Origin of the sequence: Azospirillum sp. A23 (assembly GCF_042938965.1) — a bacterium.
Lineage (GTDB): Bacteria > Pseudomonadota > Alphaproteobacteria > Azospirillales > Azospirillaceae > Azospirillum > Azospirillum melinis.
On sequence record NZ_CP170666.1, the window covers coordinates 1,750,001 to 1,807,671 of the forward strand.

A 57,671-nucleotide genomic window follows, 5' to 3' on the forward strand; every position below is an offset into this window, starting at 1 on the left:
GCGAAAGCGAGTCTGAATAGGGCGACCGAGTTGCATGCTTTAGACCCGAAACCTGATGATCTAGCCATGGGCAGGTTGAAGGTGCGGTAACACGCACTGGAGGACCGAACTCACGCCTGTTGAAAAAGTCGGAGATGACCTGTGGCTAGGGGTGAAAGGCCAATCAAATCAGGAAATAGCTGGTTCTCCGCGAAAGCTATTTAGGTAGCGCGTCGGATATCACCTGCGGGGGTAGAGCACTGGATGGGCTAGGGGGGCGCGAGCCTTACCAAACCTAACCAAACTCCGAATACCGCAGAGTGCAGTCCGGCAGACAGACGGTGGGTGCTAAGGTCCATCGTCGAGAGGGAAACAGCCCAGACCGCCAGCTAAGGTCCCCAAATCACGGCTAAGTGGGAAAGGATGTGGGAAGGCCATGACAACCAGGAGGTTGGCTTAGAAGCAGCCATCCTTTAAAGAAAGCGTAATAGCTCACTGGTCTAGTTAAGCCGGCCTGCGCCGAAAATGTATCGGGGCTCAAGCCGTGTACCGAAGCTGCGGATGCGATCTTTGATCGCGTGGTAGCGGAGCGTTCCGTAAGCCTGCGAAGGGTGTCCGTGAGGCCGCCTGGAGGTATCGGAAGTGAGAATGCTGACATGAGTAGCGACAAACAGTGTGAGAAACACTGTCGCCGAAAGTCCAAGGGTTCCTGCGCAAGGTTAATCCACGCAGGGTGAGCCGGCCCCTAAGGCGAGGCCGAAAGGCGTAGTCGATGGGAACCACGTTAATATTCGTGGGCCTGGCGGAGGTGACGGATTGGAAAGCGTGTACGATCTTATCGGATTGATCGTGCTGTGGACCGGTTCCAGGAAATAGCCCCGCCATACAGACCGTACCCCAAACCGACACAGGTGGACTGGTAGAGTATACCCAGGCGCTTGAGAGAATGGTGTTGAAGGAACTCGGCAAATTGCCCTCGTAACTTCGGAAGAAGAGGGCCCCGTTGTGGCGCAAGCCATGGCGGGGGGCACAGACCAGGGGGTAGCGACTGTTTACTAAAAACACAGGGCTCTGCGAAGCCACACAAGGCGACGTATAGGGTCTGACGCCTGCCCGGTGCCGGAAGGTTAAGAGGAGGAGTGCAAGCTCTGAATTGAAGCCCCGGTAAACGGCGGCCGTAACTATAACGGTCCTAAGGTAGCGAAATTCCTTGTCGGGTAAGTTCCGACCTGCACGAATGGCGTAACGACTTCCCCGCTGTCTCCAACACCAACTCAGCGAAATTGAACTCTCCGTGAAGATGCGGAGTTCCCGCGGTCAGACGGAAAGACCCCGTGCACCTTTACTACAGCTTTGCAGTGGTGCTAGGGACTTCATGTGTAGGATAGGTGGGAGGCTTGGAAACATGGGCGCCAGCTCGTGTGGAGCCAACCTTGAAATACCACCCTTGAAGTCTCTGGCATCTAACCGTGGCCCGTTATCCGGGTCCGGGACCCTGCATGGCGGGTAGTTTGACTGGGGCGGTCGCCTCCCAAAGTGTAACGGAGGCGCGCGATGGTGGGCTCAGAGCGGTCGGAAATCGCTCGACGAGTGCAATGGCATAAGCCCGCCTGACTGCAAGACTGACAAGTCGAGCAGAGACGAAAGTCGGCCATAGTGATCCGGTGGCTCCACGTGGACGGGCCATCGCTCAACGGATAAAAGGTACGCCGGGGATAACAGGCTGATGACTCCCAAGAGTCCATATCGACGGAGTCGTTTGGCACCTCGATGTCGGCTCATCACATCCTGGGGCTGGAGCAGGTCCCAAGGGTTCGGCTGTTCGCCGATTAAAGTGGTACGTGAGCTGGGTTTAGAACGTCGTGAGACAGTTCGGTCCCTATCTGCCGTGGGTGTCGGAGTTTTGCGAGGATCTGTCCCTAGTACGAGAGGACCGGGATGGACATACCTCTGGTGCACCGGTTGTCACGCCAGTGGCATGGCCGGGTAGCTAAGTATGGACGGGATAACCGCTGAAAGCATCTAAGCGGGAAACCCACCTCTAAACCAGAGCTCCCTTGAGAGCCGTGACAGACCATCACGTCGATAGGAGGCATGTGGACGGGCAGCAATGCCTGAAGCTAAGCCTTACTAATCGCTCGATCGGCTTGATCTCACCGGGCGCCATGCACAGCGGCAAGCCGCTTCATGGACGATCTGAAGACGCATCCCGTCACTTAAAACTCGATTTTATCGCAATCAGCGAAAAGGCTGCCTCCCTTGTGGGAAGGCGGCCTTTTCGCGTTTGGACTTTGGGCTCTTCGTCTACTCGCCCAACCCCTTGAAGCCCATGTCGCTGTCGGCGATGGTGACGAACCAGTTCTTCGGATCGCCCACCGTACCGGCCAGTTCCGGCTGGTCGAGCGCCGGCCGCACCATCATGCGGGTCGGTGTGCGCAGGCCGTTCTTCAGGCAGAGGAAGCCCATCATCGACAGCGGCCGCGCCGCCTGGGCGTTCAGCGTCCTGCACATCAGCGCAACCATACCCTCCCGGCGCGCCAGTTCGGTCATCAGCGAGAAGGCCGCCATCAGCCAGCCCGGCCGGGCCAGATAGTCGCAGACCACGCCGACCGGCTCGCCCTTCCAGTGGTCGACCCGCAGCACGACATAGGCCAGAACGGTCTCGCCGCGCATGACGTAGAAGCGGCGGAAGCGGTCGGTCTGGGGGGACAGGTCGAAGCGCCAGTTCAGGAAGGCCCAGTCGCGCCGGGCGATCACCGAATGCTGCGGCGACGCCGCCTCCCAGAGGTCGTCGACGCGGTAGTCGAAACGGTCGATCTCCACCAGCCGGGCACCGAGCAGCTTGGCCGAGAGTCCGTAGCCCATCGAGGCCGACGCCAGCGCCGGCTTGCCCACCCTGGCAACCAGCTTGGCCAGACCGCCGCCATAGGGGCTGACGCGCAGGCAGCGCAGCGGATCGATCACCCGCAGATATGTGGGCACATTGCCGAGGTCGAGCCAGCCGCCGCGCTTGTAGGACTTGTAGGCGGCCTCCGTCATCGACAACGACACGGCGAGATCGCTGGCTCCGGTGTGGGTTTCCGACAGGGCGGGGCCGACGCCGCGCAGGCGCCATTCCGGGGCGACCATCAGATCGATCGCCCAGGAGGCCCGGCGGTTGCGCTCGCCCACCTTCAGGGCGAAGGGGATGCCGCCCTGCTGGCCGACCACCGCCCCATTCCGCTTGCACAGCCAGAGCTGCGGTCCTTCATGCTCCCGTTCCGGCGGCTCTTCGAACAGCCAATGGAAGTGGTCTGGGGACAGCTGGATTGCTTCGGCCCCGAAATGCGCGCGCTGGAATGCCTCCAGGGAGGCGTGGTCGCCCGGTTCATACCGGGCGACGCCACGTTGCTTCCAGTCGATGACGCTCATGCCTCATCCCCGACGGACACCGGCTGCACCAGATGAGCATCGCGCAGGATGCGGGCGGAGGTGCGGCGCTTGGCGGTGATGTCCTTGTAGACGCGGTGGACCTGCTGAACGGTCAGGTTCAGAGCTTCCGCGGCTTCCTCCTCGCTGGCGCCGCGACCATAGGCGCAGAGCGCCAGATCCAGCTTGTCGTATGGCAGGGCGTAGTAGAACTCCTCCTGCGACTGCGGCAGCGTGTAGGTGTCGGTGCTGGGCGATTGCGCCTGGATTTCCGCCGGCAGGCCGAGATAGGCGGCCATCTGGTAGACCTGCGACTTGTAGAGGTGGGCGATCGGCTTGAGATCGGCCAGACCGTCGCCGCCGCGCACGAAAAAGCCCAGTTCATACTCCAGCCGGTTCGGCGTGCCGAGCACGGCGTAATTCAGGCGGTCGGCATGGGTGTATTCGACCGTCTTGCGCATGCGCTGCTTCAGGTTGGTGGCGGCGACGACGTCGAGATAGACGTCCACCGGCATGCGGCTGGTCTGGCGCTCGCCGTCCGGCGATTCGACGGTCAGGGTGAAGTAGTTGACACGGTCGGCGTCCAGCAGGTTGCCGGCCAGACCGATCTTCTGCTTCCAGCCCGGACCGAATTCCGGGAAGAGCCGGCGGATGGCGTTGTCGCGCCGCTCGTAGCAGCCGAGCGCCTCCAGCGGGCCGGTGATGTTCTCCATCACCGGGGTCACGCCGAGATGCTCGCAGAGCAGCGTGCCGAGGCGGGTGCTCTTCGGCGAGTTTTCCTTTTCCGGCATCAGGATGCACAGCACGCGCTCCGGCCCGAGGGCGCGGACGGCGAGCGTGGCGCAGACCGAGCTGTCGATGCCGCCGGACACGCCGAGCACGATGCCCTGGCGGCGCAGATCATGGGCGACGATGCGTTGGATGGCGTCTTCGATCTCGCGAGCCGCGGCCGCGCAATCCAGATCGAGGGCCTTGGAGTCGAACGAGGTGAGGGCGTTCAGCATGGTCACGATTCCCAATGGGGGTTGATGCATCGTCGGTCAGAAACGGTCGCGGCGGTCAGGCCGCGGTGGGCTGAGGTGTGGCGGTTCGGGCGTCGCCGGCCCGATCCTCCAGCACGTGAATTTCGGCGCGGTCCAGGGCGGCCTGCTGGTCGCGGATGCTCTGGGGCAGTTCGTCTTGGACGTACCGGGCCAGCATCTGCAGGGTCAGCGTGCCGACCAGCGCCATCTCCTCCCGCTCGCCGGCCATGCGGCCGTTCTGGCGGTGGGCTTTGTCGGCCAGGGCGGAGACAGCCACGGCGTCGGTCAGGCCGTAGCGGGCGAGGGCTTCCGGCGACAGCAGGTCGCGGACATAGTCCGGAGCGCCGTCGCCGAACAGGGCCGTGGTCATCGGCGCGCGATAGGGCCGCTTCGGCCGCTGGAAGATCTCGGCCGGCAGATGGCGGGCGGCCAACCGGCGCAGGGCCAGCTTGTCGCGCAGGCCGAGCATCTTCACCCGGTCCGGCAATGCTGCGCACAGGTCGTCCACCGCCGGGTCGAGGAAGGGGTAGCGGACCTCGATGCTGTTGGCCATGGCGACGCGGTCGCCCTGCGCCGACAGCAGATAGGGGGTCATGAAGGTGGCGATCTCCGCCCACTGGCTGCGCGCCAGCGGCGACCAGCGCGACCAGCCGTCCGGCAGATGGGCCGCCACATGCGCCTCGAAGGCGGCATCGTCGGCGGTGGCCTGGACATCGGCGGACAGCAGGCGCTGCGACCAGGCGGTGTTCCGCCAGCGGGTGCGGTGGGCATAGAAGGTCTCGTCGGTGTCCATCATGCCGCGCTTGAAAAAGGCCTGCCACAGCGGGCTGTCCTTCTGGCCGTTGACGGCGGCGAAGGGATGGACGCGGCCCAGCAGCTTCGGCCGCGCCTTGCTGTCGGGCTGCCGCGCCCAGAAGCGCCGGACCTTGTCCTCCTTGAAGATGTCGTAGCCGGCCAGCCACTCGTCGGCACCCTCGCCGGACAGCACCACGCGGATGCCGCTCTCTCGCACCAGACGCGACAGCAGGAACAGCGGGGCGGGGGCGGTGCGGACCAGCGGCGTCTCGCCATGGCGGATGACGTCGGGCAGCGCGGCCTGGATGTCCTGCGGGCTGCAGAGGATGTCGTGATGCTCGGTCCCGACATGACCGGCGACCAGCCGCTGCTGTGGCGTCTCGTCGAAGCTGGCGTCGGTGAAGCGGACGCCGAAGCTGTGCATGTGGGTGGTGTCGAGCTTGCGGGCCAGCGCCGCGATCACCGAGCTGTCGAGCCCGCCGCTGATATAGACGCCGACCGGCACGTCGGCGCGCAGCCGCAGCCGGATGGCGTCGAGCAGCTTCTCCTCCAGCCGGTCGGCGGCCTCGTCCAGCGACAGCTTGGCCAGCGACGGATCGGTGGCGAAATCGGGCTGCCAGTAGCGGTCGACATGCAGCGCCAGCGTGGAGTCGACGCGGATCGCGGTGGCGGCCGGCACGCTCTCCACCCCAGCGAAGACGCTGCCGTGCGGCGCGGTGCTCCAGTGGGTGAAGACCTGGGCGAGGCGGGCCGGATCGAAGGCCGGATCCACCCGGCCGCCGCCGAACAGCGACTTGGCTTCGGACGCGAACACCAGATGGTCGCCGCGGCGGGCGTAGAACAGCGGCAGGATGCCGAGCCGGTCGCGGACCAGCCACAGCTCGCGCCGTGTGGTGTCCCACAGGCAGATGGCGAACTGGCCGTTCAGCTTGGCCCAGGTGGCGGGGCCATATTCCTCGAAGGCGTGGACGATCACCTCGGTGTCGGTCTGGGTGTAGAAGCGGTGGCCGCGCGCCTCCAGCTCCCGCCGCAGTTCGACATGGTTGAAGATCTCGCCGTTGAAGCTGATCCACAAGGTGCGGTCTTCGTTGTGGATCGGCTGGAAACCGCCGGCCAGACCGACGATGCTGAGACGCGCATGGGCAAGCCCGATCCGGTCGTCACGGTAGAAACCGTAACCGTCCGGGCCGCGATGGCCCAGCATGGCGATCATGCGCTTCAGCTCGTCCAGACCGGCCGGTTCGGCACGCGATCCTGCGAGAACTCCGGCGACACCACACATGAGCGTGCTCTCTGTCCTGGGGTGGGTAGTGTTCGTGGTGGTGTTCTGTATGGGGAGCGTTCCGCTCCCGTCCTGCCCCTTCCCCGCTATGCGGGGGAGCGGACGGACGCCGCCGACGGACATGCCGGCGTGCCGATTTCCTCCACCAGTTCCGCCCGCCGGATTTTGCCGGAGTCGGTCTTCGGCAGGCTGTCACGGAACTCGATGAATTTCGGCACGAGGTGGCTTTCCAGCCGGCCGCGGCAGTGCTGGCGGATCGCCGCTTCCGACAGGGTCGCACCGTCACGGGCGACGAGGAAGGCCTTGACCGCCAACCCGTCGGCATCGTCGGGAACGCCGATCACGCAGGCCTCCAGCACGCCCTCCAGCTCGTACAGCGCGTTCTCGACCTCCTTGGGGCTGACCTTCTCGCCGCGGCATTTGAAGACGTCGTCCTTGCGGCTGACGAAGTAGAGATGCCCCTCGGCGTCCTGGGTGAACAGGTCGCCGGTGAACAACAGGGTTTCGCCCTGCGGGCCGCGGCGCAGGCGCCGGGCGGTCTCCTCCGGCCGGTTCCAATAGCCGCGCATCACGTTGGCGCCGCGCACCACCAGCTCGCCGACCTGACCGGGAGGAAGGCGGCTGCCCTCCTCGTCGGCGACGAAGGCTTCGCAGTTGGGGATGGCCCGTCCGACGGAAGCCGGCTTCAGATCCAGTTCGGCGGGATCGAGCGTGCTGATGCGGGTGCAGCACTCGGTCATGCCGTACATGGAATGGAAGACGGCCTGGGGGAATCGCTCGCGCAAGCGGCTGAGATGGGCGGCCGGCAGCGGGGCGGCGGCGTTGGTCAGGTAGCGAAGGCTGTCGAGATCGGCGGTCCTAGCGGCTTCCAGCCCCAGCAGGGTGGAGAAGACGGTCGGGACGCCGGGCAGGCCGGTGACGCGGTGCTGCACCATGCGCTTCAGCGTTTCCATCGGGAAGGCGAAGGAGCGCTCCAGCACCAGGGTGAAGCCGACGCGGGCGCCGGTCAGCACCTGGGACAGGCCATAGCCGAAGGTCAGCGGCAGGACGCACATCACCACGTCGTCGGGGGTGTTCCCCAGATAGGTGGAGATCGCCCAGCTGGTGTTGACGTAGTTGGCGTGGGTCAGCATCACGCCCTTCGGGCGGCCGGTGGTGCCGGACGTGTACATGATGGCCGCCAGATCCTGGTCGATCAGGCCCGGCTCGGCCGGCTGCCGGTGCTGTGCGGCCAGCACGTCGGCATAGAGCAGGCCGGTGGCACCGTCGGGCAGGCCGGCGCCCACCCACAGCACCGTCGGCTGCGTCTCCACCGTCTCCAGTGCCGGCAGGACCTGCCGGGCCAACGCTGCCGGCGCGATCAGGACCCGGATGCCGGCGTCGGCCAGCAGATAGGTCAGCTTGTCGGCCTTGGTGGAGGGATTGACGGGCACGAACACGCCGCCGGCCTTCAGCGTGCCGAACAGGCCGGCGACATATTCGATGGAGTTCTCCAGCATCACCGCGACGCGGTCGCCGCGGGCAATCCCCGCCGACTGGAGCGCGCAGGCGACGGCGTCGCTTTCACGGTCCAGCTCGGCGAAGCTGCGGCGGGCATCCCCGGCGATCAGCGCGGTGCGGGAGGGATCCCGCTTGGCCGTCTCGCTGAGGAACTGGTGAACCAGATGGGCCATGGTGATGTCCTTCTTCGCCCGTCTTTTGGCCGCTCGCATTCCCGCTCCCTTTGGGATCAGGCGGCGTTGCGCAGTTCCTGCTTGCGGCCGACGAAGGCGGCGATGCGGTCCACCGATTCCAGGTTGTCGGCGACCATGTCGTCGTCATCCACGGCAATGCCGAAGCGCTCTTCCAGGAAGGCGACGACGTGCATGATGCCGGTGCTGTCGATGATCCCCGATTCCAACAGGGATTCGCTGTTGTCGAAGCCGGAGTCCTTGCCGAGCAGGAAATTCTCCACGATGAAGGCGCGGATTTCCGGCAGGGCGGGAGCGGTCAGGGTCGTGTCGGTCAGGGTGGCGGTCCGCATGTCTCTGAAAACTCCTGCTGGGTTCGGTCGACTTGGGTTGTCGTAAAGGGGGTGTCGTAACGGGGGTTCGGTTGGGAAGCCGGTCGGTCTGAACGGGGAGCCGGGTGTTCGGCCGGGACGCTGTTGGGGATAGGTCCGGCTACCCCCTGTCATGTGTCCCGCTGTTTTCCGGCTCCTTGTTCTCGCATCCGCCTGATATGCAATTTTATTGTGATGCTCGCGGTGGTTTGCGAGGGCTCAAAGGATAGGAGTGGATTGAAGTCTGTGGTTAGCCACTCTGTTGTCCCGTAATAGAGCTTGTCGCGGGACGCTTGACGTTCGGCTTGGCGCCGGCAGCCGCGGTCATACGCCTGCCGACTTGGGCTTTACCATCGAACCTGTCCATTCGGGCGTTGCCCCATTGGCCGAATCGCCGGTGTTCGCGGCCTTGCGCTTGCGCAGCCAGGCCGGGATGCCGGTCAGCTGGACGCTCAGCCACTCCACGGTGGCATCGTCGGACACCGGGAAGGCCTTCAGCCGCAAGGGGTCGCTGGAGGCGTCGTTGAAGCCGGGGTCGATGGTGCGGGCGGTGCGGTAGCCGGCACGCCGGATCTCCTCCACCTCGCGGTCGCTGAAATCGCCGTTGGGGAAGGCGAAATGGCGGCAGGACCGGCCCAGCGCCTCCTCCAGCTCGGCACGGCACAGGGCGATCTCGTCGGAGCAGCGGTCGTCGTCGCATTGCAGAAGGATAGGATGGGTGCGGGTGTGGGCGCCGTAATCGGCGACATCGGTCATCCGCGCGATCTCGTCCCAGGTCATCGCCTGCCGGTCGTCGCCATCCTTGTCGGGATCGTTGCCGGCCTCGGCCAGCAGGCGGCGGCGTTCCGGGTCGGGCACGCGCTTCAGCCGCTCCACCCCGATGCCGTCGGCGGCGGCGGTCTTCCACCAGTAGGGACGGGCGGTGCCGACGATCTGGCTGCACAGGTAGATGGTCGGACGCAGGTCGAATTCGCGGAACAAAGGCGCCAGCGCCGTGTTGTTCCGGTGCCCGTCGTCGAAGGTGATGACCAGCGGATAATCCGGCAGCTTGTCCCAGCGGCCGGTCTCCATCGCGGTGGCGACGGCATCGAGCGTGGTGAAGCCGTAATGCTTGGCGTACCAGCGCAGATGCTCGCGCAGCACCTCCGGGTCCGGATCGTGGTAGACGACGATGGTGACCGCGTTCCGCGCCTTCAGGAACCGCTGCATCGCACCGAATCCCGACCAGCGCACCAGATTGGCAATGGCGTTTTTCATGGTGCCCCTTCCTTCATGTCGATGCTCCCGGTTCGGGCTTGGGTCTGAGCCTGGGCTCGATCTGCCTGAACCGGGAGAGGCCTGCCGCTTTTCGGGTCAGCCGGTGGTGCTTTTCGAATGGCCTGCCGGTCCGGCGGCCGGAACCGGTCCGGCGGGAACGGCGGGCGACGTGCTCAGGCTGCCGCGCGCGTTGCGGCGGTAGATCTCCAGCAGCCGTTCGCGGAACACGGCGACGTCGAACTGGCGCTCCCACCGCGCGCGGGCACCGGCGCTGAGGTTGCGGCGCAGGGTGCGGTCGTCGATCACCCGCGCCAGCGCATCGGACAGCGCCGCCACATCGCCCGGTGGAACGAGCAGTCCGGTCTCCCCATCGGCAATGGCGTCGGGGACGCTGCCGACCGGGGTGGCGACGATGGTCAGTCCCTCCGCCATCGCCTCCAGGACGGACATCGGCAGGCCTTCGAACATCGACGGCTGGACCAGCACATGGGCGCCGGCCAGCTCGCGCCGGCAGCCGGCCTGATCCAGCCAGCCGGTGAAGCGCACGCGGTCGGCGATGCCCAGTTCCGTCGCGAGGCTGCGGTAGGTCTCCAGATCGCCGTCGCCGGCGATGGTGACCTGCCAGTTACGGTCGCGGCAGGTGGGGGACGCCAGCGCGTTCAGCAGGACGTCGATGCCCTTCAGCTTGATCAGCCGGCCGAGGAACAGCAGGCGGACCGGGCCGGCGAAGTCCTCTTCCGCATCGTCGCGCACCGGCGGCGATGCCGGACCCGGCACGGCGTTGTGCAGCAGGGTGGTGCGCTGGCGCGCCTCGGGCCCGAAGGCCTCGGCCACCCAGTCGCGCCAGAACTCGCCGAGCACGACGATCTCGCCGGTCATCGCCATCATGCGGCGGATCGCCCAGCGCATCACCGGACCGGCGTCTTTGAACTGCTTGGGGAAGCGCCCGCCATGCAGATGCAGGATCACCGGCACGCCGAAGGTGCGCGCCATGGCGATCAGGATGCCCTTGCGCAGGACGCTGCCGTATTCGGCCATATGGATGTGGACGAGATCGGCTTTGCCGGCGGCAAAGCAACCGGCAAGCCGCGCGGTCGCCCGCGCGAAATAGAGGGGCATCAGGTGGAATTTGCCAGGGCCGTAGCTGTCGATCACCTCGAACTTCACGTCCGGACAATTCTGCCGGAAATCGGTCGTGAAGTTGTCGACCACACGGCCCATTCCGCCTTTCTCCTGGGTACCGCCGGGGGAGACGATATAGATCATGTCCGCTCCTGATCCTTTCCCGGCCCGCCTTTCCTGCGTTGCGCCCCGGCTTTTACCGTGTGACGTCCGTCTTTCGACGGCTGCGGCGGGCTTGTTATGTTTTCGGCCTCTGGTCCTTGCCGGCCCGACGATCAGGCCGCGGCAGGTGCGTCGCGATGCGGCCGATGGGCTGCCGCCCTTTGGAACGCGCCGCAGCCGGAGGCCGGGCGGCGTTCACATGCAAGTTTACGCGATGCAGCATCCGCACGCTGTGGAGCGACCGAACGGGTTGGCCTGCCGGTATGGTTACCCAACCTGTGCATGTGCATCTCCCTTTCGGCTACGCCCGCAGTGATTGTTTTCCAATCCGATCATCGATATTTGCGTGACCATGGCCTACCGCCGTTTGGATGCGGTGGCGGCCGATCCGGCCAGCTTGTCCAGGTCCCCGGAAAGCTCGACCGCGCCGCGGTCCAACTCCTGGTAGATCGCCAGAAGCGACTTGGCGTAGGCGTCGATGACGAACTGTTTCAGGAACAGGCGGCGGCCGTTCTCCGCGAGCCGGCGGTAGAGATCCGGGTCGTGGCCGACCTCAATCACGGCATCGGCCAGGGCGCCGGGGTCGTTCACCGGGATGATCCGGGCGGTTTCGCCGTCGGTCAGCACCTCCGGGATCGATCCCACCGGCGTGGTGATGACCGGCAGCTGCGCCGACAGCGCCTCGAGGATCACCATCGGCAGCCCTTCATGGGTCGAAGGCAGCAGCAGCATGTCGTGCGACCGGATGTGTGCATGCGCCTCCTCCCGGCCGATCCAGCCCAGGAAGCGGCATTCCTCCGCCACCCCCAGTTCGGCCGCCATGGCGCGGTAGCCGTCGACATCGCCGCCGCCGCCGATGGTCACCCGAAAGGGCTGGCCGCGCTCCTTCAGCAGCGCACAGGCGCGCAGCAGCGTGCCGATGCCCTTGCGCTCGGACAGGTTGGCGAGCACCAGCAGGGACAGGACGGCGCCCGGCTCCGGCGGTTTCGGCGTACCGAGGTCGGCGCCCACATCCGGCACGGCGTTGTAGAGCACCCGGATCTTGCGGGGATCGGTGCGGACCGACTGGACCAGGAAGTCGCGCCAGTTGTCGCCCAGCACCACCACCCGGCCGCAGCGGTTGAACAGCCAGCGGCTGATGCCGCGGGCGAACATGCCGCCTTCGAAGAACTCGACGAAGGAGGCGCCGTGCAGGTGGACGACGGTCGGGCAGGACATCAGCCCCGACACCAGCTGGACCGCCGCCTTGCGCAGGAAGCTCGCACGCTCCGACACGTTGATGTGCACGACGGAGGCCCGGCGGCGGGCAAGGATCCAGCCCAGCCGGGCCAGGGTTACGCCGAGATATAAGGGTGACAGCAGAACGCTACCGGTACCGCGGGTGTCGAGGATGATGGAGCGGGTCGTGCCCGACCTGTCGAACTGGTCGACCACATAGCCCGTCATGCGGCCGATGCCGCCGCCGCCGTCGAGTGCGCCCGGCGTCGCGAACACGACGACGGTCCGGGTGGGCGCATCCGGTTGGCCGGTGGGGGTGCGGATGTCGTTGGTGCTGTCCATAGGCGTCGGGGTCCTTTTCGTGCTCAGGCAGCGTCGGACGCGGAGAACAAGGCCTGCCGCAGGCGGCGGCGCAGGCCGACCGGCATCAGCGAATGCATGGTGAAGGTGGCGAGAGCCATCGGCGTCGGCTGGCCGTCGCGCAGAGCCGAATTCAGGATCCGCCAGCGCGTGCCGGCGGTGCGGGCCGCCTGCTCGCCGCCGGTCGCCTGCAACAGCAGGCTGGCATAGGCGCGCGGCGACAGGTGGTCGCGCATCGACTCGGCCCACTCCAGCGCCTGGTTGATGTTGTGGCAGGTCGACAGGGTGACGCGGTTGTTTTCCTCGGTGTAATGGACGGCCATCACGTCGGGGATGTGGACCAGCGCCACCCCATCGATCCGGCCGCAGGTGATCAGCCATTCCCAGTCGTCGAAGCGGGATTTTGGGACCGGATTGCGCAGTAGCAGCGCCTTGGGCGCCAGCAGCGTGGTGGTGGGGGCGAAGGTCTCGCCCTTGAACAGGCCGCGGCGGACGAACAGGTAGTCGCCGATGGCGTCGGCCGGGGTGGCGAGACGCCGGGGCCAGGCGAAGGTGCCGCGGGCGGTCACCACTTGGCAGCGGCAGCTGACGATGGGGAAGCGGATGCCGGCCGGGCGGCCCGCCATCTGCAACTCCACCTTCTCCGGCATCCAATGGTCGTCGTCGTCCAGGAAGGCGATCCAGTCGCCCCGTGCGGCGCGCACGCCGATGTTGCGGGCCTCCGCGGCGCCGTGGTTCGTTTCAAGCGCCATCACGGTCAGCCGCGGATCGGCCAGTGTCGCCAGATGCGAGGCCGTGGCCGGATCCGGCCCGTCGATCACCACGATGACGTCAAGGTCGCGATGGGTCTGGTCGAGAGCGCTGCGCACCGCCCGCATCACCATGTCCGGGCGGTTGCGGGTGGGGATCACGACCGTAACCTGATTGTTGGTCGCCTGTTCGCTGTTTGCCGGGCGGTTGCTGCTTGCCGGCTCGTTCTTCGGGCTCATGGGTCTGCCTTCGGTCGAAGGGAAATGGGAAAGGTCGCAGGGGACGGAGAACTGGAGCGCCCTGCCGCTAGTGCCGGGACAGGGGGCCGGGATAGGGGCCGGCATAAGCGGTCCGTCCGGCGTAAGCGGGGGAAGGGACGCCGGCAGCGGTGCTCCGGCGCAGGCGGTGCTCTTCGGCCGCCCGGTCGTTCAGCAGGCGCTGCCAGCGGCTCTGCTGGATCAGCCGGACGACGGCGATGGTGGCGATCACCCAGTTCATCGAATGGCGTTCGGCGAACACGCTTTCGGACACCGACACCGCCAGCAGGGCGCAGCCGACGGCGAACGCCCAGGCGGCTTCCGGCCGGCTGTTGCCGTAGCGGGCGGCGAAGAAGCCCTGGAACAGCATGCGGCCCAGCACCGCCACCACCAGCGCGACACCGACGAGGCCGAGGTCGAGCGTCAGTTCCAGCCAGCCGCTGTGGGCCGAGGTGATGCCCCAGTCGCGGGTGAAGCTGGAGCCCGGTCCGTTGAAGCCGGACCAGTAGGCGGCATAGCCGTAGCCTTGCAGCGGCCGCTCGCCGACCGAGTGGACGATGTGTTCCCACAGCACGGTACGGCCGGTCAGGGTCGGGTCGCGGCCCAGCGCGTAGAGCACGTCGTACCAGAAGGTCGCGCCGGCGGTGACCATGATCACCAGCAGGGCCAGCAGCAGCGCCATGGTGGGCGCGAAGTTGCGGATGCTGCCGCGCAGCATGGTGGTCGACAGCAGGGCCACCGACACCAGGACCGAGGTGACGAGGCCGGTGCCGGACCGGCTCATCACGATCAGCAGCATCGCCAGCAGGATCAGCGGCCGGGTGACCCAGCGGCCCATCTCCTTCTGCCAGTCCAGCCAGACCAGCGCCAGCACCAGCCAGACCATCATGCGGCCGGTCACGTTCTTCTGGAAGAACACGCCCTTCCAGGCACCGACATGCTGCGCGCTGTCCAGACCGATGGCCGGCATCGCGAAGATCATGAAGAAGGAGACGAACATCAGGAACGACAGCCCGACCACCAGCAGCCGCATGATCTCCGGGAAGCGGAAGCGCAAAGCGAGCCAGATGCCGAACACCGTCGTGAACATGAAGGCGATCGACCGGCGCAGCGTGATGTCCGGGAACAGCGACCACAGCGCGGTCAGGAAGGCGAAGGCGACCATCGCCGTCAGCGCCGGGCTGGCGAAGGGGATCTGGAAGGCGATGGCCGGCCGCAATGCGATGGCGGCGAGCACCAGAACATAAAGACCACCATACAGGACGGTGACGCCGGCCGATTCCAGATCGCCCGCCAGCGGGTCGCCGCCGGTCAGCATCAGCGGAAGCACCGAGCCTCCGAAGGCGATGATGCCGATGACGGCGATGCTTTTTTCCAGAAAATCCAGGATTTTCATCGGCTTTCCCTTAGGCTGCCGTACCGTGTTCGGCTGTGCAGCACTGAAGATGCGGATGATACCCCTCATCTCGTAGCCGGGCGGTGGCATTAGACCGAAGGAGGCCGGGCCCGAAAGAGGTAGCCGTTTTCGCGCTACCCCCTCCCTTTGCCGCCCGAAAAAGGGAATGCACCCTAAGGATTCCAACAAAAAGACCCCCGCGCGGGTGGCGCGGGGGTCCGGCTGGCATCCGGTTCGGGGAGGGGCCGGTTACGACCCGTCGCCCTTCAGCACCATCACGGCGGTCTTGCAGAGGATGAAGAAGTCGAACAGCAGGCCGCAGTTGCGGACATAGAAGACGTCCATCGCGACACGCTCCTGGAAGGTGGTGCGGTGGCGCCCCGACACCTGCCAGTAACCGGTCAGGCCCGGACGGACGGTGCCGATCACCGCGGCGGAGTCACCCACCTCCGGCAGTTCCTTCGGCATGTAGGCACGCGGACCGATCAGGCTCATGTCGCCCATCAGGATGTTCCACAGCTGCGGCAGCTCGTCGAGCGAGGTCTTGCGCAGGAAGCGGCCGAGCGGGGTGATGCGCGGGTCGACCGTCAGCTTGTGGTAGGTCATGTACTCTTCGCGGGCGACCGGGTCGTTCGCCAGCAGATGCTGCAACTGCTCTTCCGCATCGACATGCATGGAGCGGAACTTCAGTAGGTCGAAGGTCTGCTTGCCGCCGGCCCAGCGCTTCTGGCGGAACATCACCGGGCCCGGGCTATCCAGCCGGATGGCGACGGCGAGGCCCAGCATCAGCGGCGCCACCAGGACCAGCAGGATCGCCGACAGGACGATGTCCATGGCGCGGCGGATGCGCAGGTAGCCGGTCGGCGGACGGACACTGACGCGCAGGGCCAGCGAGCCGTGCAGGTTGTGGTAGGTCGCATCGACGGCGCTGACATTGCCTTCGCCCAGCACGCAATAGACCTGTCGGAAGGGCAGGGTGCGGACCAGACCGGTCAGGTCGCTGCCGTGACGGCCCATGTCGGCGACGATGGCGGCGCTGGCCTGGCCGGCGACGGCGGGCGACTTGGCCAGCAGTTCGACCGGACCCATCACCGGCAGGCCGGCGACGCGGGTCTGCCATAGGCTGTCGTCGTCATCGACGAAGCCGACCGGCCGCATGCCGAGCCAGGGCAGGCGTTGCAGCTTCTCGGCGATGGCCGCACCCTGCGGGCCGGCGCCGACGATCATCACCGGCGTGCGCCAGTCCAGCGCGCTGGACAGCAGGCCCTGGATCAGCAGCAGGTCGGCGACGTAGGTGACCGCGAAGCCCAGCAGCGCGATCGACAGCGCTTCCACGAAGAAGGAACGGAAGCCTTCCATCACGATGAACGGCACCGCCAGCACGGCGCAGCACAGAAAGGCCGCCTGAAAAGTCCGTCTCGTGCGTTCCATGTAGTCGAAGCGTCCGAGCGTATAGATGCCGAACACCGACTTCACCAGAGGCACCAGCATCAGGCCGGTCACCAGCGACCGCTGCCAGGCGGCTGCTTCCATCGGCTCGGTCAGCGCATCGGCGCCGAGGAAATGGTTGAGCGTCCACCCCACCAGGGCGAGGACCAATCCATCCGAGAGTGCAAGCAGCAGCCCGGGGGCGATCGTGGGGATCGTCGCCTTTTTCGCGGAGGTCAGATCGATGACCACTTCTGGGTCCAGTTTGCTCATCGCAGGTCCCGTGGTTGAAGGGAATGCCAGCCACCGCACGGCCATTCGTGCGGATGGTCGCTCGTCATCAGCGTCTCTTGGGATTCGGCCGGTCTTTACTTTGCTGCACCCCCGCATCGGCAGTGGCGCATTTATGTAAAGAGCACTCTTTCATGATTTTGCTGGGCCGATCCGCTGTTCGTTGAGGACGAATTAGGATGAGGAAGCTCGGCCAGCAACAGAGCATACGGACGTTGATTTCGCGTCCGCGATACCACCGGTGTTTCGAAGGGTGCGGGGGTCCGAATATTAATGGGGATACTTTCGGATGCGAACCCCAGCGGGGATAGCGTTTCGGGTTAACGGCAAGGTGGTGTCGCACCCCCGGCGGCACCTGCGATCCCCGCAATTTTTGGGTATATGCCGCCAAAACCTCCCCCGACCGGACGGAAAGCGTCGGCGCGAACGGGGGTGATCGCCGAACTTGCGGGGTGGGTCCGCCACCCGGATCGACCGAAGGGAGCCCTCCAGCAATTCCGAGCGGGGGCGTGGCGCGAACGCACCCTTGCCTGTTGTGGGGCGCAAGAGGCAGCGTGCGAACTCGCCGGAAATCATACTCGGAACGTCCAGGATCTCTGACCGAAGCCGTGCTGACTAGCACCGAAGAGTGTTCCGGTCTCTTCAAGGCCGAATTGACGCTGTCCCGACCTCCGCCAAGATTTGGCGCGTTCTTTTTCCTTATCTGCGCCCGTGCGGCCCGCCCTTCAGAACCGGTCCATGCGACATGGATCCATGCGACAGGGCGGACGCGATGCTCTCCCCAGCAGGCGAGACCGGAAGAAGAAGCGGATTACAGGGGGCGAAGGAAACCGGATGGCTGTCGAAGCTGGTACGATCATCAAACATGGCTGGATGTTCATGGTGGCGAACGTGGTCAACCGCGCTGCGGGACTGCTTCTGCTGCCGCTCTATGCGAAGGTCCTGTCACCGGCGGAGTTCGGCGTCTATGCCCTGATCAGCGTCGTCGGCGACATCGTTGCGGTCATGCTGATGATCGGCATGATCAACGCCTTCACCGTCGTCTATTTCGAACATCCCGACGACCGCAGCCGGTCCCGCGTGGTCAGCACCACGATGATCGGTCTGTGGGCCGCCTCGCTGGCGCTGCTGGCGGTGGCCCTGCCGGCCGGCTGGGGCGCCAGCGACCTACTGTTCGGCGGTACCGACCAGGGGCCGATCATCGCCTTCGCCTTCGCCGGCATCGCCTTCAGCGCCGTGTTCGAACTGGCACTCGCCTATTACCGGGTCCACAAGCGGTCGGGCACCTGCCTGCTGATCTCGGTCGGCAAGGCGGTGGGGCTGATCGGCCTCAACCTCAGCTTCCTCCTGGTGATGGATCTGGGCGTGACCGGCATCTTCCTGGCCAACGCCATCACCTTCGTCGGGCTGGGCATCGCGCTGACGGTGGCGATCCTGGCGGCGAACGGCGTCGGCTTCTCCTTCGGCATCCTGAAGCGGGTGACGGTGCTGGGCCTGCCCTTCATGCCGCAGACCATGCTGGACATGGGCAACCAGTTCGCCATGCGCTATCTGGTCAACCTGCTGATGGGCGTCGCCGCGGTCGGCGTGCTGTCCTTCGGGCTGCGGCTCGCCACCATGCTCTACATGTTCCTGACCGCCTCCTTCCTGCAGATCTGGTCGGTCAGCCGGATCGAGGCGCAGGACAGCACCGCCGGGCGCGACCAGTCGGAATTCGTCTTCTACCTGTTCGTCGTGCTGCTGTCGGCGGCGGCGCTCGGCATGGCGCTGACCGCGCCGGAGGTGCTGTGGCTGATCGCGTCTGCCGAGTACGAGACGGTTCTGCCCTGCATGCCGCTGCTGGTGCTGGCCTATGTGGTCCATGGCGTTCGCATGCATGCCGAGGTCGGGCTGGTGAAGACCAAGAAGGTCGGCGTCCTGCCGGCGATCTCGCTGGGCGGTCTGGCCGTCGGCACGCTGGTCATGGCGGTGACGCTGGGGCCGCTCGGCCTGATGGGCGGCGCCATTGGCGTGCTGGTGCGCGAGCTGGTGATGCTGGGCGCCACGGAGGCGATGTGCCGCCGTCTCAGCCCGAACGAGCCGCCGCTCAGCGTGGTGCGGGTGACGGGCATCCTGGCGCCGGCCGCCATCGCCTATCTGGCCGGCCTCGCCCTGTTCGGGTTCGAAGTGAACCCGACCTTCGCCGCCGCCAAGGTCGGGCTGACCATGCTGTTCGCCGTCGCCGCCCTGTTCGGGCCGAGCTTCGGCAAGGCCGACCGCGCCATGCTGTTCCGCATGACGGCCCGATTTCGTCGCCGGCCCCAGACGGCTTGAGAGGCGGCCTGAGAGTCGGCCCGAGAGCCGCTCTGACGGCCAGCCCGACAGCCGGCGTGACAATGCTTGAACGGAGAGGATGACACCGCGATGCAGGACGCTCCGCACTACACATTTCGGCAGACGGTTGCAGCGGACGCCACCCGGTACGGCGGGGGCTCCGGCCTCGGGGCGGTGCTGAAGCTGCTGGCGGGCAACCGGATGTTCCGGGTGACCTTCACCCTGCGCAGCTGTCAGGCGCTGAACCGGATGGGTGGGCCGCTGGGGAAGCCGTTGCGCAAGCCGCTGCTCGCCGCCTGCCGGCTGCTGCACCGTTGGACGCAACATTCCGCCGCCATGGATCTTCCCTGGGAAACCCAGGTCGGACCGGGGCTGCGCATCCTGCACGGCTGGGGACTGGTGGTGAACGCCAACGCGCGGATCGGCGCCAACGTCACCCTGTTCCACGGCGTCACGCTGGGCCAGAAGGACGATCTGCTCCCCACCGGCCGCGTCACCCACTATCCGGAACTGGGTGACGGCGTCTGGGTCGGACCGCATGCGGTGGTGATCGGCGTCAGCATCGGCGACGAATGCATCGTCGCCGCCTCCTCCGTCGTCACCAAGCCGATGCCGCGGCGCAGCGTGGTCGCCGGCAACCCCGGCAAGGCAGTGGCCGAGGTCACCATCCCCGACATCCCGCATCCGGCGCCGATCGGCGGCGTGTCGGCCATGATGCCCGGCACCGCCACCTCGCCGGTCCCAGGCTGATTCCCTCAGGTCCATCCCAGGAATCGGAAAAGGGGTCCGGCAGCATTGCTGTCGGACCCCTTTTCTTCAGGCACTCACCCGATCAGACGAACCGGACAGGTCAGGCGGCGTGCGCCAGGCTGGTGTCGGTCGTGTGCAGGTCGTGATAGGTGTCGAAGGTGACGCCGATCACGTCATGGCTGGCAAGCTGCTGCGTCGTCGCCAGGTCGGCGGCGGTCGCGGTGGGCGTATCGTTGGCGGCGCTCATCGTGTGGGCCAGCAGGTCGGCCGAGCTGAGCGACGCGGCGGCGGCCTTGGCAGCCGAGGCGTCGACGATCGTGCCGGTGCCGGTGGCGTCGGCGATGGTCGCGGCGGTGGCATTGGAGATCTTCAGGCCGAAGGTCTCGTTGCCTTCCGTCACGCTGTCGCTCAGCACCTTGACCGTCACGGTCTTGGCAGTCTCGCCGGCGGCGAAGGTCAGCTTGCCACTGGTGGCGGTGTAGTCGGAGCCGGCCTTGGCGGTGCCGTCCACCGTGGAGTAATCCACCGTGACCGGGGTGCTGGAGGCGGACGACAGCTTCACCGTGAAGGTGGCGTTGGCGGTGTTGGCGGTGGTGGTCGGGGTATCGAACACCGCACCTTCCATGGCGCCCTTCACGATAGCCGCCTTGGTCGGGTTGATGGTCTTGTAGTCGTCCATCAGGACGCCGCCGACGTCACCCGATTCCGGGGTCCAGGCCCAGAAGGTCCAGCTCATCCCCTTGTCGCCGGCCGCGATGTCGCTCTTGCCGTCCAGGTTCCAGTCACCGTTCAGGTACTTGGCCATGGTCTTGGCCCAGGTCTGCTCGGCCGAGCTGGTGAACTGGCCGCCCCATTCGCCCAGCATGATCGGCGCGGTGTCGTTCTTGTACAGGTACCCCCACATCTTGTCGTACTGCGCCGGCAGGTTGTTGGGGTAGTTCGGGTCGTTCAGCCAGCTGAACTGTCCGACGCTCTGGCCGTAGGCGTGCGGCGAGTAGACCAGCTTGTTGGGGGTGTCGAAGTGGATCGGGCGCGCCTGCGCACCGGCCAGCGTGCTGCTCCACTCCGTGCCTTCGACGAACAGCAGCCAGTCCTTGTTGACGGTCTGGATGGCGTTGCCGATGCGCTCGGCGGCCGAGGCCCAGTCGGTGGCGGCGCTGCCGCCCCAGGTGGCGCTGACGCTCGGCTCATTGTGCAGGTCGGCGCCGATGACCGTCTCGTTGCCGGCATAATGCTTGGCCAGCATCTTCCAGTTGGCGATCACCGTCGATTCCGGATGCTTGTCGGTGTACCACAACCCATGCTCGTTGGTACCGGCGCCGCCGTCGTTGCGATGGTGGTCGAGGATCACCTTCATGCCGAGCTTGCCGGCATAGTCGATGACCTTGTCATAGACCTGCAGTCGGGTCAGGCCGGCCAGATCCGGGTTTTTCGAGAAGTCGATGCCGTTCGTCACGGCGGTGCTGTCGAACATCTCGTCCGACATGGTCATGCGGATGGTGTTGAAGCCGACCGACTTCATCTTTTCCAGGTGGCCCTGGTAGCTGTCGGCCCACAGGCCGGCGGGCACGTAGTTGTAGCCTTCGCCACCGAACCAGTTCACGCCGGTCAGGCGGACGGTGTTGCCGGTCTCGTCGACGATCTGGTTGCCCTGGGTGTGCAGGAAGCCCTGGATGCCGCCGGCGGTCTTGGTGCCGGTCGGCTCCGTCACCGTCACGTCGCTGACCGACAGGCTCGGCTGGGTCGGCGTGGTGGGGTTGGTCGGAGTGGTGGTGCTGCCGGCGAACCAGGACTTGTCGGCCTTCACCTCCATGGTGCCGTTCCACCACATGGCCTGCTGGCCGGCGACGACGTCCTTGCCGTCCAGGGCGCCCTTGTCGATCGACACGATGCTGTCGGTCGGGTTCACGGCATGGCCGCCGATGGTGATCTTGTTGACGTACAGGTTGCGGTCGACACCGTTGACCACAGCGTCGTTGTCGTACTGGATCTGGACCTTGTGGGCGACGTCGGCGCTGACATTCGCGTTGAAGGTGAAGTCCTTGGCGGCGGTGCCTGCCGTGCCTTCACCGATCATCTTGCCGTCGACCAGAACCTTGAAGTGGGCGTTCACGCCGCCGGCCGCATTGCCGTAGGCATTCACGACGATCGGCGTGCCGCCGGTGGTCGGGGTCGTCGGTGTGGTCGGCGTCGTGGGGGTGGTCGGAGTGGTCGGGGTCCCGGTGGCGCCGGTGAACATGTCCTTGGACATGTTGAAATCGAGCGAGCCGCTCCAGGACAGCATTTCGCGGCCGGACAGCGTGCCCTGACCTTCAGCGGCGTAGGAGACCGTCGAGCTGTTGGAAGCGATGGTCTTGCCGTTGACTTCGATCGACTTGACGATCAGGTCGCGGTACATGCCGGCCTTGTCGGTCGACAGCCAGTCGTTGTCATAAACGATCTGGACCTTGTGCGCGGCGTCGGGAGCCACTTTGGTGGTGAAGCTGTACCGGCCGGCGCTGGTGGAATTGACCGTCGCCTGGCCGACGGCGACGCCATCGACGAGGAACTTGAAATGCGGCCAGACTCCTCCGGCAGTCACACCCGAGGCATTGACGACGAAGGTCGTATCGACGGGGCTGGTTGCCATTGGAAGTATCCTCTTTTCCGTGAATTTCGCTGAAACCCAATCTGGCCGGAAAAGGTTAACGAGGTATTTCAAATTTTAGCGAAATGCGGCTCTAATGCCACTATCACTTGTGAAAAGAAAGAGACACGAAAAACCCCTTTGTCGATGCATTGCAGCAACAAAGGGGCCCGGCATGTCGGTAAGTCTTTGATATAGCGCTTTTTCGTAGCGCTCAAACGGGCATCACTTGGGCTTATGGGCCACCACGAACACCTCGGGCCGGAACAGATAGAGCTGTCCAACCCTTCCGAGCTTGCGATTAAGGGTTAACGGCAACCGTCCCAAAAATGCCTCAACCAGCTTCGCATAGCCGAGATAGGCGCGGCTGGCGAAATGCAGGTTCATCCGGCGGCGCACCGCCATTGGCAGGATGTAGACGGCTTCCACGCGGCCGAAGCCGGCCTGACGCAGCATGGCTTCCGTCTCGCCCCAGCCATATTCGCGCAGGTGCATGCAGATCGGCTCGTTCAGGCCGAACACCTCCGACAGGTCTGCCGGACCGGCGTATTTGTGCGGCATGCTGAGGACGTACTTGCCGCCCGGCTTCAGGATGGTGCGGACATTCTCCATGTGGGTGAGCACGTCTTCCGGATGCATGTGCTCCACGACATGGGTGGAGATCACGCTGTCATAACGGTCGGCCGCCTCGAAACGGGCGAGGTGGATGCCGTCGCTGTTCTTCCAGGTGACGTTGGAATCCTGCTCGATCCAGGTCGCACCGCGCTCGCGCGTCACCTCGGTGGCGACGCAGCGGTAGCCGTGGCGGGCGAGGTAGCGCAGAAGCCGGGCCTTGCCCGATCCCACCTCGTAGACGTCCTGCGGCCCGCCCAGCAGCGTCAGGAAATGGCGGAAGTCGAGGTCGTCGTTGCGGGTGTGCGCATCGTCCTCCGCCTCGTTCAGCCACGGACAGCTGGTGTAGAGCGTCGTATAGGCCTGCTCGAACACGTCCCAGCGCTCGTCCGGCTTGCTGTCCAGCAGTTCGCGGGCAAGCCGCCGCTCCAGGTCCCAATGGCGCTGCACCATCTCGGCCGTCAGCGGGTAGGTCGGCGAGAGGTGGAACTTCCGCCGGTAGCGCTCGACGAGCGCATCGTCCGCCGTGCGATCGGCGGGCAGGCGATCCATCGGCAATGTGTCGGCTGTGTTCTGCACGATCGACCTCTCCATCAGATGGGTACAGGACGCATTCAGGGACTCTAAACGGGAGCGGCACCGGACGCGCGCGCGCGAACGAGAAAGTGCGCGGGCCTATCGCAGGGGGTGGACGGCACCAACGGCTTACCCCCGCGGTACGTCATCCGGGGCGCCGTCAGCCCGACCGCGCCTTGCCGGTGCGCGCCTTCTCCCGCAGCGTCTCCACCACCGCCGTGTAGAGCGGCAGGGGCCGGGAGTCCTCGTCATAGGGGGAGGGGTGGGCATCCAGGTCCGGATGCTCCCGCGCGATGAAATTCAGGTCGGAGCGCAGGTGCCACCAGCACAGTTCCTCCACCCGCGCATTATCCAGCATGTCGGCCAGATACTGCCGGGCCAGTTGGGCCATCGCCCGGTCCTTCTCCGCGCGTGACCAGGAGCGGGGCAGGCGTGTCTCGTCCACGTCCATCTCCGTCAGATGGACGGACAGGCCCAGCTTGTCGACCGCGCGCAGGAATTTGCGCATGCCGGCGCTGTCATAGGGCTTGCCGCCGATCAGGTGGCTTTGCAGGCCGAGGCCGTGGATCGGCACGCCGCGTTTCACCGCCCCGGTCAGCCAGTCGAGCAGATAGGCGCGCTTGCGCTGCTGCCAGCCCTCGTCGATCTCGATGCCGAACTCGTTCAGCACCAGCTTCGCCTTGGGGAAGGCCCTGTGCACATGGTGGAAGAAGGGATCGAGCCATTCCGGCCCCTTCTCCGCCCCGCCGGCCGCCACCCACCACATGCCGCGGCGGAAGCCGTAGCGGTCCTGTTCCTTCGGGTGGCTCTCCACCGTCTCCCAGAAGAAGACCTCGTTGGCCACGTCGATACGGTAGAAGACATCGCCGTAGCGCTGCCGCACCGCCTCCACCACGCCGGTGAAGCGCGGCCAGACATTCTCGGCGTTCAGCGTGCCGTCCGGCGAGAAATAGGCGCTTTCCGAGATGTCCAGCTCCGCCTGCCGGCCTGCCGGAAGCTTCATGTAGGGCGGCATGCCCATATGCTGCCAGATGATTGTGTGCCAGTTCGGCGTGGCGCCGATGCTGCGCGCCAGTTCGACCGCGGCGTCGAAGCGGCGCCAGTCGTAATTGCCCTCGGTGTGCTGGAAGACGCCCCATTTGCCGCCATTCTCCGGGGTGACGACATCGCATTCGCGCGCCATCAGCCGATCGAGCATCGGGTCTTCCGGATCGATGAAATGGTCGCGGGCGGCACCGTGGCGGATGCCCAGCGCACGGCAGGCCTCGCGCAGCGTCACCGTCGGCTCCGCCGCCTGCGGCTGGGTGGCGGCGGCTTCCGCTGTCGTCGGACCGCTGGCGCCACGGCAGCTCGCCAGAACCGCACCGGCGGCTGCGGTCCACAGCAGGTCGCGCCGGCTCGGGCGCCATTGGGTCGGGTACAATTTCGGGAAACCGGGCTTCGGACGTTCGGTCATGCGGAGGGGCTCTCTCTTCCTGTCGCGGGGGCCGGTCGAAGCGGCCAGCGGCCGGTTCCGGTCATGGTGAGGCCCCTCCCTCCGGGCGCCGCAGCGTCCGGAAGGAAAGGGCCTCTGGGTCGAAGGAGCTTCAGGTCACCCCGGCTTCCCGCGTTAAGGCGCGGTCCGCAGGGTGGTGTCGCCGTAGTACTTCCGGGTCGCCATGTAGCTGTTGTAGGGACCCTGGTAACCGCGCGACGCCGCCTTCTTCAGGTTCACGTCGGTCATCACGGCCACGAACTTGCTGTGGTCGATCGGACCCAGGTCGGCGACCGCCTGCAGGTCGCTGGCGGTGGTGTGGCCCCAGCGGCTGACGAACAGCACCTTGGAGGCGGCGCCGCAGACGATGCGGGCATCCGACACGGCCAGTGCCGGGGCGGTGTCGAACACCACCAGATCGAAGTGCGGCGACAGGCCGGCCATCAGGTGGATCAGGCCGTCGACGTTGAAGCGGTCCAGCGTCTCCGGCATCAGGCGGCCGGCCGGGATCATCGCATAGGGCGCGTCCTCGCTGGTGTGGACGATCTCATCCAGGGTGGCGGTGCCGGAAACCCAGTCCGACAGGCCCTTCTTGGCCGACAGGTTGAACAGGCCGTCGATGCGCGACCGGCGGAAGTCGGTGTCGACCACCACCACGCGGCGGCCGGCCTGGGCAGCGACCTGGGCGACGGCGAGGCTCATCGAGGTCTTGCCGTCCTGCGGGCGGGCCGAGGTGACGGCGATGGAGCCGACCGGACCCAGATCCGACAGGTGGTTGCGGAACAGGGCGCGCATCGATTCCGAGAACAGCGAGAACGGATGGTTCTGGAAGATCTGGTCCAGACGGCCGCGGGTGCCGCGGGTGGAGTGGTGCGGGACGATGTGGACCGTGCCCACGCCCAGGATGCGGCGGACGGCTTCCGGGGTGCGGATGCGGCGCTGGAACAGCTCGATGCCGAAGACGATGAAGACGGCGACGGCAAGCGAGGCGACGAAGCCGGCCAGCAGCATCAGGATGCGGAACGGACCCGACGGCTCATGCGGAACCTGCGGCGCCGAGACCAGCTTGACGGCGGTCGGGAAGGCGCGGTTGTCCTGCTGGGCCTGCACCTCTTCCAGACGGCCGAGCAGGCTGTCCAGCAGCTGGCGCTTGGCCTGGGCCTCGGCCTCCAGCGTGCGCAGCGGCACCGCCTCCTCGGTCATCGTCTGATAGCCGGTCTCCAGCTTGGCGATCATCGCCTTCAGGGCGTTTTCCTGCTCGATGGCGACGTTGGCCGCCTCGCGGACGCCGCCGATCTCGTGGCGGACCTCCTGCTGCAGCGAGGAGTTCGCCTCGTTCAGGCGGGCCTGGAGTTCCTGGATGCGCGGGTGCTTCGGACCGTACTGGCGCGACAGCTGGGCCAGCTCGGTGGAGATCGAGGCGACGGTTGCGCGCAGCTGGGCGACGACGGGCGAAGCGAGGCTGCCGCCGTTGCCGGCGCTGCGTTCCAGCGTCTGGGCCTGGGCGACGGCGCGGGCGCGGGTGGCGGCGGCCTCGGCCAGACGCAGGCGGGCCTGCTCAAGTTCGGTGGTGGCCATCAGGCCGTTGGTGCCGTTCTTGACCAGACCGGCTTTGAAGCGGACGGCGTCGACCTTGGTGTCGGCGGCGGCGACTTCCTTGCGCAGGGTGCCGATGCGGTCTTCCAGCCAGGCGACGGCGCTGGTGGACAGATCGCGGTCCATCTGCTGGCGGGTTTCCATGTAGCGGCGGACGACGGTGTCCACCACCTTCTGGGCGATCTCCGGGTCGCCGGCGGTGTAGCGGACCTGGATCACGCGCGACCGGCCGACGACGCCGACCTCGAGGTTGCGGCGAACGCGGTCGAGGACGCCGTCGATGCTGTCGGCGGCGCGGGTCTCGCGCAGGTGGGTGTCCTTGGTCATGTTGTCGCCATGGGCCAGAACGGCCTGGACGACGCCCGGCAGTTCCGGACCGAACACGGCGTGGGCCTGCTCGCGCGTCCAGGCGGTGGCGCGCTCGACGAAGGGCTTCGTCTCGTCGGCCTGGACCGGCGGGTTGTACTCCTGGTTCGTCGCCAGCTTCAGGTCGGTGACGGCCTGGGACAGCACGGCGGTCGACTTCAGGATTTCGATCTCGCTGAGGATCGCGCCGTCTTCCGGCGTGATCGAGTTCAGCGCCTGGTCTTCCGCGCGGACGACGCGGACCTGCCGGTTGTCGACCAGCAGAAGGGCTTCGGAGGTGTACTTGTCCTTCATCAGCGAGACGGCGAAGGCCGACAGGGAGGTCAGCGCCAGCACGATGAGGATGATCAGCGTCTTGTGCGCCGCCAGCACCCGCAGGATGAAGCGGAAGTCGGGGCCCATCGCCGGAGCGGGGCCGTCGAACTCACGCGGCGCATGGTGGCCGACCTGGGTGGGCCACGCCGGAGCCGGCGGGCCGCCGTGGCCTCCGTTGTTGATCTGGGGAAGGTTTTCCACGTCTCAAAGCTCCTTCTGGATAGGCGACCGCCGGATCGGTGACGGAGAGATCCGGGTGGAAGCGGGCGCTGCGGCGCCCGTCCCGCGGGTTCGGAGGGATGCGGCACGGCGAAGGCGAAGGGTGCTCCAGGCGAAGCCGAAGGCACCGATGCAATAGCGGCGGAACAGGCGGCGGGGCTCCTGCGCCAGACGGAAGGCCCATTCCAGGCCGGAGCGCTGGACGGCCTCGGGAGCGCGCTTGAAGCGGCCCGCCAGGAAATCGACGATGGCGCCGCCGTTGACGATCAGCACCGGATGATCCAGTGCGTGCTTCAGCTCCGCGGCGACCTGTTCCTGCTTGGGCATGCCCATGGCGAGAAGGATCACGTCGGGCCGGTTGGCCCGCGCCTGGGCGATGTAATGCTCCACCGGGTGGAAGCCGTGCTGAAGGTCGGCGTAGCGGTGCGGCGTCGCCGCCTCCAACGCGACGCGGGCGCGGTCCAGCCACGGGGTGGCCGTGCCGTAGATCGCGACCTTGCGGGGGCTGAGGGTCTTCAGCAGCAGCGGGATGAAATCGGTGCCGTTCATGTTCAGGCCGGCCGGCATGCCCAGCACCGGCAGAACCGCCTGCAACCCGATCCCGTCGCGCAGCAGCACGTCCGACGCGCCGAAGGCGGTCAGTGCCGCGTCCGACGTCATGCAGACGTTCAGCCCGTGCGCGTTCAGGAAGGACAGCACCGTCGGACGGTCGGCCGCGCCCAGCCGTTCGATCAGGGCCCGGCGCTCGCCGTCGTTCGAAATGCACCGCATGCGCTCGATCAGTTCCAGGACCTCACGAGGATTCGGCATGCGCATCTCCCAAAAAAATGAATCGGAACAAAGCATTGAACGTTACACGACCGATCTGGCGGCCGGTCCGGCTTGACCCGGTGCCGGGCCTGTCCGCCGGGCGGCGGCGGCTAACCCGTTGGGGTCGGACCACCAAACCTGCGTGGCTCTATGTGGCCGTGCCTCCCCCCTTTTCGCACGGGCGAGATCGGCGAAACGGCGACGGATTCGAATTAGCCCGGGCTTGCTCCCATCGGGGGATTCGGCTTGCCGAATCGACCGGTCAGACCCATAAAGTGAGACCCCGGCCATAAAGAGAGACCCTGGCGCTCTATGGCTGTCGTCTGAGGGCAGGGCCTGACGGCCTTGCCGGACCGGCCGCACGGCCGATATGACCGGCCGAAGCGCTTGCATCACCGGGGCAATTTCAAGAAAAGACGATCATGACCGACGACACTTCCGACAACGCCCGTTCCGGCCGTACCCCCGGCACCGCTGACGAGTTCGACCGCCGCGACGCCCTGCGCGCGGTGGCCGCCGTGGTGCGCGGCGACGGGATCGAGGTGGATGCCGACAGCACCCCGGCGCGCTGGACGGTCGCGGTCAACCATGTCGTCCAGATCCCCGGCACCGACCGCAAACTGAAGCTGCGCTTCAAGGTGGCGCTCGGCCCCCTTCCGGACATCGAGGCCGACCTGTGGGGCCTGCTGACCATCGAGGAGGGGTTCGGCCGGCCGCAGGCCAAGGCGCTGGGCAAGCGGGTCAAGGGCGCCTGCCTGTCTTCGCCCGCCATCGCCAAGGCCAAGGACCGGGTCGACGGCTGGGTCGCGTCGATGGCGCAGCGGGCGGCCGGCTTCGGCGACTCCTGGCGGCCCAAGGGCTTCGCCGACGAGCTGGGCCGCGTCGTCGGTTTCGGCGGCCGGATCCCGCGTTTGCAGACGCTGCTCGACGCGATGGAGGAGGCCTTCTCCACCGCCGCCGCCCGTGCCGGCCTGAAGGTCCGGCGGGAGCGGCTGGAAGACGCGTCCGGCATGGGCGTCTATCTCGACAGCTTCGCCACCGCCCGTGCGATGATCCGCAAGCTGCGGCTGTTCGTCGGCCCGACCAACTCGGGCAAGACCCACGCGGCGATGGACCGGCTGGCCGAGGCGGAGAGCGGCTGCTACCTCGCCCCGCTGCGTCTGCTGGCGCTGGAAGGGCAGGAGGCGCTGGAAACGCGTGGCCGGCCGTGCAGCCTCGTCACCGGCGAGGAGCGCGACGTGCGGCCGGGCGCCGGCTTCACCTCCTCCACCATCGAGATGGTGAACACCAGCAAAGTCTGGGGTGCCTGCGTCATCGACGAAATCCAGATGATCGGCGATCCCGACCGCGGCTGGGCCTGGACCCAGGCGGTGGCCGGCGTGGCGGCGCCGGAAATCCTGATGACCGGCTCCGCCGACGCCATCCCCTATGTCAAGCGCCTGGCCGACGCCATGGGCGAGGAGCTGGAGGTCGTCGAGTTCACCCGCAAGTCGCCGCTGCGCGTGCAGGAGGAGCGGGTTAAGCTGGAGGAGGTGAAGTCCGGCGACGCGCTGATCGCCTTCTCGCGCAAGGACGTGATGGCGCTCCGCCACGACCTGCTGGGCCGCAATCACAATGTCGCGGTGATCTACGGCGCCCTGTCGCCGGAGGTCCGCCGGGCCGAGGCGCGCCGTTTCCGCGAGGGCACCGCCGACGTGCTGGTGGCGACCGACGCCATCGGCATGGGGCTGAACCTGCCGGTCGCCCGCGTCGTGCTGTCCACCACCCGCAAATATGACGGGCGGGAGGAACGCGAACTGACCGCGTCGGAGATCCGCCAGATCGGTGGCCGGGCCGGCCGCTTCGGCCTGCGCGAGGAAGGCCGTGTCGCCGTGCTGGACGGCGAGAGCATCAACCCGGTTCGCCGGGCGCTGACCTCGCCGCCGGTGCCGCCGGAAGATCCGCGCTCGTGGATTTCGCCCAACCTCAGCCATGTCGAGGCCATCGCGCAGGAGCTGGACACCGACAGCCTCGCCAAGGTGCTGCGCACCGCCGGGCAGGAACTGCTGCGCGCCAACCAGACCTTCCGCATGACCGACCTGGAGCAGCGCATCCAGGCGGCAACCGCGGTGGACCGCGCCAAGCTGCCGCTGGCCCAGCGCGACATGCTGGCCCGCTGCCCCATCGACACCCGCGACCAGAACAACCTGCGCCTTCTGGGCGGCTGGGCGGTCAACCAGGGCAGGGGCATCCCCAACGCCGCCCCCGATGCCGCCGAGCGCTTCCGCCACAGCGTCGGCACCGACGTGGAGCTGGAGAAGGCCGAGCGCGCGGTGAAGGAGTTGACCGCCTACGCCTGGCTGGCTTACCGCTTTCCCGACGCTTATCCCGAAATGGATTTGTGCCAGGAGCGCCGGGCGCACCTGAACGCCTTCATCGAGCGGACGCTCGCCGAGCGCTCGCTCGCCCGCGCCTGCCCGGTCTGCGGTGCGCGGCTGAAAGCCAACCATCGATTCCGCGTCTGCGACAACTGTTACAGCAGCCGTGTCGAGGAGCACCGCGGCGGCCGGCGCGGTCCGCCGGAGCGGGGCAATGGCGAGAAGCCGGCGCACCAGCACCATTTCCACCATCCGGTGGCGAAGGAGGGCGCCCCGGCCGGTCGCGCTCCCGGCCGGAACGGGCCCCCCACCGGCCCCCGCACCGGCCGAGGCCCGAAGCGGCGTGGTGCGACACCGTAAAGGCAGGTTCAAGCCGCAGCGCTGCTGTCCTTGCCTGCCCCCTCGCGCTTCGGCCAGCCAATCTCCTCGACCGCGCCGTTCTCGCCCAGGAAGTAGCGGCGGAGCGGCGTCAGGTCGGCTCCCAGTTCATAGACCAGCGGCCGGCTGGTCGGGATCTCGAACAGCGGGATGTCCTGGTCGTCGACATTGTCCAGGTGCTTGACCAGCCCGCGCAGGCTGTTGCCGTGGGCTGACACCAGAACCCGCGCCCCCAGCCGCAGCGCCGGAGCGATCTCGTCGCGCCAGAAGGGAATGACGCGCTCGGTGGTGTCCTTCAGGCTCTCGCCGCGCGGCAGGTTCGCCTTGGCGAGCCCGGCATAGCGGCGGTCGGTGACGGCCGACCGCGGATCGTCCGGTTCGATGGCCGGCGGCGGCACGTCCCAGCTTCGCCGCCACTGGAACACCTGCTCGGCCCCATGGCGCTCCGCCGTCTCCGCCTTGTTCAGCCCTTGCAGTGCACCGTAATGCCGCTCGTTCAGGCGCCAGTGCTTGTGCACCGGCAGCCACAAGCGGTCCATGTCGCGCAGGACGAGGTGCAGCGTCTCGATTGCCCGGCTCAGCACCGAGGTGAAGGCGATGTCCACGTCGATGCCGGCCGCCTTCAGCAATTCGGCAGCTTTGTGGGTCTCGGCGATGCCGTGGTCGGTCAGGCCGACGTCGGTCCAGCCGGTGAAGCGGTCTTCCGCATTCCACACGCTCTGGCCATGGCGCAACAGAATCAGTCGGTGCATGGCGGCTCTCCCTTCCAACTCCGGCACTCCATCGCCGGGCACATGAGAGTTGAAACAGGGCTGTAACTGAGCCGGTTCCCGCGACAAAACGGCGCAGCATCGGGCGGTCCTGGGTCGGCGGCGGGCACCTTGCGGTTTCAATCCGATTTCATGATTGCTTCCACAGACACCAATTATGTCAGCGGCGAAATCGTGGCGACATACGCGAACAATAATCCTGCGGTACGGTCACCTCATTCGAACATGCCGGCCTCGCCGGCCACAGCGGAAGGGAAGGGCCGATGACGCAACCGAACACGGAATCGCAGACTTCATCCGGCACCGCGGGCCTGCGGGGCGCAACGCCGAACCATTCCGATTATCGCCCCAGCAACCTGACAACCTTGCGTACCGAGGCCACGATGCTGCATCATCATGACGTCATCTCCAGAGCCGTTTCGACCGACCGCGAGATCACTCTGGAGGCGCTTCGTGTGTTCACCTATCTGAGCCGGAGGCTCCATTTCGATCGCTCCGTTCCGGTGCTCCAGTCCGAACTGGCTGATGCGCTGGGCATGCAGCGGCCCAATGTGAACCGGGCCATCAAGCTGCTGGAAACCAAGCAGATCCTTCTGCGGGAATCCAAACTGGGGCGCGCGATCACGTTCCGGTTGAATCCGGGACTGGAGGGCGGCCGGGCGTGAGTGTTTGGTCAGGGATGGAATGATCGTCGAGACACGTGAACTGTACTTCACCAATTCCGCCCTGAAGAAAGCCCTCGCCTGGTACCAGAAGGCTCCGAACCAGACGGATCTGCCGCTGGGCGTCGTCACCACGGTGACGCCAACCTCCGATGGCGGTCTGTCGGTCCAAATCCAGCAAAGCGGCGCCTCCAGATCGCGGGAGGTTGTCTTCACCCCCAGCAAGACGCTGGCGCTGCTTCTGCTGTTCTGCCGCCGCCAGAAAGTCCCGATCCCCCGCGATGCCGGCAAGGAGATCGAGGCGGCGGATGACGGCCTGATCCTCATCGTGCGTGGCGAGACGCAGACGTCCGCACCCCCTCCCTGATTTGACCGTCCCGTTCTTACGACGCCGCCGCGCCTCCCGCGCGGGCGGCCCATTTGCGTTTCCGACGCCTGGACCGCAACCGGCAAAAGTGGCGGCGTACTTTATCTAAAGTAGTGAACAAGCTCGCAATCGCGGTCGGAGCTTTCCACGGTTCCGCTCAACCTGCCTTGACCTAATGGGCAGGTGATTACGATGTTGGTCATAGTCGCCAAGACTGATCGCGTGACATTTCTTCCTGTGATATTGTTCCTCTGGCTAATGGAGCTAAGCTTTAGTTCCAAACCGTCAACCGAACGGGGAACTGCGGGTTGATTTGTCATTCGAACATTCGGAAAAGTTGAAACTTAATCTTGGCTGCTTCGCCCGTCTCGATTGGCATCCCAGTCGCTGGCGATCCGGCCGCTCTCCTGTCACCCGCCCAGTTCCGCCACCGCCCAGGATTTCCCGCCGATGACCGTCACCGACCAGTCGCCGCCGCTTTGGAAGGAGCTTCGGCATCGTCTGCCGCTGATCCAGCCAATGCCCGTGTGACCGGGCCGATGTCATCGCCACAGATGCCTCCGTCTTCCCTGTCGTTAGCCGCCGGCCCCGGCCGTCTCGCCGCCTCTCCACGGATGCTGGTCGCCTTCCTGTGCGCCATGCTGGCGCTGCTGGGGACGGCCTCCTGGGCCGCCGTCACCGCGCTCGACTATCGTGACACGCTCGACCGGGCCGAGAAGGACGCACGGGAAGCGGCCATCCTGTTCGACAGCCATGCGCGCGGCGTGCTGGATTCCAGTGTCGGCCTGCTGGAGCAAGTCGCCGGCCGGATGGACGGACGTGGCCTGGCCTCCTGGGGACAGCGCACGTTGCCCGAGGCGATGGCTGTGGAGCGCAACGGCCGCGTCACGCTGCTCAGTGCCGACGGGACGGCGCTCTACGGTCCCACCGTCGCCTTCGCCGAGCCGGAAACCAGCGACGGCCTGTCGCTTCTGGTCCGTCCCTTATCGGCGGAGGAGGAACGTCGGATCCTGCCGGCCTTCGGGCATGTGGCGGGGCAGCCGGCCATTCTTCTCGCCCGCCGCATCCACACTGCGGCGGGCGTTTTCGACGGTGCGATCCTGGTGGCCGTGCCGCTGGCGGCCCTGGAGCCGATGCTGAAACCCTTCGACGCGAGCGCCCGCTCGGTCGGTCTGTACCGCCCCGACGGCGTCCGCCTCGCCGGCGCGGGTGCTCCATCGCTCGGCCCGCTGCCACGGCTCGAAGCCGGAACCATCCGGGTCGATGCGAAATGGATGGTGAACGGCAAGCCCTCGATTCTCGGATTGAAGCGGATGGCCGGCCTGCCGGTCCTGTCGGTGGTGACGATCCCGCGCACCAGCGTGCTGGATCCCTGGTATGTCCGGATGGAGCGCGGTCTTATCGTGGTGGTTGCCGGCGTCGCCGCATTGGCAGGCCTCTCCCTGCTCGGCGCCGCCAGCCTGCAACGGGAGGCGCTGGCCCGTCAGGCCCTGACGGAGGCGAACGCCCAGCTTGAACAGGCCAATGTCCAGCTGGAGCAGCGGGTGGAGGAGCGCACCGCAGCACTCAGCGCCCTCAACGTGAAGCTGAGCCGCGCGCTGGAGGAAAAGGAACGGGCCAATCAGGCGAAGGGCCGTTTCCTGTCGGCTGCCAATCATGATTTGCGTCAGCCTTTCCAGGCCTTGCGGCTTTTTCATCATATTCTGATGGAACGCCTCGCCAACACCCGCGACCATGCCATCGCCGAGAAGATGGGCGAGGCTTTGGACGCCGGCGAGAAGCTTCTGCATGCTCTGCTGGAGGTGGCGACGCTGGATGCCGGCGTGGTGCGGCCGCAGTTGGCCGACGTGCCGGTGTCGGCGGTGTTCGAGGATCTGCTGGCCGAATTCCGCGGCATGGCGGCGGAAAAGGGGCTGGTCCTGCGCGCAATGCCCACCCGGATGGTGATCCGGACCGACCGCACGCTGCTGACCCGAATGCTGGGCGATCTGGTGCGCAACGCCATCCGCTTCACCGACGAGGGCCGCGTCACCATCGGCTGCCGCCATCAGGGCAGCCGTCAGGGCCGGTGGCTGCGCGTAGAAGTGTGGGACACTGGAACCGGCATCCCGCCAGAACAGCTCGACAACATCTTCGAGGATTTCGTCCAGCTCGGCAATCCGGAGCGCGACCGCCGCCAGGGTCTCGGCCTCGGCCTCGCCAAGGTGCGTCGCAAGGCGGCACTCCTGGGCCACGCGGTGGAGGTCCGGTCGCATCAGGGCCGCGGTTCGGTCTTCGCGGTCAGCGTGCCGGTGGTCGGAACCGAACGGGTGTCGACCGCGGCGCCGGTGCAGGACGCCGATCCGGTGGTGGCCGGCGACCGGTTGATCCTGGTGGTGGAGGATGACCCGATCCAGCGCGATGCCGTGCGGCTGCTGCTGGAAAGCTGGGACTATCGCGTTGTCGTCGCGGATGAGGGCGAGACTGCGCTGGCGCTGATCGGCGGGGCCAGGCTCCAGGCCGGCTCCCCAAAGGCCGGCTCCATGCCCGACACGACCGTTCCCGACCTCATTGTCAGCGATTTCCGCCTGCCGGGCCGGCTGACCGGCGTGCAGATGGTGGCGAAGGTGGGGGAGCGGCTGGGCCGTCCGGTGCCCGGCCTGATCCTGACGGGCGACACCGCGCCCGAACGCATCCGCGAGGCCGTCGCCACCGGCTGCCGGCTTCTGCACAAGCCGGTGTCGCCGGAGGAGTTGCGCGGCGTCATCGCCTCCATCCTGTCGGAACGGGGCCGTCCGGCCGACGGCGGGGAACCGGCCATGGAGAACGAGTCCGCGGCATGAGTTAACCCTTTCTGAAGTTGGCCTGCCGCACACTGGTGCCGGGAAAGGGAGTTCACGGGACCATGGTGCAGAATCGCACGCTCAGGCGCCTCGATCAGGCGCAGCTCGATCAGGCGGTGCGGAAACACGAGATGTTCCGCAATGCCCGTGTCGGTGGGGCGCGTGCAAACCTGTCTTTCTGCGATCTGTCCGGCCTGGATTTATCGGGACGCGATCTGGCCCATGCCGATTTCGTCGGCGCCAGCCTGCGCGGCGCCGACCTGTCCGGTGCGCGGCTCGACTGTGCTTCCTTCTTCGTCGCCGACCTGCGGCAGACCAATTTCGACGGGGCCAGCCTGATCAAGACCGACCTGCGCGGCGCCTGTCTGCGTGGCGCCATCCTGGTCGGCGCCAACCTGTTCGAGGCGGATCTGCGCGACGGCTCCCTGGCCGAGAAGGACCGCTCCGGCCATCTGCACATGGTGCAGATCGAGTCCAGCCCGGCGGAAGCCGACGGTGCCGACCTGTCCGGGGCCAACCTGACCAACGCCCGGATGTCGGGCATCATGGCGGTCCATACCGACTTCTCGGACGCGGTGATGCGCGGGTGCAAGCTGGTGCGGGCGACCATGCGCGGCGCCAATTTCACCGGCTCCAACCTGGAAGGAGCCGACCTGTCCGGCGCCGATCTGCGCGGCGCCTGCCTGCGCGGCGCGGTACTGACCGGCGCCACCATGGTGATGGCCGACCTCACCGACGCCGACGTGGAAGAGGCGCTGACCGACAAGCCGGTCGGCCGGGTGGTGGCGGAACTGGGGCGATCCCTGGAAGACCTGCTGGCCGACCATATGACCTGGGTGGGGTCGAGCGGGGCACAGGGCGCGATGCTCGACCTGTCCGGTTTCGACCTGCGCCATGCGCCGTCGCTGGCTCACATGTGCCTGACCATGCTGCGCGCGGCCGGCGCGACGCTCTACGGCCTGGACCTCTCCGGCGTGCAGATGCAGGCCGCGGTGCTGGACCGCGCCGACATGCGCGGCGCTAAGCTGACGGACGGCGACCTGCGCGGCATCAGCCTGCGGAACGCCAAGCTGAACAATGCCGACCTGCGCAACGTCAACCTGCGCCCCCTGGTGTTCGACGAGCAGCGGTCCCGTCCGGCCGACCTGTCGGGGGCGAAGCTGCGTTATGCCGATCTCAGCGGCGCCTGCCTGCGGTCGGTCAATCTCGGCAATGCCGACCTGTCCTTCGCCAACCTGCGCGGCTGCGACCTCGCCAGGACCGATCTGACCGGTGCCAAGCTGTTCGGCGCCAAGCTCGAACGCCGCGCCCTGAACGAGGGGGTGATCCTGGACGGCGTCGCCGGGCTGAAGACTTAGGCGGCCGTCCGCGACAGCTTCCGGGTCAGCCGGCGCAATTCCAGGGCGGCCCGGTCGGCGATGCGCTGCGCCTCCACCAGCACGCCGGTGAGGTCGCCGACCTCCGGCGCGATCTCGCCCGCGGCATCGGACATCGCGTCCAGTTCGGCGGCGGCCTTTTCGATCAGCCCGGTCACGACGCCGGCGGCACCGGTGGTGGAGTCGAAGCCAGTCATCCCAGTTACCCTTTTAAAAATAAGGTTATTAGGAGTGTGTCGCAATCCGCCGCCTTGTGCAACGGCTTCTGCCGCGCTGCACACATCACCCATGGATTGCCGCAGGCAGTGCCTGCTTGCACGGCCTGCGGTGGCGGCGGTACACACGGGAAGGCTGCCTGGAGTGGAAAGGTCAAGACGATGCCGGGAACGGTTCCATCCGACCGCGTGACCGCGGCCGCCGCCGCCCTGACGGTCTTTCTCACCGACCGGCAAATCGACGCCGGCAAGCTCAACCGCTTCACCGCGCTCTGCGACGAGATCCGCCGGACCATGGAGTTCGACGACCGGATGGAGCTTGCCGAACGGCTTGAGCGCGACGTGCCGGTGAACGACACGATCCGGCTGCGTTCCGTGCTGTTCCATCTGACCGGCGATCTCTATCACCTGGAGCGCATCCTTCACTACCTGATCCTGGGCGGCGACAGCGCCGATCCGGCGGCGCTGCATTACACCCACTGGTGCATCTCGCGGCAGCTGTTCCTGGGAACCGCCAGCGGCGAGAAGATGGCGACCTTCGTCGCCTGCGACCTGTTCCGCTATTACACGGCGATGGTCAGGCAGATCGCGCGGCGCTGGGGGCTGACACCGGCGCGGGCGGCCTTTCGCGACGGGCCGATCCGCCGCGTCGCGGTGGTGACCAACCAGTTCACCAACCAGGGGCATCAGCCGACCCGCGACTGTTTCGACTTCGCCGCCCGCATGCAGGACGATTTCGGGCTGGACGTCGCCATCATCAACGTCAACGGCATGCCCGCCAGGGTCGAGAATGTCTTCGTCCCGCCGATGGTGGCGGAGGTCGCGGCCGATCTGGAAGGCGTCTACGCATTGAAGATGTTCGGCCGGCAGGTGAAGGTCGCCTCCTTCACCGAGCCGGCCTTCAGCCAGGACAAGCTGCGCGTCATCGTCGAGGCCATCGACGGCTACGATCCGGATCTCATCGTCGCCTTCGGCGGGTCCAACATCGTGGCCGACCTGTACGCGGAGGCCGATGCCCGGCCGGTGGTCGCCATCCCCACCACCTCCAGCATTACCGTCTCGCTCGCCCACATCGTGCTGGGGTACGAGGAGAACGACCACACCCGCTCCATCCCGGCGCTCTACCGGGCGCCGTTCGCCCGCCGTTTCCGCCCCTTCACCTTCGGCTTCACGCCGCCGCCGTCCGACGGCAAGCGCGTCGAAACCGGCTTCCCCGACGACACTGTCCTCTTTGCGGTGGTCGGCACCCGCCTGGACCTGGAGGTGGGGGCGGAAACCCTGGAACTGTTCGACGAGGTTCTGGAGCGCTGCCCGGACAGCGCGCTGGTCTTCGCCGGGGAAGTGAAGGAACTGCCGGGCCGCCTTGCCGCCTTGCGCAATCGGGGACGCATGCGCTGCCTCGGCCATCTCCCCGACATCCGCGCCTTCTATGCCCGCTGCCACGTCTTCCTCAATCCGCCGCGCCAGGGTGGCGGCGGCGGCGCCTCCTATGCCCTGGCGGAGGGGGTGCCGGTGATCAGCTATGGTTCGGGCGATGTCGCCAGCAATGCCGGCCCGGCGTTCTGCGTGTCCGACCGCGATGCCTATCTGGCGCGTGCCGTGACGCTCGCCACCGATGCCGAGGCCCTCGCCGAGGCCAGGCTTGCGGCCAAGGCGCGCTTCGTCAAGATCGGCGACCGCACCCGCTGCGTCGAACGGCTGCTCGCCTATGGCGAGGAAGCGCGGACCCTGCTGCGCGGCGGCGGACCGGCCACCGGAAATTAACCTTCCTTCATGATTTCGTGAAAGACTGGGTCCGTCAGACCGATCCGATTGGAAAACCTGCCCGTGTCGAATGCCGCTCCAGGCCATGCCAACGGCCGTCTCCCCAGCCGACCGCCGATGTCCATCGCGGGGCGCCCAATCGGCCAGGGGCATCCGCCCTACCTGATCGCGGAGATGTCGGGGAACCACAATGGCGACCTCGGCCGTGCCCTGGCGCTGGTGGATGCGGCGAAGGAGGCGGGGGCCGACGCGGTCAAGCTGCAGACCTACACCGCCGACACCATCACCATCGCCCATGACGGTCCCGGCTTCCGGCTGGAGGGTGGGCTCTGGAATGGACGCACCCTGCATGACCTCTACCGCGAGGCGCATACCCCGTGGGACTGGCACGCCCCCCTGTTCGAGCGGGCACGGTCGCTCGGGCTGACCATCTTCAGTTCTCCTTTCGACGAGACCGCCATCGAACTGCTGGAGGAACTTGACACCCCGGCCTTCAAGATCGCCTCCTTCGAGGTGATCGACCTTCCCCTGATCCGCCGTGCCGCACGGTCCGGCAAGCCGCTGATCATCTCCACCGGCCTTGCCACGCTGGGAGAGATCGAGGAGGCGGTGGCCGCGGCGGGCGATGTCCCGCTCGCCCTGCTGCACTGCGTCAGCGGCTATCCCACTCCGCCGGAAGACTGCAACCTTCGGACGATCACTCATCTGGCCGAGGCTTTCGACGGTGTCACCGCCGGTCTGTCCGACCACAGCCAGGGCATCGCCGTGCCGGTCGCCGCCGCGGTGATGGGAGCGACGGTGATCGAGAAGCACTTCACCCTGTCGCGCGCCGACGGCGGTGTCGACAGCGCCTTTTCGCTGGAGCCGGCGGAGTTCAGGGCGATGGCCGACGCCGTGCGCACGGCGACCGCCGCCATGGGCTGCGTCGATTACGGGGTGAAGCCCAGCGAGGCCGGTGGTCGCGACTATCGCCGTTCCCTCTTTGTCGTTGCCGACGTGGAGGCGGGGGAGCCGCTGACCGCCGCCAATGTCCGTTCCATCCGCCCCGGCTTCGGGATGGCGCCCAAGCATCTGCCGGAAGTGCTGGGCCGCCGCGCCGTCCGCCGCCTTCGCCGGGGCGAACCGCTGGGCTGGGACATGCTGGCGCCTCCAGGGGAGGGGCCGCATGGCTAAGCCTCCGAACGGGCAGAAGATCGTCGCCATCTCGCAGGCGCGCATGACCTCGACCCGGCTGCCGGGTAAGGTGCTGATGCCGGCCGCCGGCCGTCCGCTGCTGGCCCATCATCTGGAGCGGCTGTCCCGCACGCCCGGCCTGGATGCGGTGGTGCTGGCGACGACGGTGAATGCCACCGACGACCCGGTGGTGGAGTGCGCGCAGGGACTTGGCGTCGCCGTTTTTCGCGGCGACGAGCAGGATGTGCTGGGCCGCTTCGCCGGCGCGGCCGCGCTGGCCGACGCCGATCTGGTGGTCCGCGTCACCGCCGACTGTCCGCTGATCGACCCGGCACTGGTCGGCCGGCTGATCGCCGCCTTTCAGGACGGCCAGCCGCTGGACTATTTGTCGATCGACAGCACACGCTATCCGCGCGGCCTGGACGCCGAGATCTTTCCGCGCCGTCTGCTGGACGAGGCGGCGGTGAACGCCACCGACCCGGCGGAGCGGGAGCACGTCACCCCCTACCTATACCTCCGCCCCGACCGTTTCCGGCTGGGGACGGAGCTGGTGCCCGACCTGCCGCTGGACAGCGATCTGGAAGGTCAGCGCTGGTGCGTGGATGAACCCGCCGACTATGAACTGGTGCGCCGCCTGCTGGAAGCGCTCTTGCCGGTCAACCCCGTCTTCGGCTGGCAGGATTGTTGCAAAACTCTTCGTGACCACCCCGATTGGGTGGACATCAACCGCTCGGTCCGGCAAAAGTCGCTGCACTGACCCGGTGCCGGTTCGACCAAGGAGAAAAAACAGATGAATCGCAACGAATTCCTTCTCGCTCTTGACGAGATGCTCGAACTGGATCCCGGCACGCTGACCGGCGACGAGGCCCTGGAATCGCTGGAGGCCTGGGATTCGTTGGCGGTCATCAGCTTCATCGCGCTGGTGGACGAGAAGACCGGCGTCGTGGTCGAGGGCGAGAAACTGGCCAAGGCCAAGACGGTCGGCGACCTGCTGGCCCTGGCGGGTGCGCCGGTCGCGGCCTGAGCGGTGCCCGTTTCCCGGCCTGTTTCAGCCCGCCCCGTTTCGGCCGGCCCTGTTTCGGAAGGAAGCCGTCTGCGCGCCGGTGTCGCCACCGTCGCCGGCGGCCCTGCCGCTTATCTTTCGGTGGGCAGCGGCGGCGTGCCCGTGCTGCTTTTGCATGGCTTTGCCGGCGACCGCCTGACCTGGCAGTTCAATCTGTCGGCCCTGTCGGCCCGGCGGCGTGCCATCGCCGTCGACCTGCCGGGCCATGGCGGATCGACGCCCGATGTCGGCAGCGGCCTGGTTTCCGACTTCGCGCCGTGGCTGCTCGAATTCCTCGACGGGCTGGAATTGCCGCGCGTGCATGTGGTCGGCCATTCGATGGGCGGCTATGTCGCGCGCGAACTCGCCACGGTGGCGCCCGACCGGGTGGCGAGCCTGACCCTGCTGTCGAGCGCCGGCCTGGGCACGGCATTCGACCTGGGCTTCCTGCAGCGGGCCATAGCCCCCGCCGATGCGGCGGAAGGACGCGCCTGCGCCGAACGGCTGTTCGCCGGCCCCTCGCCGCTGATTCCCCGCTTCGGCGAGGTGCTGCACGCGCAGGGCGCCGACCCGGTCCGCCGCGCCGGATTGGAGCGCATCGTCGCGGAGTCCTTCGCCGCCCATGCCGGTGGCGGACCGCCGGTGGACTGGAGCGCCTATCCGATGCCGATCCAGGTGCTGTGGGGCCGCGAAGACCGCATCATCCCGATGCCGCCGGCCGACTGGCTGCCGCCGGCCGCACTCTACCGGGTGTTCGACAATGCCGGCCACCTGCCGCATATCGAGGCCGCCAGCCCGGTGACCGCCGCCATCCGCAGCTTTCTGGACGGCTGCGATGACGGTCAAGCCCGGCCGTCCGATCCGTTGAGTTGAAAAGACCATGACCGACAGCATCTTCGCCCTGATCGCCGAGGAACTCGGCCGCATCGCCGCTGACAAGGGGGAGGTGCTGCCGCCCCTGACGGCAGACAGCCGTTTCCTCGACGGCGATCTGCCCATCGATTCCCTCGACCTCGCGACGCTGCTGGTGGTGCTGGAACAGCGGACAGGCCAGGATCCCTTCCGCGAGGGCTTCCGCCAGTTCACCACCGTCGGCGAACTGGCGGCGCTCTACACCGTCCCGGCATGACCGGCCGCCGCCCCGACTGGCTCCATCCCGCCTTCCGCCTGATCGAAGGGGAGGACGTCTTCGTCTGGGCGGATCTCGCGGCACTGCCGGTTCCGGCGGGCGGCGTCGTGCAGGCCGACCGGCCGTCGCGCGTGCTGGCCGCTCTGGCGGCGGCGGAAGCGGCGGGGAAGGGCCTGCTGCTGGCTCGTGGCGCAGTGGATCCGAAGGGCTGGCAGCTGGGGCAGGGCTTCACCGTCACGCTGGAGAGTTCCGGCACCACCGGCGCGCCCAAGCGCTTGCGCCATGACTTCGCCCGGCTGCGCGGCCGGCTGCGCGGCGCGGCGGAGGACGGGGCGCGCTGGCTGCTGAGCTACGATCCCGGCGCCTTCGCCGGCCTTCAGGTGATGCTGACCGCCGCCGCCGCCGGGGCTCTGCTGGTCGCGGTGCCCGGTGGCAGTGGCGGCACCATCGCCGCCCTGGCGCAGGCGGCGCGCCGTCATGCCGTGACCCATGTCAGCGGCACGCCCAGTTTCTGGCGCGCCTTCCTGATGGCGCTCGGCGATGCGGAACTGCCGCTGGCCGCGGTGACGCTGGGGGGCGAGGCCGTTGACCAGCCGCTTCTCGACCGGCTGGCAGCGCGATTCCCCCATGCCCGCCTGCGCCATATCTACGCCTCGACCGAGGCCGGTGCGTTGTTCGCCGTCGCCGACGGCCGCGCCGGCTTTCCCGCTGCTTGGCTGGACGACGCACCCGACGGGCTGGCGCTCCGCATCGTCGACGGCGTGATGGAGGTGCGCAGCCCGCGCGCCGCCCCCGCAGTGGCCGACGGCGAGGGCTGGCTGTCCACCGGCGATCTGGTGGAGCGCCAGGGCGACCGGGTGCTGTTCGCCGGCCGCCTCGATGGGTTGGTCAATGTCGGTGGGGTGAAGGTCTCCGCCGAAGCGGTGGAACGCCGCCTGCTGGCGGTCGACGGGGTGGCCGATGCCATGGTCATGGCCGTGCCGAGTCCGATCACCGGCCATCTGCTGACCGCCACCATCGTGGCGGCGCCGGGCGTGGACGAGGCAACGTTGCGCGCTGGCCTGCGCGCCGCCGCCGCCGATCTGCCGCCTGCCGCCCGCCCGCGCGCCCTGACCTTCGCCGACCATATCCCGCTGAGCGCTGCGGGCAAGAAGAGCCGAAAGGGACCACAATGACCGCTGCCCATCCGACCGTGGAAGACGGCTCCCAGGCCAAACGGCACATCGTCGTCACCGGTGGCAGCCGCGGCCTCGGCCTCGCGTTGGTGGAGGCGTTGCTGGCCGACGGCTACCGGGTCTCCACCTGCAGCCGCACCCCGTCGGACGCGCTGGAGCGGCTGTCCGGTCCCGACCTGTTCTGGCACCCCTGCCGGATCGGCGATGGGGCGGAGGTCCGCGCCTTCTTCGACGCCGCTGTCGCCTGGGGCGGCAATTCGCCGCTGTGGGGGCTGGTCAACAATGCCGGCATCGCTCGCGAAGGCCTGCTGGCAACCTTTCCGGAGGTCGATGCCGAGGCGGTGATCCAGACCAACCTGACCGGGGCGCTCCAGGCCGCCCGCGCCTTCCTGCGCGCCAAGCTGGTGGCTCGTGGAGCGGGCGCACAGGGTGGGCGCATCGTCAACATCTCCTCCATCATCGGACAGCGCGGCTATGTCGGTCTGGCCGCCTATTCGGCGTCGAAGGCCGGGCTGGACGGGCTGGCCCGGGCACTGGCCCGGGAAGTCGGGCGGCGGGCGATCACCGTCAATTCGGTGGCGCCGGGTTATCTCGACACCGAGATGTCGGGCAGCCTGTCCGACGGGCAGCGCGACCAGATCGTGCGCCGCACCCCGCTGGGCCGGCTGGGCACCGCGGCGGACGTGGTGCCGCTGGTCCGTTTCCTGCTGAGCGACGGCGGTGGCTTCATCACGGGTCAGTCCCTTACAGTGGACGGCGGCATCACCTGCTGAGGCCGCTTGTGATGCTGCAGGAAAACGGGGGAGGCGGAGATGGTCGCCAGCCGGATCGACGGGGTGTGCGTGCGCGGCATCGTCGGCTGCGTGCCGGACGGGCGTGAGACGGTTGCGGATCTCGCCCGCCGCTTCGGTGAGGAGGCAGCCCGCAAGGTCGCCGCCGCCACCGGGATCGAGGAGCGGCGGATCGTTGCCCCCGGACAATGCACCAGCGACCTTACCGAGGCCGCCGCCCGCCGCCTGCTCGACGGATTGGGGTGGGAGCCCGACAGCATCGACCTGCTGGTTCTGGTGACCCAGACCCACGACCAAACGCTGCCCGGCACCGCGTCTCTGCTGCACCGGCGGCTCGGGCTGCGCAAGGGCGCGGCGGTGCTCGACATCACCCATGGCTGCTCCGGCTTCGTCTATGGGCTGTGGGTCGCCGGCGGGATGCTGAGGCCCGCCGGGCGGCGGGCGCTGCTGCTGGTCGGCGACACCACCTCGCGGCTGATCGACCCGGAGGACCGGGCGGTCGCCCCACTGTTCGGCGATGGGGCCGCCGCGGTGGCGCTGGAGCTTGACGACAGGGCGGAACCGATCGCCTTCGACCTGGGCAGCGATGGGGCCGGTGCACCCTATCTGGCGGCCGACGGCGGGGCGATGCGCCATCCGGACCGGCCGGCACGCCTGTTCATGGACGGGACCCAGGTCTTCGCCTTCACCCTGCGCGAAGTGCCGGGAAGCGTGCGTGCCGCGCTCGACGGCGCCGGTTGGACCACGGACATGGTCGACCACCTCGTCCTGCATCAGGCCAATGCCCAGATGATCCGCCATCTGGGCCAGAAGCTTGGCGTCGCTGCCGACCGCACCGTCGTCGCCCTGCGCGAGGTCGGCAACACCAGTTCCGCCTCCATTCCGCTGGCACTTGCCGCTTCGCTGACCGACAGCCTGACCGCCGGCCCTCGCCGGCTTCTGCTGTCCGGCTTCGGCGTCGGCTGGTCCTGGGGCAGCGCGGCGCTCGTCGCCGGGCCGCTGGCGGTGTGCGAAACGGTTGTCCTGCCCGGCAGGAAATACCCGGCAGAATCTGCCGCCCCGGCAAGCCCTGCCGCCTGACCGGCAGAATTTGCCGATGGATAGGCAAAATTTGCCGGGCTGTTTGCTACCCACCGGCACGGATTACCAAGCAAACCCGGCAAATTTGAACTGGCCCGCTTTTTGCCTACCCCTTTGGCGGGGGAATTAGTCCCCTTCCGGTTCAAGCGCCTCGAAAGCAGTGCGCTTCCGGACATTGATCCTCCAAAGGAGTGGCTACCATGGCCGGCAACGTTACCCTGTCCTCTTCCATGCGGACCAACCTCCTGCAGCTGCAAAGCACGCAGGAGCAGATCAACAAGAAACAGAACATCCTGTCGACGGGCAACAAGGTCAATACCGCCCTCGACGGCCCGACCGCCTTCTTCTCGGCCAAGGGTCTGAATCAGCGCGCCGGCGACCTGACGTCGCTGAAGGACGCGATGGGCCAGTCGATCAGCACCATCCAGGCCGCCGACAAGGGCCTGACCTCGATCGACTCCATGGTCGACCAGGCCAAGGGTCTGACCACAGCCGCTTATGCGGCTCTGGGCAACGATGCCGCCTCCGTCGCCACCCGCAAGTCGCTCGCCGCCCAGTTCAACACGCTGCGCGGCCAGATCGACAAGCTCGCCGCCGACAGCGGTTACGGCGGTAAGAACCTGATCGCCGGCAACGGCATGAGCATGGAGAGCACCAGCGCCTCCCGTGCCGCCGTCAACAGCATGACCGGCGTCGACAACGCCCGCGTCACCAACGTGCAGTCGGCCGACACCTACTCGATCCGCGTCAAGGGCGACGGCTCGATCGAAGGCAAGACCTCCGACATTTCCAGCGCGGAAAATGCGCACGGCTTCACCGGCCTGAAGCTGTCGGGCACGATGTCCGGCACGTCGGGCAGCTTCTCTGACGTCCAGATCGAGGTGCGCGGCGCCAACGGCCGTTCCCGCGACTTCATCGTGACGGACGGCACCGAGAGCCGCACGATCTCCTACTTCGACAATACCCAGACCACCTCGACCGCCCTGACGACGGCCGCCAAGACCGGTTCGGCCCAGGTGTCGACGGTGAATGTCGGCGGGACCATCGAAGAAGGCGACATCTTCACCATCACGGTGGAAGGCCAGTCCTTCAGCTACACCGCCACGAAGGGTGACGTCGCCGTCGGCCAGAACGCTTCGGCCCAGGTGGCCGCCCAGTTGAAGGCCTCGATCAGCACGGCCCTCACCGGTACCGGCCGCCTGGTCGGCAAGGACGTCGCCTCCGCAACCGTCACGGCAACCGGCACGATCACCCTCACCGGCAACGCCACGGCCGGCGCGGTGACCGACTTCACGCTGACCTCCAGCGCCACCAACGCGCTGACCAAGAAGATTTCGGAAAGCTTCGCGTCGGGCACCATCGTGTCCTTCACGGTCGACCGCCGCCTGCTGGAAGCAGCCAACAACCAGGGCAACGGCATCTCGACCATCGAGAAGAAGGTCGATCTGCAAATCCAGGTCACCAACTCCAACGGCGCCCAGGTCACCCGTGACGCCACGAACGACAAGGGCGACGGCAAGCTGACGGGCGGCGATCAGGCGTTCGCCTTCGACAGCGGCACCGTGCACCTGGACGTCGATGCGAAGACGATCAAGAAGGCGGCTTCGGCCAACTGCTCGGCCAACATCGTCACCAAGCAGATTTCCGACGCCAACTCCAAGAACGACATCACCGTCCAGCTGAACGAGACGAACACGAACGCGATCACGGTGAGCGCGGTGAACCTGACCACCAGCGGTCAGGGTCTGAAACTCGACGAAGCGCAGAACGGCTGGACGGACCGCGCCGACATCGACAAGGCGGTGGCCGGCCTCGACAACGCGAAGGCGACGATCCGTTCGGCCTCGCAGTCTCTGTCGACCAACCTGAACATCATCACGACCCGCGAGAACTTCACCAAGGAGTTCAGCGACGTGCTGACGGAAGGCGCCAGCAAGCTGACGCTGGCCGACCAGAACGAGGAAGGCGCCAGCCTGCTGATGCTCCAGACCCGCCAGCAGTTGGGCACCATCGCCCTCTCGCTCGCCAACCAGTCGCAGCAGTCGATCCTGCGCCTGTTCTAAGGCGTAGAGTTCCGACGGCGAGTTCGGGTAGGATCACGCCCGGCGGGCGGCGGCATCAGGCCGCCGCCCGTTTCTTTTTTGGGCCGGACCGGTCCGGCAAAGGCCGGACGGCAACGGCCCGCAAGCCTCGGGTTCCCTACTCATGCCACTCAAGTTCGTGCTTCGTCCCAACGAGAAGGTCATCATCAACGGTGCCGTCATCGGTGCCGGCGACCGTCCGGGTTCGTTCTTCCTCTACAACACCGCCAACTTCCTGCGCGGGCGCGAGGTTCTGAAGGAAGAGCAGATCGACTGCATCGAGAAGAAGCTCTATTTCGTCATTCAGCTCGTCTACATCTTCCCGGAAGATTCGACGCTGAATCTTCAACGCTTCGCTTCGATATTGGACGAAACCCGCGAAGCGCGGCCGGACGCTTCCAAGATGCTGGACGAGATCGCGCGTCTGGTCGAAAGCCGCAATTATTATCGGGCGCTCAAGCTCTGCCGCAAGCTGTTCAGGATGGCGGATGGCGGATCGCTGGATGGCGGTGTGGCCGACAGCGCCGCCGGCGACGACGAAGACCCACCGACCACCGATCGGACACCGTGACCGTCGCCGAGCTGCTCGACGCCGCATTACCGCTGCATCGCGCCGGCCGCCTTGCCGAGGCGCTGGCGCTTTACCGCCGGATCCTGACCGATGACCCGGCGCATGCCGATGCACTGCACCTCTCGGCGATCATCGCGCACCAGACCGGCCGCACCGCGGAGGCTCTGGCCAATCTGGGGGCCGCGCTGGCGGTGCAGCCCGGCTTCGCCACGGCCTACAACAGCCTCGGCAATGTCCTGGCCGATCTCGGCATGCTGGAGGAGGCGCTGGCCGCCTATGTGGTCGCAATCCGGCAGAACGACCGATATGTCGAGGCCTACAACAACCGCGCCACCGTGCTTCAGCGCCTCGGCCGGCGGGATGAGGCGGCGGAGGCCTACGCCCGTGCGCTGACCCTGGGGCCGGACAACCTGACGGCCCGTTTCAATTACGGCGTGCTGCAACGGGAATTGGGCCAGATTTCTCCGGCAGCCAACGCCTTCTATGCGGTGGTGCAGGCCGACCCTTCCCATTCCGCCGCATGGCGGCACTTGGCGATCTGTTTGCGTAACCTGGGCCATCCCGATGCGGAGGCCTGTCTGCGCCGCGCGCTGCAAGACGCGCCGGGCGATAAGGATCTGTCGCTGGAACTGGGCGCCCTGCTGAACAGCCGTGGCGACCACGAGGCGGCCTGCGGCATCCTGGCTGCGGCGGCCGCGGCCAATCCCGGCACTGCGCAGTTGCACTTCAGCTACGGCACCGCCCTTCAGGGCACGCGGCGTCTGAGGGAAGCGGTCGTGCAGTTCCGTCTGGCGCTGGACCGCGAACCGGCGATGCAGGGGGCGTGCAACAATCTGGGCGTGGCCTTGCTCGAACTGGGAGAGATGGGCCCGGCGACCCTGGTGCTCAGCCGCGCGGTGGCACTCAGTCCCGGCGATGCCATGGTGGTGAACAACCACGGCACGTCGCTGGAAAACCGCTACGACCTGGAAGCCGATTCTGAAAGGCCGGCGCGCTGGTATCGGCGAGCCCTGCGGCTCCGTCCCGATTATGGCAAGGCTCTGGTCAATCTTGCCGGCATCCATATCCTGCGGCGCGAACTCCACCATGCCGAACGTCTTTATCGCAGAGCCGCGGTGGCCGACCCGCGCAGCGTGGAGACCTTTGTCAATCTCGGCGGCCTGCTGCTCGACCGTGACGACCTTTCCCAGGCGGGACGGATGTACCGGCGAGCCCTGGCGATCGATGCCGGCAGCCCTGCCGCGCTGACCGGTTACGGTCTGGTCCTGCAAAGGCTCGGCCGTATCGGCGAGGCGGAGGCCGCGCATCGGCGTGCGCTGGAGATCGACGGCCGGCATGCGGAAGCGGCCGGCAACCTCGGCATGATGCTCTGGCAATGCCATCAGGACGATACCGCTGCCGAACCCTGGATTGACCTTGCCCTGTCGGTCAATCCGTCGCTCAACACCGCGCATCTCAACCGCGGCATGCTGCGGCTTTCCCGTGGCGATCTGCCCGGTGGCTGGGACGGCTACCGTCGGCGGTTCTGGGCGAAGGGCTATGTGAACCGGCGGATCGCCGCCCCGCTGTGGCAGGGGGAAAATCCCGCCGGGCGCTGCCTGCTCGTCTGGCGGGAACAGGGGGTCGGCGATGAGATCATGTTCGCCTCCTGCTACCCGTCGCTGATCGGGCGGGCCGGGCATGTGGTGATCGAATGCGACCGCCGGCTGGTGCCGTTGTTCGCGCGCTCCTTCCCTCAGGCGACGGTCAGGGCGGAGTCGGTCGATGCTGCCGGCGATGAAACCATTCAGCCGCCGGACGTCGATGCCCATGTCCCGGCTGGCGACCTGCCGGGTCATCTGCGCGCAAGCCTGTCCGGTTTCGACGGGCAGGCGCCCTGGCTGGTGCCGGACCCAACGCTGGTGGAACAGTGGCGGGAGCGGCTGGCAGCGCTGGGGCCGGGCCTGCGGGTCGGCCTCGGCTGGCGCAGCCAGATGATGACGTCGGAGCGCACGGCCGCCTATGTGATGCTGGACCACTGGGAGCCGCTGTTCGCCGTGCCCGGCCTGGTCTTCGTCAATTTGCAATATGGCGAGTGCGAGGCCGAGCTTCGGGCGGCGGAGGAGCGCTTCGGCGTGATCATCCACCGCTGGGCCGATCTGAACCTGAAGGATGATTTCGATGGCGCGGCGGCGCTGACCGCCAACCTGGATCTGGTGATCTCGCCGGCGATGTCGGCGGGGGAACTGGCCGGAGGGCTGGGGGTTCCGATCTGGCGCTTCGGTGCCCGCGACTGGACCCAACTGGGCAGCGGGGTTCGCCCCTGGTTCCCGACGATGCGCCTGTTCCAGCCGAATCAGGGCGAAGGACTTGAGGCCGCGATTGCCCGGATGGCGAAGGAGTTGCAGCACATGGCATCCGGCAGGCCGCAGGCGCAGCAACCGGCCCGGCAACCGGCCATGATTGCGCCCGCCAAGCCGGATCCCGACGACGACCGGAAGATGGCCGAAGCCGTCGCCCATTACCGCACCGGCGACTTTGCGCTGGCGGAGGCCCTGGTGCGGCAACTTCTCGACAGGGTGCCCGGCCATTCGGTCGCCCTGCATCTGGGCGGTGTTCTGGCCAAGCGGCACGGTTCGCTGGAGGAGGCGCAGGACTTGCTGGTCCGGGCCGCCGCCGCCGACCCGCACAACGCCTCCGCCCATGCCGCCCTGTGCGAAGTCCAACAGGGGCTGGGCCAGTTCGAAGCCGCCGACCGTGCCTCCCGTGCCTGCGTCGCCGTGCAGCCGGACGGTGCCGGCCATTGGGTAAACCGGACGGCGCTGCTCCGCCGCACCGGACAGGCGGCCGCCGCCCGGTTCGCCATCATCCGCGCATTGCGCCTGCGCCCCGATCTGGCGCCCGCTCTGGGGCACCTTGCCGAACTGGCCGACACCCCCGGGGATGCGGTGAGGGTCCATCGCATTGCGGCCAGCCTGACGCCGGGAACGGCCGATGTGCTCAGCAATCTGGGCGGCGCCCTCCACAAGCTTCTCCGCTTCGACGAGGCGGCGCGAATTCTGGACCGTGCGACCCGCTGCGACCCCGGCCTTGCGGTCGCCTGGACCAACCGCGGCAATGCGCTGGAAGCGATGGGCCGGATTGCGGAAGCGGAGACCTGCCACCGGACCGCCATAGAGCTTGCTCCCTCATTGGCCGATGCGCACGGCAACCTTGCCTATCTGTTGAAACGGCACGGCCGGCAGGAGGAGGCACTTGCCGCCTTCGACGCGGCGCTGGCGGCCGATCCCAAGCACGCACAGGCGCGATACAACCGCTCCCTTCTGTTGCTGGAAACGGGCGCCTTGCGTGCAGGCTGGGCCGATCATGAATGGCGCTTCGCCACGCCGCAATTCCAGGACCAGCGGCGCCGGCTGACCATGCGGGCATGGCGCGGCGAGAACATTGCCGGGCGGCGGCTGCTGGTATGGCGGGAGCAGGGGGTGGGCGACGAGATCCTGTTCTCCTCCTGCTATGAGGAAGCGATGCGGCGCGCCGGTCGTCTGGTGATCGAATGCGACCGCCGGATGGTGCCGCTTTTTGCGCGATCCTTCCCCGGCGCCGACGTCCGGCCGGAGAGTCCCGACCCGCGCGACGCCGATCTCCAGATCGCCGCCGGCAGCCTGCCGCGCCTGCTCCGTGCCGATTTGAAGCGCTTTCCCGTCCGATCATCCTGGCTGGTGGCGGACCCGGCGCTGGTGGAGCGGTGGCGGGAACGGCTGGCGGCGCTGGGACCGGGCCTGCGGGTCGGCATCGGCTGGCGCAGCCAGCTGATGACCGCCGACCGCAAGGCCGCCTATGTGATGCTGGAGCATTGGGGACCGCTGTTCGCCGTGCCCGGCCTGACCTTCGTCAATTTGCAATATGGCGAGTGCGAAGCGGAGCTTCGGGCGGCGGAGGAGCGCTTCGGCGTGACCATCCACCGCTGGGCCGATCTGAACCTGAAGAATGATTTCGATGGCGCGGCGGCGCTGACCGCCAACCTGGATCTGGTGATTTCGCCGGCAATGTCGGCGGGGGAACTGGCCGGGGGGCTGGGGGTTCCGGTCTGGCGCTTCGGCGGTCGCGACTGGACGCAACTTGCCACCGGCGCCCGCCCCTGGTTCCCGACCATGCGGCTGTTCCAGCCGAATCAGGGCGAAGGACTTGAGGCCGCGATTGCCCGGATGGCGAATGCAGTGCGTGCCAGCGCGACGCCACGGGGCAGGGCGGCCAGTCCGGGGGCGAACTGGGCAGGGGGTGGCGATTCCGGGACAACCGACACCGCAGATCCGGACCCCGACCCGGACAGGCTTCTGGAACTTGCAGTGGCCGCCCACCGCAGCGGTGCCTGGGATGAGGCGGCTTCCCTCTATGAGCGGGTGCTGGCAAGCCGCCCACGCAACCCGGTGGCCCTGCACCTGTCGGGCCTGCTCGCCCACCAGTCGGGCGCGTCGGTGCGAGGGGAGGGACGCATCGCCGCTGCGGTCGCCGAGGCTCCGGAATATGCGACGGCGCATATCAGTCTGGGGAATGTCCGTCTGGCGCTCGGAATGGCGGGACCGGCGGCGGCGAGTTTCCGGACCGCTCTGGCGATCCAGCCTGACAGCGCGGCGGCGTTGACCAACCTCGGCAACGCACTAGACGTGCTGGAGCGGAGCGCCGCCGCGGCTGACCTCCATCGGAAGGCGGTCGCGGCCGACCCGGATCTGGCCGAGGCGCACGACAATCTCGGCGTCGCCCTCGCCCGGCTGGGCCGCTGGGCCGAGGCGGAGCGGGCGCATGCACAGGCGCTCCGTCGGGCGCCGGGTCTGGAGGCGGGGTGGATGAACCTGTCGGTGGCGCTGCGCCGCCTCGGCCGGCTGGATGCGGCGGAACGGGCAGGGCGCCGTGCCCTGGCGCTCGCCCCCGCCCTGGCCGACGCGATGGCGAACCGCTGCCGGCTGCTGCGCGAACTGGGGGAACCCGCCGCGGCAAGTCCATGGTGTGCCCGCGCGCTGGCAGTTGAGCCCGGCCACGCGGCGGCGGCCTTCAATGGCGGGTTGCTGGAGCTGACGGCCGGCCGGCTGGCACAGGGTTGGGATGGCTATGACCGCCGCTTCGACACGCGCGACATGGCGGCGGCATTCCGGTGCCCCGGTGCCCCTCTGTGGGGCGGCGGGCCCCTGTCGGGGAAGCGCCTTCTGGTCTGGCGCGAACAGGGCATCGGCGACGAGTTGATGTTCGCACAACGTTTGCCGGAGCTGATTGCCTGGGCCGGCCATGACGGGGGCCATGTCGTCGTCGAGTGCGATCCCCGTTTCGTACCGCTGTTCGCTCGTTCCTTCCCCCGCGCAACGGTGCGACCGGTCCCCGCCTCGCCCGGCGAGCCGTCGTCCGACATCGACGCCCATGTCCCCATCGGATCGCTGTCTCGCCGATTGGGCGGCACCCTGCCGGACTTCGCCACTATGGGCGCCGCTGTGGGACCGGCCTTGCGCGCCGACCCGGCGGCGGTCGAGACCTGGCGGCGGCGTCTGTCCGGATTGGGAGACGGCCTGCGGGTCGGCATCGCCTGGCGCAGCAGCCAGCTCGATCCCGACCGCATGCCCGATTACACGCGCATCGAGGATTGGCGGCTGGTGCTGACCTTGCCCGGCCTGATCCCGGTCAACCTGCAATATGGCGACTGCGATGCGGAACTGGCGGCGGCGCGCGCCGCTTTCGGCCGGGCGCCGCACGACTTTGCCGACCTCGACCTGCGCGACGATCTCGACGGAACGGCGGCGCTGATGTCGGCCCTGGATCTGGTGATCGCTCCGGCGACCTCCACCGGCGAACTGGCCGGAGCGCTCGGCGTGCCGGTCTGGCGGCTGGGACGCACGGGCGATTGGACGGCGCTCGGCACCGGTGTGCGGCCTTGGTTTCCGTCGATGCGGCTATTCTGGACCGGTCCCGGCGAACGGGTGGCCGACCTCCTTCCCAAGGTGGCGGCGGACCTTGAGCGCGTCCGCCGGGCCGGCGGCTGTTTCCGGAATTCGGACGTCAAAAGGCCGGGATGAGGCGGTCCACCTCAACCCGGCCTTTAACCCCTATTCAAGGGTGAAGATCAAAGGACATTGCTGTGATTGGGGGGGATCAATTCAGCGGGCCGGGGCGCGTCAGGCGATCGATCTCTTCCTTGACGTGCAGCTTTTCGAGTTTGAGGCGCTTTACTGCGCTCTCATCCGGCCATGAGCGCTTCTCCTCGTCGAGGATCGCCCGGTCCAGGCGCATGTGCTTTTCCTGCAGAGACGAAAGGCGAGCTTCAGTGTGCATGAGTCGCTCTCCATGTGATCAGTCCGCGTCCCGCCCCAATGTGACGGTCCGGTAACAGCAGTGTTCACCCATCCGAACCGCCGAACAACCTTAATCTTGCGTTTTATGCGGTCAAACCATGCGAAAAGATGCCACAACCGTTCAGACGTATGACAGTGGGTCGCAGGGGTGGGATCTTGAAATCACTTCGCGCACCACCGTCCGGAGGCCAACAGACCCTTTGAACCAAAGGGTTATGTCACCTGTGGCAAGCCAACGACCGAATCAACGATGTCGGAGAGCGCCCTGCGCACCTCGTCACGGCCAGGCTGAAGCACCAGGGCGTGGCGATACCAGCCGGCAGCCTCGCCCTTGCATCCTAGCCGTTCGAGGATCGAGGCGAGCCTGACGGCGACGGAGGGAACCGTCGGATCGAGGCGGGCGGAGCGTCGCAACGCCTCTGCCGCCGCCTCGGGCCGACCGAGGCTGTCCAGCGCGATGCCCCATCGATGCAGCACCGCCGCACCGGTGCCGAGCCGGGCCGCCCGGCCATAGGCTTCCGCCGCCGCCGCGGTATGGCCGGCTTCGCGTTCGGCATGGCCAAGCCCCTCCAGCGCCGTCAGCAGGGCGGGCGACAACATCAGGGCATGGTGGAACCGGCGGGCGGCATCCTCCGGCCGGTGCAGAGCGCGCAGGATCTTTGCGTGGTTGACCGCCACCTCGCTCGCTCTCGAGTCCAGCGTCAGCGCGCGGGCGAGCAGCCCGTCGGCCTCCTCGAGCCGGCCAAGCTGCGCGACCAGCAGGCCATAGCGGTGCAGGGCTTCGGCCGCCGCCGGCTCACGGGCGAGGATGCGGCGGTAAAGACGCTCCGCCTCGTAGAAGCCGCCGGACTGGTGACGGTCGAACGCCTCGTCAAGCAGGCTATGGCTCTCGCTCATCCGGTCGGAACCAGCGCCGCCAGCGCATGAACCGCCCGCCGGGCCGCGTCGGCCAACCCCTGGCCTTCCTGCGGCTGGATCAGGCGCATGGCCGGGAACCAGGGCCGGATGCCGGTGCCGATCTGCGTCCAGTCGCGGGTGCCGAGCCGCCAGACCGGCGTGCCCAGCGCACCCGCCAGTTCGCCGACCGCGGTGGCCGGCGAGATCACCAGATCCAGGTTGGCGATCAAGGCGGAAACGCCTTCGAAATCATCCTTCAGGTTCAGGTCGTCCCACCGGTGCAGCCGGCGCGTTGCCGTTTCCACCCGCGCCAGTTCGGCGGTGCAGTCGCCATATTGCAGCATCACCACGCTGACGCCGGGCATGTCGAGCAATGCCGCCCAGTCGGCAAGGCCGGTATAGGCGGCGGCACGCTGCACGGTGACGATCTGGCTGCGCCATGCCAGCCCCACCTTCAGGCCGGGCAGGGCGGCGAGGCGGTCGCGCCACCGGGCGACGAGGCCGGGATCGGGGCGCAGATAGGCTGGACGGTCCGGATAACGCGCCACCCTGTCGCGGACCAGGGCGGGCAGGTTGCCCGCCGGCATCTGCAACTCGCAATCCGGCGGGTCGATCGTTTCCCGCCCGGCGAGGTCCGCCGTCTCAGCCCGTACCGCCACCCCAGGGAAGGAGCGGGCGAACAGGCTGACCAGCCGCCGATCGCACTCGACGGTGACCGGCCCATCCAGCCCGTTCAAGGCGTCGAAGCAGGAGGCGAACAGGATCTCGTCGCCGACGCCCTGTTCCGACCAGACCAGCAGTCGCCGGCCCCGCAGCGCCTCGCCCGTCCAGACCGGCCGGTCGATGCGGCGGGCCCGTTGCAGCTGCCGGGCGGAGAAGCGACGCGAATAGCCGGCCCAGCCTTCCGCGATTCGCCCGTCGGCGAGATCCATCAGCCCGAGATTCCAGGCCGCCAGCGCAAAGCCGGGATCGACCCGCAGGGCGCAGCGCAGATGGCTCCTCGCCTCGTCCAGCCGGTTGGACAGCGTCGCCATGGTGGCGAGGTTGTTGTTGGCATCGGCCGACTCCGGTTGCAGGGCCAGCGCACGGCGGTAATGGCCGGTCGCCTCCGACGTCTGCCCGGTCAGCTCGCAGGCATGGCCTAGATTGGCGTGGGCTGGAATATGGTCGGGCTGGATGGCGATGGCGCGGCGGTGCAGCCGTATGCCCTCGGCCGTCCGTCCGCCGATCTGATGGACGAGGCCCAGATGGGTCAGTGCCTCCGGATAGGCCGGGTGCAGGGCCAGCGCGCGGGCGAAGGCGAAGGATGAGTCGGCGTGGCGCTTTTCCATTTCATGCACCAGCCCCAGATGGTTCCAGGCCTGGGGAAAGGCCGGATCCATGCGCAGCGCTTCGCCGATCAGGGCGAGCGCATCGTCGTTCCGCCCGGTCTGGTGCATCAACAGCCCAAGCAGATGCAGGGCATCGGGATGGCCAGGGGCTTCGCGCCGGGGATCGGCGGCAATGGCTGCACGATAGGCCGCTTCCGCCGCATCCGGCCGGCCGGTGCGGTGAAGGTCGGCGGCATGGTTCAGCAGCGCATCGAAATCGGCGGGCGTCTGCGGTTCGGGAACCGCCTTCTCCCCGGAAGCAGGCTTGGGCTCCGGCATCGTGGCGCGCAGAGCCTCGGCGATGTCTCCGATGATCGAGTCCAGCGCTTCGCCGGGCCGCGGCTGGAACAGACGCATGGTCGGGAACCAGGGGCGGGTTCCAGTGCCCAGTTGGGTCCAGTCGCGGCCGCCGAAGCGCCAGACCGGAACCCCCAGCCCCCCGGCCAGCTCCCCCGCCGACATCGCCGGCGAAATCACCAGATCCAGGTTGGCGGTCAGCGCCGCCGCGCCATCGAAATCATTCTTCAGGTTCAGATCGGCCCAGCGGTGGATGGTCACGCCGAAGCGCTCCTCCGCCGTCCGAATCTCGGCCTCGCACTCGTCATACTGCAAATTGACGAAGACCAGACCGGGCACGGCAAACAGCGGTCCCCAATGCTCCAGCATCACATAGGCGGCCTTGCGATCCGACGTCATCAACTGGCTGCGCCAGCCGATGCCGACCCGCAGGCCCGGCCCCAGCGCCGCCAGCCGTTCCCGCCACCGCTCCACCAGCGCCGGGTCCGCCACCAGCCAGGGGCCTTGCGGCTCGAAGGCGGACAGGCTGCCGCGCAGCAGTTCCGGCAGGTCGCCCGCCGCAACCTGGAGGTCGCAGTCGGGCGGATCGATGGTTTCCCGTGAGGGCTCGCCGAA

40 protein-coding genes and 1 rRNA gene (2 of these 41 running past the window's edge) are annotated in these 57,671 nt (G+C 67.4%); 20 read left to right on the forward strand and 21 right to left on the reverse strand.

All coding sequences use genetic code 11. The features are described from left to right. A 23S ribosomal RNA gene (locus ABNQ40_RS16630) occupies positions 1–2,134 on the forward strand (it extends 611 nt beyond the left edge of the window). Between the two features lie 149 nt (positions 2,135–2,283). Here ABNQ40_RS16630 and ABNQ40_RS16635 read toward each other — a convergent pair. The 11 genes from ABNQ40_RS16635 to ABNQ40_RS16685 all read right to left on the reverse strand — a co-directional run bounded on the left by ABNQ40_RS16635 (position 2,284) and on the right by ABNQ40_RS16685 (position 16,750). Continuing rightward, the gene (locus tag ABNQ40_RS16635) at positions 2,284–3,390 is read right to left on the reverse strand and encodes a GNAT family N-acetyltransferase (RefSeq protein WP_109050500.1); all 1,107 of its coding nucleotides are present in this window, start codon (positions 3,388–3,390) and stop codon (positions 2,284–2,286) included. Further along, positions 3,387–4,391, reverse strand: a complete 1,005-nt coding sequence (gene nadE / locus ABNQ40_RS16640) for an NAD(+) synthase (protein ID WP_098737746.1) — start codon at positions 4,389–4,391, stop codon at positions 3,387–3,389. The genes ABNQ40_RS16635 and nadE overlap by 4 nt, the downstream gene beginning before the upstream one ends. A 55-nt stretch (positions 4,392–4,446) precedes the next feature. Next, on the reverse strand, positions 4,447–6,486 hold the full coding sequence (gene asnB, locus ABNQ40_RS16645) for an asparagine synthase (glutamine-hydrolyzing) (protein WP_109050498.1): 2,040 nt from the start codon (positions 6,484–6,486) through the stop codon (positions 4,447–4,449). A gap of 86 nt (positions 6,487–6,572) precedes the next feature. Further along, positions 6,573–8,198 (reverse strand): class I adenylate-forming enzyme family protein, encoded by a 1,626-nt coding sequence (locus ABNQ40_RS16650; RefSeq protein WP_391347295.1) that lies wholly within the window; start codon positions 8,196–8,198, stop codon positions 6,573–6,575. 17 nt (positions 8,199–8,215) lie between these two features. Beyond that, complete coding sequence (locus ABNQ40_RS16655) at positions 8,216–8,509, reverse strand: phosphopantetheine-binding protein (RefSeq protein WP_098737743.1); 294 nt, start codon at positions 8,507–8,509, stop codon at positions 8,216–8,218. Positions 8,510–8,851: 342 nt separating this feature from the next. Continuing rightward, positions 8,852–9,784, reverse strand: coding sequence for a polysaccharide deacetylase family protein (locus ABNQ40_RS16660; protein ID WP_391347297.1), 933 nt, complete (start codon positions 9,782–9,784; stop codon positions 8,852–8,854). Positions 9,785–9,880: 96 nt separating this feature from the next. After that, positions 9,881–11,050: a glycosyltransferase family 4 protein gene (locus ABNQ40_RS16665; protein WP_391347299.1), complete on the reverse strand. Its 1,170-nt coding sequence runs from the start codon at positions 11,048–11,050 to the stop codon at positions 9,881–9,883. Positions 11,051–11,425: 375 nt separating this feature from the next. Continuing rightward, positions 11,426–12,628 (reverse strand): glycosyltransferase family 4 protein, encoded by a 1,203-nt coding sequence (locus ABNQ40_RS16670; RefSeq protein ID WP_391347302.1) that lies wholly within the window; start codon positions 12,626–12,628, stop codon positions 11,426–11,428. A gap of 23 nt (positions 12,629–12,651) precedes the next feature. Beyond that, entirely contained in the window at positions 12,652–13,635 is a 984-nt protein-coding gene (locus tag ABNQ40_RS16675) for a glycosyltransferase family 2 protein (protein WP_391347304.1), read from the reverse strand. Positions 13,636–13,702: 67 nt separating this feature from the next. Beyond that, positions 13,703–15,049: an O-antigen ligase family protein gene (locus tag ABNQ40_RS16680; protein ID WP_391347307.1), complete on the reverse strand. Its 1,347-nt coding sequence runs from the start codon at positions 15,047–15,049 to the stop codon at positions 13,703–13,705. Positions 15,050–15,298: 249 nt separating this feature from the next. Further along, positions 15,299–16,750, reverse strand: a complete 1,452-nt coding sequence (locus tag ABNQ40_RS16685; protein WP_391347309.1) for an exopolysaccharide biosynthesis polyprenyl glycosylphosphotransferase — start codon at positions 16,748–16,750, stop codon at positions 15,299–15,301. An 852-nt stretch (positions 16,751–17,602) separates the two neighbouring features. On the opposite strand from ABNQ40_RS16685, the gene ABNQ40_RS16690 reads away from it, so the two are divergent. Together ABNQ40_RS16690 and ABNQ40_RS16695 are read left to right on the forward strand one after the other, a co-directional pair. Next, positions 17,603–19,081: a lipopolysaccharide biosynthesis protein gene (locus tag ABNQ40_RS16690; protein ID WP_109050493.1), complete on the forward strand. Its 1,479-nt coding sequence runs from the start codon at positions 17,603–17,605 to the stop codon at positions 19,079–19,081. A gap of 90 nt (positions 19,082–19,171) precedes the next feature. After that, on the forward strand, positions 19,172–19,831 hold the full coding sequence (locus ABNQ40_RS16695; protein WP_109050492.1) for a serine acetyltransferase: 660 nt from the start codon (positions 19,172–19,174) through the stop codon (positions 19,829–19,831). A 100-nt stretch (positions 19,832–19,931) separates the two neighbouring features. Here the strand turns inward: ABNQ40_RS16695 and ABNQ40_RS16700 are convergent, their stop codons facing one another. The 5 genes from ABNQ40_RS16700 to ABNQ40_RS16720 form a co-directional block, all read right to left on the reverse strand. Continuing rightward, positions 19,932–22,460 (reverse strand): cellulase family glycosylhydrolase, encoded by a 2,529-nt coding sequence (locus ABNQ40_RS16700; protein ID WP_109050491.1) that lies wholly within the window; start codon positions 22,458–22,460, stop codon positions 19,932–19,934. A gap of 222 nt (positions 22,461–22,682) precedes the next feature. After that, positions 22,683–23,648, reverse strand: a complete 966-nt coding sequence (locus ABNQ40_RS16705; RefSeq protein WP_109491014.1) for a bifunctional 2-polyprenyl-6-hydroxyphenol methylase/3-demethylubiquinol 3-O-methyltransferase UbiG — start codon at positions 23,646–23,648, stop codon at positions 22,683–22,685. 157 nt (positions 23,649–23,805) lie between these two features. Continuing rightward, a complete protein-coding gene (locus ABNQ40_RS16710; protein ID WP_109050490.1) occupies positions 23,806–25,101 on the reverse strand; it encodes an endo-1,4-beta-xylanase in 1,296 nt (431 codons plus the stop codon). A gap of 153 nt (positions 25,102–25,254) precedes the next feature. After that, positions 25,255–27,597, reverse strand: a complete 2,343-nt coding sequence (locus ABNQ40_RS16715) for a polysaccharide biosynthesis tyrosine autokinase (RefSeq protein WP_109050489.1) — start codon at positions 27,595–27,597, stop codon at positions 25,255–25,257. Between the two features lie 3 nt (positions 27,598–27,600). Further along, the gene (locus ABNQ40_RS16720; RefSeq protein WP_109050488.1) at positions 27,601–28,425 is read right to left on the reverse strand and encodes a WecB/TagA/CpsF family glycosyltransferase; all 825 of its coding nucleotides are present in this window, start codon (positions 28,423–28,425) and stop codon (positions 27,601–27,603) included. Positions 28,426–28,847: 422 nt separating this feature from the next. On the opposite strand from ABNQ40_RS16720, the gene ABNQ40_RS16725 reads away from it, so the two are divergent. Continuing rightward, positions 28,848–31,142 carry a helicase-related protein gene (locus tag ABNQ40_RS16725; protein ID WP_247879856.1) on the forward strand — a complete coding sequence of 765 codons (2,295 nt, stop codon included), beginning with the start codon at positions 28,848–28,850 and terminating at the stop codon, positions 31,140–31,142. 8 nt (positions 31,143–31,150) lie between these two features. Here the strand turns inward: ABNQ40_RS16725 and gpmA are convergent, their stop codons facing one another. Continuing rightward, the gene (gene gpmA / locus ABNQ40_RS16730; protein WP_109050487.1) at positions 31,151–31,912 is read right to left on the reverse strand and encodes a 2,3-diphosphoglycerate-dependent phosphoglycerate mutase; all 762 of its coding nucleotides are present in this window, start codon (positions 31,910–31,912) and stop codon (positions 31,151–31,153) included. 281 nt (positions 31,913–32,193) lie between these two features. Here gpmA and ABNQ40_RS16735 point away from each other — a divergent pair, with 281 nt between their 5' ends. From ABNQ40_RS16735 to ABNQ40_RS16750, 4 genes are all read left to right on the forward strand, one after another. Further along, positions 32,194–32,595: a helix-turn-helix domain-containing protein gene (locus tag ABNQ40_RS16735; protein ID WP_109050486.1), complete on the forward strand. Its 402-nt coding sequence runs from the start codon at positions 32,194–32,196 to the stop codon at positions 32,593–32,595. 19 nt (positions 32,596–32,614) lie between these two features. Beyond that, on the forward strand, positions 32,615–32,959 hold the full coding sequence (locus ABNQ40_RS16740; RefSeq protein ID WP_109050485.1) for a hypothetical protein: 345 nt from the start codon (positions 32,615–32,617) through the stop codon (positions 32,957–32,959). Between the two features lie 554 nt (positions 32,960–33,513). Next, entirely contained in the window at positions 33,514–35,781 is a 2,268-nt protein-coding gene (locus tag ABNQ40_RS16745) for a hybrid sensor histidine kinase/response regulator (protein WP_247879855.1), read from the forward strand. A gap of 62 nt (positions 35,782–35,843) precedes the next feature. Next, complete coding sequence (locus ABNQ40_RS16750) at positions 35,844–37,139, forward strand: pentapeptide repeat-containing protein (RefSeq protein ID WP_109050483.1); 1,296 nt, start codon at positions 35,844–35,846, stop codon at positions 37,137–37,139. Here the strand turns inward: ABNQ40_RS16750 and ABNQ40_RS16755 are convergent. Continuing rightward, positions 37,136–37,354: a hypothetical protein gene (locus tag ABNQ40_RS16755; protein ID WP_109050482.1), complete on the reverse strand. Its 219-nt coding sequence runs from the start codon at positions 37,352–37,354 to the stop codon at positions 37,136–37,138. The two genes, ABNQ40_RS16750 and ABNQ40_RS16755, sit on opposite strands and share 4 nt — an antisense overlap. A 180-nt stretch (positions 37,355–37,534) precedes the next feature. Here ABNQ40_RS16755 and ABNQ40_RS16760 point away from each other — a divergent pair, with 180 nt between their 5' ends. The 12 genes from ABNQ40_RS16760 to ABNQ40_RS16815 all read left to right on the forward strand — a co-directional run bounded on the left by ABNQ40_RS16760 (position 37,535) and on the right by ABNQ40_RS16815 (position 54,216). After that, the gene (locus ABNQ40_RS16760) at positions 37,535–39,136 is read left to right on the forward strand and encodes a glycosyltransferase (RefSeq protein WP_109050481.1); all 1,602 of its coding nucleotides are present in this window, start codon (positions 37,535–37,537) and stop codon (positions 39,134–39,136) included. A gap of 117 nt (positions 39,137–39,253) precedes the next feature. Then, a complete protein-coding gene (pseI, locus tag ABNQ40_RS16765) occupies positions 39,254–40,309 on the forward strand; it encodes a pseudaminic acid synthase (RefSeq protein WP_109491013.1) in 1,056 nt (351 codons plus the stop codon). Beyond that, positions 40,302–41,066, forward strand: a complete 765-nt coding sequence (locus tag ABNQ40_RS16770; protein WP_109050480.1) for a cytidylyltransferase domain-containing protein — start codon at positions 40,302–40,304, stop codon at positions 41,064–41,066. Before pseI ends, ABNQ40_RS16770 begins: the two co-directional genes overlap by 8 nt. Positions 41,067–41,099: 33 nt before the next feature. Then, positions 41,100–41,333, forward strand: a complete 234-nt coding sequence (locus ABNQ40_RS16775) for an acyl carrier protein (protein ID WP_109050479.1) — start codon at positions 41,100–41,102, stop codon at positions 41,331–41,333. A 135-nt stretch (positions 41,334–41,468) separates the two neighbouring features. Then, complete coding sequence (locus ABNQ40_RS16780; protein ID WP_247879854.1) at positions 41,469–42,224, forward strand: alpha/beta fold hydrolase; 756 nt, start codon at positions 41,469–41,471, stop codon at positions 42,222–42,224. A 7-nt stretch (positions 42,225–42,231) separates the two neighbouring features. Beyond that, the gene (locus ABNQ40_RS16785) at positions 42,232–42,480 is read left to right on the forward strand and encodes an acyl carrier protein (protein WP_085083545.1); all 249 of its coding nucleotides are present in this window, start codon (positions 42,232–42,234) and stop codon (positions 42,478–42,480) included. After that, a complete protein-coding gene (locus ABNQ40_RS16790) occupies positions 42,477–43,655 on the forward strand; it encodes an AMP-binding protein (RefSeq protein ID WP_109050477.1) in 1,179 nt (392 codons plus the stop codon). Before ABNQ40_RS16785 ends, ABNQ40_RS16790 begins: the two co-directional genes overlap by 4 nt. After that, the gene (locus tag ABNQ40_RS16795; protein ID WP_109050476.1) at positions 43,652–44,428 is read left to right on the forward strand and encodes an SDR family NAD(P)-dependent oxidoreductase; all 777 of its coding nucleotides are present in this window, start codon (positions 43,652–43,654) and stop codon (positions 44,426–44,428) included. The genes ABNQ40_RS16790 and ABNQ40_RS16795 overlap by 4 nt, the downstream gene beginning before the upstream one ends. Positions 44,429–44,467: 39 nt before the next feature. Further along, on the forward strand, positions 44,468–45,526 hold the full coding sequence (locus ABNQ40_RS16800; protein ID WP_109050475.1) for a 3-oxoacyl-ACP synthase III family protein: 1,059 nt from the start codon (positions 44,468–44,470) through the stop codon (positions 45,524–45,526). Positions 45,527–45,726: 200 nt separating this feature from the next. Further along, a complete protein-coding gene (locus tag ABNQ40_RS16805; RefSeq protein WP_391347325.1) occupies positions 45,727–47,589 on the forward strand; it encodes a flagellin in 1,863 nt (620 codons plus the stop codon). 142 nt (positions 47,590–47,731) lie between these two features. Continuing rightward, on the forward strand, positions 47,732–48,178 hold the full coding sequence (locus ABNQ40_RS16810) for a flagellar biosynthesis repressor FlbT (protein WP_109049019.1): 447 nt from the start codon (positions 47,732–47,734) through the stop codon (positions 48,176–48,178). Next, positions 48,175–54,216, forward strand: coding sequence for a tetratricopeptide repeat protein (locus tag ABNQ40_RS16815; RefSeq protein WP_391347329.1), 6,042 nt, complete (start codon positions 48,175–48,177; stop codon positions 54,214–54,216). The genes ABNQ40_RS16810 and ABNQ40_RS16815 overlap by 4 nt, the downstream gene beginning before the upstream one ends. Positions 54,217–54,292: 76 nt before the next feature. Here ABNQ40_RS16815 and ABNQ40_RS16820 read toward each other — a convergent pair whose 3' ends face one another. The 3 genes from ABNQ40_RS16820 to ABNQ40_RS16830 form a co-directional block, all read right to left on the reverse strand. Beyond that, positions 54,293–54,472, reverse strand: a complete 180-nt coding sequence (locus ABNQ40_RS16820; RefSeq protein WP_109050474.1) for a YdcH family protein — start codon at positions 54,470–54,472, stop codon at positions 54,293–54,295. Between the two features lie 233 nt (positions 54,473–54,705). Continuing rightward, positions 54,706–55,389, reverse strand: coding sequence for a tetratricopeptide repeat protein (locus ABNQ40_RS16825; RefSeq protein ID WP_109050473.1), 684 nt, complete (start codon positions 55,387–55,389; stop codon positions 54,706–54,708). Further along, on the reverse strand, positions 55,386–57,671 hold the 3' portion of the coding sequence (locus ABNQ40_RS16830; protein ID WP_391347332.1) for a tetratricopeptide repeat protein. It continues 1,266 nt past the right edge of the window; 2,286 of the gene's 3,552 nt are visible here — the last part of the coding sequence; its start codon lies off the right edge, out of view — the gene reads right to left on this strand; its stop codon occupies positions 55,386–55,388. Before ABNQ40_RS16830 ends, ABNQ40_RS16825 begins: the two co-directional genes overlap by 4 nt.

Bases quoted from the DNA above. Each gene is read 5' to 3' on its own strand.
- ABNQ40_RS16800 (WP_109050475.1), top strand. From the start codon at position 44,468: ATGGTCGCCAGCCGGATCGACGGGGTGTGCGTGCGCGGCATCGTCGGC.
- ABNQ40_RS16660 (WP_391347297.1), bottom strand. From the start codon at position 9,784: ATGAAAAACGCCATTGCCAATCTGGTGCGCTGGTCGGGATTCGGTGCG.
- gpmA (WP_109050487.1), bottom strand. From the start codon at position 31,912: ATGCACCGACTGATTCTGTTGCGCCATGGCCAGAGCGTGTGGAATGCG.
- ABNQ40_RS16750 (WP_109050483.1), top strand. From the start codon at position 35,844: ATGGTGCAGAATCGCACGCTCAGGCGCCTCGATCAGGCGCAGCTCGAT.
- ABNQ40_RS16655 (WP_098737743.1), bottom strand. From the start codon at position 8,509: ATGCGGACCGCCACCCTGACCGACACGACCCTGACCGCTCCCGCCCTG.
- asnB (WP_109050498.1), bottom strand. From the start codon at position 6,486: ATGTGTGGTGTCGCCGGAGTTCTCGCAGGATCGCGTGCCGAACCGGCC.
- ABNQ40_RS16635 (WP_109050500.1), bottom strand. From the start codon at position 3,390: ATGAGCGTCATCGACTGGAAGCAACGTGGCGTCGCCCGGTATGAACCG.
- ABNQ40_RS16825 (WP_109050473.1), bottom strand. From the start codon at position 55,389: ATGAGCGAGAGCCATAGCCTGCTTGACGAGGCGTTCGACCGTCACCAG.
- ABNQ40_RS16785 (WP_085083545.1), top strand. From the start codon at position 42,232: ATGACCGACAGCATCTTCGCCCTGATCGCCGAGGAACTCGGCCGCATC.
- ABNQ40_RS16665 (WP_391347299.1), bottom strand. From the start codon at position 11,050: ATGATCTATATCGTCTCCCCCGGCGGTACCCAGGAGAAAGGCGGAATG.
- ABNQ40_RS16685 (WP_391347309.1), bottom strand. From the start codon at position 16,750: ATGAGCAAACTGGACCCAGAAGTGGTCATCGATCTGACCTCCGCGAAA.
- ABNQ40_RS16670 (WP_391347302.1), bottom strand. From the start codon at position 12,628: ATGGACAGCACCAACGACATCCGCACCCCCACCGGCCAACCGGATGCG.
- ABNQ40_RS16740 (WP_109050485.1), top strand. From the start codon at position 32,615: ATGATCGTCGAGACACGTGAACTGTACTTCACCAATTCCGCCCTGAAG.
- ABNQ40_RS16700 (WP_109050491.1), bottom strand. From the start codon at position 22,460: ATGGCAACCAGCCCCGTCGATACGACCTTCGTCGTCAATGCCTCGGGT.
- ABNQ40_RS16790 (WP_109050477.1), top strand. From the start codon at position 42,477: ATGACCGGCCGCCGCCCCGACTGGCTCCATCCCGCCTTCCGCCTGATC.
- pseI (WP_109491013.1), top strand. From the start codon at position 39,254: ATGTCCATCGCGGGGCGCCCAATCGGCCAGGGGCATCCGCCCTACCTG.
- ABNQ40_RS16695 (WP_109050492.1), top strand. From the start codon at position 19,172: ATGCAGGACGCTCCGCACTACACATTTCGGCAGACGGTTGCAGCGGAC.
- ABNQ40_RS16775 (WP_109050479.1), top strand. From the start codon at position 41,100: ATGAATCGCAACGAATTCCTTCTCGCTCTTGACGAGATGCTCGAACTG.
- ABNQ40_RS16725 (WP_247879856.1), top strand. From the start codon at position 28,848: ATGACCGACGACACTTCCGACAACGCCCGTTCCGGCCGTACCCCCGGC.
- ABNQ40_RS16755 (WP_109050482.1), bottom strand. From the start codon at position 37,354: ATGACTGGCTTCGACTCCACCACCGGTGCCGCCGGCGTCGTGACCGGG.
- nadE (WP_098737746.1), bottom strand. From the start codon at position 4,391: ATGCTGAACGCCCTCACCTCGTTCGACTCCAAGGCCCTCGATCTGGAT.
- ABNQ40_RS16770 (WP_109050480.1), top strand. From the start codon at position 40,302: ATGGCTAAGCCTCCGAACGGGCAGAAGATCGTCGCCATCTCGCAGGCG.
- ABNQ40_RS16820 (WP_109050474.1), bottom strand. From the start codon at position 54,472: ATGCACACTGAAGCTCGCCTTTCGTCTCTGCAGGAAAAGCACATGCGC.
- ABNQ40_RS16745 (WP_247879855.1), top strand. From the start codon at position 33,514: ATGCCTCCGTCTTCCCTGTCGTTAGCCGCCGGCCCCGGCCGTCTCGCC.
- ABNQ40_RS16810 (WP_109049019.1), top strand. From the start codon at position 47,732: ATGCCACTCAAGTTCGTGCTTCGTCCCAACGAGAAGGTCATCATCAAC.
- ABNQ40_RS16805 (WP_391347325.1), top strand. From the start codon at position 45,727: ATGGCCGGCAACGTTACCCTGTCCTCTTCCATGCGGACCAACCTCCTG.
- ABNQ40_RS16710 (WP_109050490.1), bottom strand. From the start codon at position 25,101: ATGACCGAACGTCCGAAGCCCGGTTTCCCGAAATTGTACCCGACCCAA.
- ABNQ40_RS16690 (WP_109050493.1), top strand. From the start codon at position 17,603: ATGGCTGTCGAAGCTGGTACGATCATCAAACATGGCTGGATGTTCATG.
- ABNQ40_RS16680 (WP_391347307.1), bottom strand. From the start codon at position 15,049: ATGAAAATCCTGGATTTTCTGGAAAAAAGCATCGCCGTCATCGGCATC.
- ABNQ40_RS16650 (WP_391347295.1), bottom strand. From the start codon at position 8,198: ATGCGAGCGGCCAAAAGACGGGCGAAGAAGGACATCACCATGGCCCAT.
- ABNQ40_RS16720 (WP_109050488.1), bottom strand. From the start codon at position 28,425: ATGCCGAATCCTCGTGAGGTCCTGGAACTGATCGAGCGCATGCGGTGC.
- ABNQ40_RS16735 (WP_109050486.1), top strand. From the start codon at position 32,194: ATGACGCAACCGAACACGGAATCGCAGACTTCATCCGGCACCGCGGGC.
- ABNQ40_RS16760 (WP_109050481.1), top strand. From the start codon at position 37,535: ATGCCGGGAACGGTTCCATCCGACCGCGTGACCGCGGCCGCCGCCGCC.
- ABNQ40_RS16675 (WP_391347304.1), bottom strand. From the start codon at position 13,635: ATGAGCCCGAAGAACGAGCCGGCAAGCAGCAACCGCCCGGCAAACAGC.
- ABNQ40_RS16795 (WP_109050476.1), top strand. From the start codon at position 43,652: ATGACCGCTGCCCATCCGACCGTGGAAGACGGCTCCCAGGCCAAACGG.